Source organism: Chryseobacterium sp. UNC8MFCol, from assembly GCF_000482305.1.
GTDB lineage: Bacteria > Bacteroidota > Bacteroidia > Flavobacteriales > Weeksellaceae > Chryseobacterium > Chryseobacterium indologenes.
Map to the genome: position 1 here is coordinate 576,715 of NZ_AXUZ01000003.1, position 57,671 is coordinate 634,385.

At 36.9% G+C, this 57,671-nt stretch carries 56 protein-coding genes (2 of these 56 only partly in view); 45 read left to right on the top strand and 11 right to left on the bottom strand.

The features are described from left to right. Nucleotides 1–575: the 5' portion of a 16S rRNA (cytidine(1402)-2'-O)-methyltransferase gene (gene rsmI / locus M030_RS0102745; RefSeq protein ID WP_027372139.1), read on the bottom strand. 100 nt of this gene lie to the left of the window's left edge; only the first 575 of its 675 coding nucleotides appear in the window; the start codon lies at nucleotides 573–575; its stop codon lies off the left edge, out of view. Between the two features lie 2 nt (nucleotides 576–577). Continuing rightward, entirely contained in the window at nucleotides 578–2,056 is a 1,479-nt protein-coding gene (locus M030_RS0102750; protein ID WP_027372140.1) for a hypothetical protein, read from the bottom strand. Nucleotides 2,057–2,117: 61 nt separating this feature from the next. Between M030_RS0102750 and M030_RS0102755 the strand changes: the two genes are divergently transcribed. The 6 genes from M030_RS0102755 (at nucleotide 2,118) to M030_RS0102780 (ending at nucleotide 10,835) form a co-directional block, all read left to right on the top strand. Continuing rightward, nucleotides 2,118–2,708, top strand: coding sequence for a thymidine kinase (locus M030_RS0102755; protein WP_027372141.1), 591 nt, complete (start codon nucleotides 2,118–2,120; stop codon nucleotides 2,706–2,708). 150 nt (nucleotides 2,709–2,858) lie between these two features. Further along, nucleotides 2,859–5,306, top strand: coding sequence for a bifunctional UDP-N-acetylmuramoyl-tripeptide:D-alanyl-D-alanine ligase/alanine racemase (locus tag M030_RS0102760; RefSeq protein ID WP_027372142.1), 2,448 nt, complete (start codon nucleotides 2,859–2,861; stop codon nucleotides 5,304–5,306). Between the two features lie 2 nt (nucleotides 5,307–5,308). Then, nucleotides 5,309–7,465, top strand: a complete 2,157-nt coding sequence (locus tag M030_RS0102765; RefSeq protein ID WP_027372143.1) for a patatin-like phospholipase family protein — start codon at nucleotides 5,309–5,311, stop codon at nucleotides 7,463–7,465. Between the two features lie 3 nt (nucleotides 7,466–7,468). Beyond that, nucleotides 7,469–7,888: an rRNA maturation RNase YbeY gene (gene ybeY / locus M030_RS0102770; protein ID WP_027372144.1), complete on the top strand. Its 420-nt coding sequence runs from the start codon at nucleotides 7,469–7,471 to the stop codon at nucleotides 7,886–7,888. Between the two features lie 146 nt (nucleotides 7,889–8,034). Next, entirely contained in the window at nucleotides 8,035–9,897 is a 1,863-nt protein-coding gene (gene mnmG, locus M030_RS0102775) for a tRNA uridine-5-carboxymethylaminomethyl(34) synthesis enzyme MnmG (RefSeq protein WP_027372145.1), read from the top strand. 116 nt (nucleotides 9,898–10,013) lie between these two features. Continuing rightward, nucleotides 10,014–10,835, top strand: coding sequence for a class I SAM-dependent methyltransferase (locus M030_RS0102780; RefSeq protein WP_027372146.1), 822 nt, complete (start codon nucleotides 10,014–10,016; stop codon nucleotides 10,833–10,835). A gap of 1,228 nt (nucleotides 10,836–12,063) precedes the next feature. Here the strand turns inward: M030_RS0102780 and M030_RS0102790 are convergent. Then, nucleotides 12,064–13,254 (bottom strand): phosphoglycerate kinase, encoded by a 1,191-nt coding sequence (locus M030_RS0102790; protein ID WP_027372148.1) that lies wholly within the window; start codon nucleotides 13,252–13,254, stop codon nucleotides 12,064–12,066. A gap of 644 nt (nucleotides 13,255–13,898) precedes the next feature. Here M030_RS0102790 and rpiB point away from each other — a divergent pair. The 7 genes from rpiB to tsaB all read left to right on the top strand — a co-directional run bounded on the left by rpiB (nucleotide 13,899) and on the right by tsaB (nucleotide 20,668). Further along, a complete protein-coding gene (rpiB, locus tag M030_RS0102795; protein WP_027372149.1) occupies nucleotides 13,899–14,333 on the top strand; it encodes a ribose 5-phosphate isomerase B in 435 nt (144 codons plus the stop codon). A gap of 341 nt (nucleotides 14,334–14,674) precedes the next feature. Then, nucleotides 14,675–16,825, top strand: a complete 2,151-nt coding sequence (rnr, locus tag M030_RS0102800; RefSeq protein ID WP_027372150.1) for a ribonuclease R — start codon at nucleotides 14,675–14,677, stop codon at nucleotides 16,823–16,825. Nucleotides 16,826–17,041: 216 nt separating this feature from the next. Beyond that, nucleotides 17,042–17,728: a LysE family translocator gene (locus tag M030_RS0102805; protein WP_027372151.1), complete on the top strand. Its 687-nt coding sequence runs from the start codon at nucleotides 17,042–17,044 to the stop codon at nucleotides 17,726–17,728. Beyond that, the gene (locus M030_RS0102810; protein WP_027372152.1) at nucleotides 17,725–18,654 is read left to right on the top strand and encodes an LD-carboxypeptidase; all 930 of its coding nucleotides are present in this window, start codon (nucleotides 17,725–17,727) and stop codon (nucleotides 18,652–18,654) included. The genes M030_RS0102805 and M030_RS0102810 overlap by 4 nt, the downstream gene beginning before the upstream one ends. A gap of 35 nt (nucleotides 18,655–18,689) precedes the next feature. Further along, a complete protein-coding gene (locus M030_RS0102815) occupies nucleotides 18,690–19,061 on the top strand; it encodes a YraN family protein (protein WP_027372153.1) in 372 nt (123 codons plus the stop codon). 112 nt (nucleotides 19,062–19,173) lie between these two features. Next, the gene (locus tag M030_RS0102820) at nucleotides 19,174–19,923 is read left to right on the top strand and encodes an SDR family NAD(P)-dependent oxidoreductase (RefSeq protein ID WP_027372154.1); all 750 of its coding nucleotides are present in this window, start codon (nucleotides 19,174–19,176) and stop codon (nucleotides 19,921–19,923) included. A gap of 73 nt (nucleotides 19,924–19,996) precedes the next feature. Then, entirely contained in the window at nucleotides 19,997–20,668 is a 672-nt protein-coding gene (gene tsaB, locus M030_RS0102825) for a tRNA (adenosine(37)-N6)-threonylcarbamoyltransferase complex dimerization subunit type 1 TsaB (RefSeq protein WP_027372155.1), read from the top strand. A 54-nt stretch (nucleotides 20,669–20,722) separates the two neighbouring features. Here tsaB and M030_RS0102830 read toward each other — a convergent pair whose 3' ends face one another. From M030_RS0102830 to M030_RS0102845, 4 genes are all read right to left on the bottom strand, one after another. After that, complete coding sequence (locus M030_RS0102830) at nucleotides 20,723–23,314, bottom strand: tetratricopeptide repeat protein (protein ID WP_027372156.1); 2,592 nt, start codon at nucleotides 23,312–23,314, stop codon at nucleotides 20,723–20,725. A 149-nt stretch (nucleotides 23,315–23,463) separates the two neighbouring features. Beyond that, nucleotides 23,464–24,027, bottom strand: coding sequence for a Maf family protein (locus M030_RS0102835; RefSeq protein WP_027372157.1), 564 nt, complete (start codon nucleotides 24,025–24,027; stop codon nucleotides 23,464–23,466). A gap of 8 nt (nucleotides 24,028–24,035) precedes the next feature. Next, on the bottom strand, nucleotides 24,036–24,554 hold the full coding sequence (locus M030_RS0102840; protein WP_027372158.1) for a KdsC family phosphatase: 519 nt from the start codon (nucleotides 24,552–24,554) through the stop codon (nucleotides 24,036–24,038). Further along, a complete protein-coding gene (locus M030_RS0102845; protein WP_027372159.1) occupies nucleotides 24,544–25,293 on the bottom strand; it encodes a Rossmann-like and DUF2520 domain-containing protein in 750 nt (249 codons plus the stop codon). Before M030_RS0102845 ends, M030_RS0102840 begins: the two co-directional genes overlap by 11 nt. Before the next feature lie 178 nt (nucleotides 25,294–25,471). On the opposite strand from M030_RS0102845, the gene M030_RS0102850 reads away from it, so the two are divergent. The 8 genes from M030_RS0102850 (at nucleotide 25,472) to M030_RS24850 (ending at nucleotide 31,886) form a co-directional block, all read left to right on the top strand. Next, nucleotides 25,472–26,023 carry an RNA polymerase sigma factor gene (locus tag M030_RS0102850; protein ID WP_027372160.1) on the top strand — a complete coding sequence of 184 codons (552 nt, stop codon included), beginning with the start codon at nucleotides 25,472–25,474 and terminating at the stop codon, nucleotides 26,021–26,023. Nucleotides 26,024–26,040: 17 nt separating this feature from the next. Continuing rightward, nucleotides 26,041–26,583, top strand: coding sequence for a hypothetical protein (locus M030_RS0102855; RefSeq protein ID WP_027372161.1), 543 nt, complete (start codon nucleotides 26,041–26,043; stop codon nucleotides 26,581–26,583). Nucleotides 26,584–26,592: 9 nt separating this feature from the next. After that, entirely contained in the window at nucleotides 26,593–27,102 is a 510-nt protein-coding gene (locus M030_RS0102860; RefSeq protein WP_027372162.1) for a hypothetical protein, read from the top strand. 99 nt (nucleotides 27,103–27,201) lie between these two features. Continuing rightward, on the top strand, nucleotides 27,202–27,753 hold the full coding sequence (locus tag M030_RS0102865; protein ID WP_027372163.1) for a hypothetical protein: 552 nt from the start codon (nucleotides 27,202–27,204) through the stop codon (nucleotides 27,751–27,753). A gap of 212 nt (nucleotides 27,754–27,965) precedes the next feature. Then, entirely contained in the window at nucleotides 27,966–28,220 is a 255-nt protein-coding gene (locus M030_RS0102870) for a hypothetical protein (RefSeq protein ID WP_027372164.1), read from the top strand. 125 nt (nucleotides 28,221–28,345) lie between these two features. Further along, nucleotides 28,346–30,142: a translation elongation factor 4 gene (gene lepA, locus M030_RS0102875; protein ID WP_027372165.1), complete on the top strand. Its 1,797-nt coding sequence runs from the start codon at nucleotides 28,346–28,348 to the stop codon at nucleotides 30,140–30,142. A gap of 136 nt (nucleotides 30,143–30,278) precedes the next feature. Continuing rightward, nucleotides 30,279–30,734 carry a T9SS type A sorting domain-containing protein gene (locus M030_RS24845; protein ID WP_051584845.1) on the top strand — a complete coding sequence of 152 codons (456 nt, stop codon included), beginning with the start codon at nucleotides 30,279–30,281 and terminating at the stop codon, nucleotides 30,732–30,734. A gap of 9 nt (nucleotides 30,735–30,743) precedes the next feature. Next, nucleotides 30,744–31,886, top strand: coding sequence for a hypothetical protein (locus M030_RS24850; RefSeq protein ID WP_051584847.1), 1,143 nt, complete (start codon nucleotides 30,744–30,746; stop codon nucleotides 31,884–31,886). A gap of 33 nt (nucleotides 31,887–31,919) precedes the next feature. On the opposite strand, the gene M030_RS0102890 is transcribed toward M030_RS24850, so the two are convergent. Further along, nucleotides 31,920–32,552, bottom strand: a complete 633-nt coding sequence (locus tag M030_RS0102890) for a DUF1579 domain-containing protein (protein ID WP_027372166.1) — start codon at nucleotides 32,550–32,552, stop codon at nucleotides 31,920–31,922. A gap of 125 nt (nucleotides 32,553–32,677) precedes the next feature. On the opposite strand from M030_RS0102890, the gene M030_RS0102895 reads away from it, so the two are divergent. The 15 genes from M030_RS0102895 (at nucleotide 32,678) to M030_RS0102965 (ending at nucleotide 44,414) form a co-directional block, all read left to right on the top strand. Then, nucleotides 32,678–33,373, top strand: coding sequence for an NUDIX hydrolase (locus tag M030_RS0102895; protein WP_027372167.1), 696 nt, complete (start codon nucleotides 32,678–32,680; stop codon nucleotides 33,371–33,373). Nucleotides 33,374–33,665: 292 nt separating this feature from the next. After that, nucleotides 33,666–34,208 (top strand): NADAR family protein, encoded by a 543-nt coding sequence (locus M030_RS0102900; RefSeq protein ID WP_027372168.1) that lies wholly within the window; start codon nucleotides 33,666–33,668, stop codon nucleotides 34,206–34,208. A gap of 73 nt (nucleotides 34,209–34,281) precedes the next feature. Further along, complete coding sequence (locus tag M030_RS0102905) at nucleotides 34,282–34,617, top strand: hypothetical protein (RefSeq protein ID WP_027372169.1); 336 nt, start codon at nucleotides 34,282–34,284, stop codon at nucleotides 34,615–34,617. Between the two features lie 2 nt (nucleotides 34,618–34,619). Beyond that, nucleotides 34,620–35,474, top strand: a complete 855-nt coding sequence (locus M030_RS0102910; RefSeq protein WP_027372170.1) for a hypothetical protein — start codon at nucleotides 34,620–34,622, stop codon at nucleotides 35,472–35,474. Between the two features lie 57 nt (nucleotides 35,475–35,531). Further along, nucleotides 35,532–36,602, top strand: coding sequence for an adenylosuccinate synthetase (locus M030_RS0102915; RefSeq protein ID WP_027372171.1), 1,071 nt, complete (start codon nucleotides 35,532–35,534; stop codon nucleotides 36,600–36,602). A gap of 64 nt (nucleotides 36,603–36,666) precedes the next feature. Continuing rightward, nucleotides 36,667–37,143: a macro domain-containing protein gene (locus tag M030_RS0102920; RefSeq protein WP_027372172.1), complete on the top strand. Its 477-nt coding sequence runs from the start codon at nucleotides 36,667–36,669 to the stop codon at nucleotides 37,141–37,143. 11 nt (nucleotides 37,144–37,154) lie between these two features. Beyond that, the gene (locus M030_RS0102925) at nucleotides 37,155–37,748 is read left to right on the top strand and encodes a DUF4291 domain-containing protein (RefSeq protein ID WP_027372173.1); all 594 of its coding nucleotides are present in this window, start codon (nucleotides 37,155–37,157) and stop codon (nucleotides 37,746–37,748) included. Between the two features lie 21 nt (nucleotides 37,749–37,769). Further along, complete coding sequence (locus M030_RS0102930) at nucleotides 37,770–38,183, top strand: hypothetical protein (RefSeq protein ID WP_027372174.1); 414 nt, start codon at nucleotides 37,770–37,772, stop codon at nucleotides 38,181–38,183. A 2-nt stretch (nucleotides 38,184–38,185) separates the two neighbouring features. After that, the gene (locus M030_RS0102935; protein ID WP_027372175.1) at nucleotides 38,186–39,001 is read left to right on the top strand and encodes a TIGR02452 family protein; all 816 of its coding nucleotides are present in this window, start codon (nucleotides 38,186–38,188) and stop codon (nucleotides 38,999–39,001) included. Further along, entirely contained in the window at nucleotides 38,998–39,504 is a 507-nt protein-coding gene (locus tag M030_RS0102940) for an O-acetyl-ADP-ribose deacetylase (RefSeq protein ID WP_027372176.1), read from the top strand. The genes M030_RS0102935 and M030_RS0102940 overlap by 4 nt, the downstream gene beginning before the upstream one ends. A 4-nt stretch (nucleotides 39,505–39,508) precedes the next feature. Beyond that, nucleotides 39,509–40,195 (top strand): SIR2 family NAD-dependent protein deacylase, encoded by a 687-nt coding sequence (locus tag M030_RS0102945; protein WP_027372177.1) that lies wholly within the window; start codon nucleotides 39,509–39,511, stop codon nucleotides 40,193–40,195. After that, a complete protein-coding gene (locus M030_RS0102950; protein WP_027372178.1) occupies nucleotides 40,195–41,142 on the top strand; it encodes an ADP-ribosylglycohydrolase family protein in 948 nt (315 codons plus the stop codon). Before M030_RS0102945 ends, M030_RS0102950 begins: the two co-directional genes overlap by 1 nt. A gap of 119 nt (nucleotides 41,143–41,261) precedes the next feature. Then, complete coding sequence (locus M030_RS0102955; RefSeq protein WP_027372179.1) at nucleotides 41,262–41,804, top strand: RNA 2'-phosphotransferase; 543 nt, start codon at nucleotides 41,262–41,264, stop codon at nucleotides 41,802–41,804. A gap of 2 nt (nucleotides 41,805–41,806) precedes the next feature. After that, nucleotides 41,807–42,535, top strand: coding sequence for a metallophosphoesterase (locus M030_RS0102960; protein ID WP_027372180.1), 729 nt, complete (start codon nucleotides 41,807–41,809; stop codon nucleotides 42,533–42,535). Nucleotides 42,536–42,689: 154 nt separating this feature from the next. Next, nucleotides 42,690–44,414 (top strand): hypothetical protein, encoded by a 1,725-nt coding sequence (locus tag M030_RS0102965; protein WP_027372181.1) that lies wholly within the window; start codon nucleotides 42,690–42,692, stop codon nucleotides 44,412–44,414. Between the two features lie 68 nt (nucleotides 44,415–44,482). Here M030_RS0102965 and M030_RS0102970 read toward each other — a convergent pair whose 3' ends face one another. Continuing rightward, a complete protein-coding gene (locus tag M030_RS0102970; protein ID WP_027372182.1) occupies nucleotides 44,483–45,364 on the bottom strand; it encodes a cupin-like domain-containing protein in 882 nt (293 codons plus the stop codon). A 647-nt stretch (nucleotides 45,365–46,011) separates the two neighbouring features. Here M030_RS0102970 and M030_RS0102980 point away from each other — a divergent pair. Beyond that, the gene (locus M030_RS0102980) at nucleotides 46,012–48,723 is read left to right on the top strand and encodes a TonB-dependent receptor (protein ID WP_027372183.1); all 2,712 of its coding nucleotides are present in this window, start codon (nucleotides 46,012–46,014) and stop codon (nucleotides 48,721–48,723) included. Nucleotides 48,724–48,769: 46 nt separating this feature from the next. Here the strand turns inward: M030_RS0102980 and M030_RS0102985 are convergent, their stop codons facing one another. After that, nucleotides 48,770–49,267 (bottom strand): DinB family protein, encoded by a 498-nt coding sequence (locus tag M030_RS0102985; protein ID WP_027372184.1) that lies wholly within the window; start codon nucleotides 49,265–49,267, stop codon nucleotides 48,770–48,772. A gap of 170 nt (nucleotides 49,268–49,437) precedes the next feature. Here M030_RS0102985 and M030_RS0102990 point away from each other — a divergent pair, with 170 nt between their 5' ends. From M030_RS0102990 to feoB, 3 genes are all read left to right on the top strand, one after another. Further along, nucleotides 49,438–50,340 carry a GLPGLI family protein gene (locus tag M030_RS0102990; protein WP_027372185.1) on the top strand — a complete coding sequence of 301 codons (903 nt, stop codon included), beginning with the start codon at nucleotides 49,438–49,440 and terminating at the stop codon, nucleotides 50,338–50,340. Between the two features lie 134 nt (nucleotides 50,341–50,474). After that, entirely contained in the window at nucleotides 50,475–50,729 is a 255-nt protein-coding gene (locus tag M030_RS0102995) for a ferrous iron transport protein A (RefSeq protein ID WP_051584857.1), read from the top strand. Next, nucleotides 50,729–52,762, top strand: coding sequence for a ferrous iron transport protein B (gene feoB, locus M030_RS0103000; RefSeq protein WP_027372187.1), 2,034 nt, complete (start codon nucleotides 50,729–50,731; stop codon nucleotides 52,760–52,762). Before M030_RS0102995 ends, feoB begins: the two co-directional genes overlap by 1 nt. Nucleotides 52,763–52,827: 65 nt before the next feature. Here feoB and M030_RS25975 read toward each other — a convergent pair whose 3' ends face one another. Further along, a complete protein-coding gene (locus tag M030_RS25975) occupies nucleotides 52,828–52,956 on the bottom strand; it encodes a hypothetical protein (protein WP_262483294.1) in 129 nt (42 codons plus the stop codon). Between the two features lie 23 nt (nucleotides 52,957–52,979). Here M030_RS25975 and M030_RS0103010 point away from each other — a divergent pair, with 23 nt between their 5' ends. The 5 genes from M030_RS0103010 to M030_RS0103030 form a co-directional block, all read left to right on the top strand. Further along, the gene (locus tag M030_RS0103010; protein WP_027372188.1) at nucleotides 52,980–53,996 is read left to right on the top strand and encodes a DUF4421 family protein; all 1,017 of its coding nucleotides are present in this window, start codon (nucleotides 52,980–52,982) and stop codon (nucleotides 53,994–53,996) included. 71 nt (nucleotides 53,997–54,067) lie between these two features. Beyond that, complete coding sequence (glmM, locus tag M030_RS0103015; protein WP_027372189.1) at nucleotides 54,068–55,450, top strand: phosphoglucosamine mutase; 1,383 nt, start codon at nucleotides 54,068–54,070, stop codon at nucleotides 55,448–55,450. Between the two features lie 48 nt (nucleotides 55,451–55,498). After that, entirely contained in the window at nucleotides 55,499–56,080 is a 582-nt protein-coding gene (locus tag M030_RS0103020) for a Crp/Fnr family transcriptional regulator (protein WP_027372190.1), read from the top strand. Nucleotides 56,081–56,399: 319 nt separating this feature from the next. Further along, complete coding sequence (locus M030_RS0103025; RefSeq protein ID WP_027372191.1) at nucleotides 56,400–57,371, top strand: zinc-binding alcohol dehydrogenase family protein; 972 nt, start codon at nucleotides 56,400–56,402, stop codon at nucleotides 57,369–57,371. A gap of 206 nt (nucleotides 57,372–57,577) precedes the next feature. Beyond that, nucleotides 57,578–57,671, top strand: the 5' end (the start) of a protein-coding gene (locus M030_RS0103030) for a tetratricopeptide repeat protein (protein WP_027372192.1). 1,286 nt of this gene lie beyond the right edge of the window; only the first 94 of its 1,380 coding nucleotides appear in the window; its start codon is at nucleotides 57,578–57,580; its stop codon lies beyond the right edge, outside the window.

A 57,671-nucleotide genomic window follows, 5' to 3' on the forward strand; every position in this document is an offset into this window, starting at 1 on the left:
AATTTTTTGGAAATTTCACGGCTTAAACTCGCTTTGGTCTCTTCACCGAAAAATTCTTTAATCTGCTCTAAGGTCGTATTGATTTTATGAGGGCTTTCGTAAAGGACGATTGTTTTCTTTTCCTCGGCAAGCTGCTTCAGTTTGGTTTGTCTGCCTTTTTTCTGGGGCAAAAATCCTGCGAATAAAAATTCATTATTCGGTAATCCTGAAACAACTAGTGCAGGGATCAAAGCAGTTGCTCCCGGAAGGCATATCATTTCAATATGGTTATCCGCACCTGCTTTGGCCAACAGATAACCAGGATCTGAGATCCCAGGTGTACCTGCATCCGTAATAATGGCGATATTCTGCCCGTTTTTAAGGTCAGTAATCACTCTTTCAGTGGCCTGATGCTCATTGTGTAAATGATAGGATTTTAAAGGCTTGGAAATCTCGAAATGCTTTAACAGTATTCCCGAAGTTCTCGTGTCTTCACATAAAATATAATCAACTTCCTTAAGGACATTTACCGCCCTGAAGGTCATATCTTCAAGGTTCCCGACAGGTGTGGGAACAAAATATAGGATTCCGCTCAAAATTATAAGAATTTATTTTCCACCAATATCCAAAGTCTCTGAGCATATTCATCCACTTTACTCCATTTTCTTTCATAATAAAGATCGCTTAAGTATTCTTTAGCTTCTTCCAGGGTTTTAAAATGGTTCAACTGAGCCACTGTATCATTCAGATCAGTCTGGCTTCCCTCAAACAGCATTTTGGAGAAAGCAATTCTGTCATTCAGATCCAGTTTAAACTCCGGTTTCTGCTTGTCAGCTTCCATCAGATGGGTTGGAATATTAGATTTCAGGATGCTTCCGGTTTCTTCTTTCGCCACCGGTTCCTGAGTTTCTTTTGGTATTTCTCTTTCTAAAGGATCATCATCGAAAAGTGACTGAACAGCTTTCAATCCTTTGATATTGGATAATTTTATTTTCTTTTCCTGCTGATATGCTTCCAGATTTTCGAAGCTTTCATCAGAAGGATGTTTTTCTGTTTCTTCAGGAACAGGTTTGTCTATTTCAACAATTTTTCTTCTGTCGTAGACTTCTGCCAGGATGCTTTCTTCCTTCTGATCTTCTGTAGAATGATCATTTTTGATCTCATTCAAAACATTTTCTACATTGGATGTTTCAGTGCCCAATTCCCCCTGCTCCATGGATGAATTTGAGACCATAAACTGATCTTCGTCTTCTTCTATCAATATTTCATCTTCCAGCATTTCGGTATCAAAAATACTTGGAATCCTTTCTGTAACTCCATTTTCTTTACCATTGTGCACTATTGGATCATTTCCGTCCTGCTTTATTTCGTGATCAGAAATTTCATCATCATCTATTTCATTCAGCTGATTATTGAATATCACTTCTTCTTCGGTTACTTCATCATTAAACATATCTTCGTTGATGTCTTCATCCGAATCGGGTTGAGCCTCAGCAAGAATTTTCTCTTCTTCCACAAAACTAAAGACCACCTCATTGGTTTCCACAGGCTCGTTTTCAATTTCATTGAGCTGGCTATTAAAAACAGCTTCTTCTTCCGTTATTTCATTCGGAGATGACTGTTTCTGTACATTTTCTGTGGAGTTTTCTTCCACAAAACTTACAATATTTTCATGGAATTCATTTTCAACAATCTCATTCAGCTGGTTATTAAATACCGCCTCTTCTTCATCCGTTTCATTGACAAAATGATCATTTTCATGTTCATCAATTTCATTAAGCTCATTATTAAATATAGCTTCCTCCTCTGTCACTTCGTGATGATGGTCATGGTGATGCTCCGGATCCCCGGAAACAGATGAGACAGGATTATTTTCATGGGTATGCAGATGATCATCTGTTATGAAATACTCAATATTTTTTTCCAGGAGTTTCAAAAAAGAAATCCTGTTAGCAAGCTCATCCACAAGATCTTGCTTGGAAAGTAATTCGTCTACGTTATTTATTTTGTCCAGATTATCAATGATATTCATGGATTCAAAAAAAATCTTTTCCTTTAAATCTTGGATATTTTGCATAATAAGATTCTTATTAAAATTGCTTACTTTTGATGTTAAAAATATACGGCTAATTTAACAAATGTTTTTAGAAAATACAATTAATCATTCCAAACAGAGCGGTTGGATGGAAGTGATCTGTGGCTCTATGTTTTCGGGTAAAACCGAAGAGTTGATCAGAAGGTTGCGGAGGGCAGAAATGGCGGGACAGAATGTAGAGATTTTTAAACCGAAACTGGATATCCGGTATTCTGAAGAGGATGTGGTATCTCATAACCAGAACAAAATACGCAGTACGGCAGTGGAAAATCCTAACGAAATTCTTCTGTTGGCTTCCAATTGTGATGTAGTTGCTATTGATGAGGCACAGTTTTTTGACGAAAGCATCGTTGATGTTGCCAACCAACTTGCCAATAGCGGGATAAGAGTGGTAATAGCCGGATTGGATATGGATTTTCTAGGCCGTCCTTTCGGGCCAATGCCCAATTTAATGGCCACTGCAGAGTATGTTACAAAAGTGCATGCTATTTGTAAGAGAACAGGGAATCTTGCCAATTATTCTATGAGAACTTCGCAGGGAGATAACCTCGTAGAACTTGGGGAAACCGAAAGTTATGAGGCAGTAAGCCGCCGTGTTTTTATTGATGAAGTACTTTCAAAAAGAAGACAATAAACAATATTAATTACAATTATTAAATAATGAAAAACGAAAAAGCAAGATTATAAAATTTCAAAAAGGAAAATAGAACCATAAACTGTTACACCCTATTTGCAATTTTATCTTTTTGCAATTTCGTATAAAAACTAAAGCAGAAAGGCACCAATGAACTATACAGTACAACAAATTGCAGAGATTACCCATAGCAGAATTATCGGGGATAAAGATGGAGTAGTCAAAAATATTGCTTACGACAGCAGGATTATTTATTCAATAAAAAATACCGCTTTTATTGCCATCAATACGCATAAAAATTCCGGAGAAAAATTTATTGAGTCTGCAATTGACAGGGGAATAGAGGTCATCATTTCAGAACACCAGTATCCCCAGTTTGAAAATGTAACCTGGATCATTGTTGAAAATTCGATAGACTTCCTTCAGAAATTAGCAAAGTATCATTTCGAAAATTCTCATTTACCATCTATCGGTATTACGGGAAGCAACGGAAAGACTATTTTAAAAGAATGGTTGTATCAATGTTTATGGAACGAATTTCCCACGGTAAAAAGCCCAAAAAGCTTTAATTCCCAGATTGGCTTGCCTCTCTCCCTTCTTCAGATTAACACTTCCCACCAACTCGGAATTTTTGAAGTAGGAATTTCTCATCCGCATGAAATGGAAAAAATTGAAAATCTTTTCCATCCTGAAATCGGATTGTTGACCCATATAGGAAACGCCCATGCTGCCAACTTTTCTTCCGAAGAAGAATTGATTGATGAAAAAATAAAACTTTTCAAAGATTCAAAAGTCATCATCTATAACGGAGACCATCCGGTAGTAGATCAAAAAATAAAAAATATATACGCAGACAGAAAATTAATTTCTTACGGGTTACAAAAAGACAACAACGTCTTTATCAAAAACAATATTTCTAAAGATGAAAACATCATCGTTGAATATTTTGGTGAAGAAATCAGTTTTCCGGCTCACCAAAGAGACGAAGCGACATTAACCAATGCTATGGCGCTTATCACGGTCCTTAAGGTATTGAATATCGAAAATAAAAAGATCGTTGAAAAAATCAACCTTTTAAAGGCCGTTGAAATGAGGCTTGAATCCATCGAAGGAATTAAAGGCAATATTATCATCAACGATTCTTTTAATCTCGATCTTGACTCTTTGAAGACTGCCCTGCAGTTTTTAAATGAATACAAAAAACCTAAAAGATCATTGGTGCTGACAGATATCTTAGGAGTGAATGCCAATTCTAAGGAATTGTATGAAGAAGTTTCCGAACTGGTCAATGAGCAGCGTTTTGATTCTGTATTCCTGATCGGTGACGAAATATCAAAATTCAGTGAATTATTTAAAGCTGAAACCTATACTTTTATTGACACTAAAGAACTCATAGAAAGTAAACGTTTAACCGAACTGGAAAACCAGATTATCCTGCTAAAAGGAGCCCGTAAATTTGAAATTGAAAAGCTCAAAGATATTCTTGAGCTCAGAAAACACGATACGGTACTGGAAGTAAATCTCAATGCAATCCTTCATAATATAAATTATCACAAATCATTATTAAAACCGGGAACCAAAATGATGGCAATGGTGAAAGCCAATGCTTACGGTCTGGGAAGTTATGAAGTTTCAGAATTTCTTCAACACCATCATATCGATTACCTTGGTGTGGCGTATGCTGACGAAGGTGTAGAGCTTCGTAAAAAAGGGATCACAACTCCTATTATTGTCATGAATCCTGAGCAACATAGCTATCAAACGATTATTGAATACAATCTGGAACCGGAGATTTACAGTTTCAGAGTCCTGGAATTGTTCTACGAAGCAGTACAGAGATCAGGATATGATAAGAAATATCCGATCCACATTAAACTTGAAACGGGAATGCACCGCCTTGGTTTCAAAGATTTTGAACTGGATCAGCTCAGCGAAACTTTAAGTGATAAAAAACTGAAAGTACAGAGTCTGTTTAGCCATTTATCTTCTTCCGACATGCCTGAAGAAAGAGATTTTACGTTACAGCAGTTTGAAGTATTTGAAAAAAATTCAAGCCATCTTATTGAGAAACTTGGTTACGCTCCTATCCGGCATATTTTGAATTCTTCAGGAATTACAAGCTATACCGATCACCAGTATGACATGGTAAGAATAGGTATAGGAATGCTTGGAGAATCTCCGAATTCTGAAATTCAGAAACAATTACAGTCTGTGGTAAGTTTTAAAACCGTAATTTCACAGATATCAATGGTTGAGAGCGGAGAATCTGTAGGATACAGCAGAAAATATAAAGCAGATCATCGTACGAAAATCGCTACCGTCCCTGTAGGTTATGCAGATGGTATTCCAAGATTAATAGGAAACCAGGTGGGAAGCTTCGGAGTCAATAAAACATTGGCTCCCATTGTTGGCAATATCTGCATGGATATGATGATGCTTAATGTAGAGAATATTCCTAATGTAAAAGAAGGTGATACGGTGACGGTTTTCAATGCCCGGCCAAGTTTAAAAGAATTCGCAGACTACTGCAAAACGATAACCTATGAAGTGCTAACCTCCATTTCACCCCGGGTGAAACGGATTTATATAAAAGATTAACTATGAGAAAACTCCTGATTCTACTTTTCGTATTCCAGCTGCTTTTGATCCAATCCCAGGTAAAAAAGAATTTAGTGATTCCGAAAAACCCCAAAATAGGACTATCGCTTGCCGGTGGTGGTGCTAAAGGTTTTTCGCATGTAGGAGTACTCAAAGTCTTAGATTCATTAGGAGTAAAAGTGGATTACATCGCCGGAACAAGTATGGGAGCTATCGTCGGCGGGCTTTATGCCTCAGGATATTCGGGAAAAGAAATTGAAAAAATCGTCATGGATACCGATTTCTATTCATTGATTATGGATCCGAAATCCAGACAGGAAGCCAGCTTTTTCAATAAATCCGTAGACAAATATCTTCTATCCATTCCATTAAAGAATGGAAAAATATCACTTCCCTCTTCTATCAGTACCGGACAGAGAAACGTCTATCTCTTAAAAGAACTTTTCAAAAATGTAGCCAGTATTGACGATTTTTCAAAAATGCCTATCCCCTTTCTATGCGTTGCTACCAACCTTGAAAGTGGAAATATGCAGATCTTTGAAAAAGGTGATCTTGTACAGTCTATCATGGCGAGTTCTGCATTTCCATCGTTGATGGATCCCGTTAAAATTGGTGACAGCATTTATATCGACGGAGCAATGACGGTAAATTATCCTTCAAAGCCATTAAAGGATAAAGGAATTGATATCGTTATCGGTGTTGATCTTAATCAGGATCTTTCAAAAAGAGAAGATTTAAACAATATTATATCAATCCTTAATCAGGTCATTGATTTCGGAATAAAAAGAGACACCAGAAAGCAGTACAGATACACGGATATCAATATCAAACCGAATTTAAAAGGAATGTCTGCGACAAGCTATGATGATAAGAAAAAGATCCTCGACAGCGGGTATGCAGAAGGTTTAAAATATTCCAAAATACTGGATGAGCTGCCGAAACGTCCTTTCGACCGCCTGAGACAACGTGTAAACCCGATTTATTCCAATGTTTATAAAATAGACAGTATTTTCATAGAAGGAAGCAAAATATACGGTAAAAACTATGTTTTAGGGAAAATGGGGCTACGTCTTCCCTCTCTTCAGACCTACGGCAATGTCAATAAAATGGTAGATAAGCTGGTTGCTACCAACAACTATAAGTTCATTAACTATGATATCGTTCAGGAGAATGATGCCAATTACTTAAAGCTTTATGTCACCGAAGATGATGCACGCCATTTTTTAAAATTCGGATTACATTACGATGAAGTTTTCAAAACAGGCCTCCTTTTGAATTATTCAGCAAAAAGACTTTTATTCAAAAACTCTAATCTTTCCGCAGATATAATCGTAGGAGATAAACTCAGATATTATCTCAACTATTTTATTGATAACGGATATATTCCCGGATTTGGTATTTATTCATCCGGAATGAGCTTTGATCTAAAAAATGTAGACAATAATGTTACCGATAAGTGGACCTGGATAAGAAATGAGGCTTATATACAGTCGATTTGGAAGGATAAGTATGCCATAGGAGGTGGAATAAGCCATGATTACTTTAAAGCCGAAAATAACGGCGATAACAGGCGTTATGGGCGTTTTCTGAATCCTTACATATTCTTGAAGAGCGACACGCAGGATGATAAAGAATTCCCTACAAAAGGAGTCTATTTTTCCGCTGAAGGAAAAGTTATAGATCTTTTGAAATCGGAAGTAGATAAAAGGATCGTTCAGATAAAAGCAGACCTTAGAATAAACATTCCATTGTGGAAGCAATTTACTTACCGGCTTAATTTATTTGGCGGAATAACAATCGGAGAAAACCTTCCCCAATTTTACCAGTACAGGCTTGGAGGAATATTTGAACAGAATATTATTAATTTCAGAAGTTTTGGTGGTTTTTATTTTGCCCAGCTTCATACTAATAATGTGATAATTGCCTCAAATGATCTCCAATTCAGGTTTAATAAAAACTATTTTATCAGCGGAAACTTTAGCTTTGCCAATCTTTCCAACGACATAAAATTCGAAGATGCAGTTAAAGTAAATTTTAGCTCACTAGGAATTACAGCAGGTTACAAATCCCCTTTCGGGCAGATTAAAGTTAACTTTAGCCACTCACTTAAAAACAACCAAAAAGGTATATTCAGTGTTATATTAGGACACTGGTTTTAAAAAATGATACAGTTCTTTTACGAAAATTTACCGGAGTCGGTAAATACAGATTACAAAAAATGGCTGGAAGATCTTATTCTTTCAGAAGGAAAAAAACTAGGAGAAATCAATTATATTTTCTGTGATGATGAATATCTCCTTAAGATCAATCAGGATTATTTACAGCATGATTATTATACCGATATTATCACTTTTGATTATGTAAAAGGTAAAACAATAAGCGCTGAGATTTTCGTATCTTTGCAGCGCATTTCTGATAACGCTTCTACCCTTTCGCGAGATTATGAAGAAGAAGTAAGAAGGGTCTTAGCCCATGGTATTTTACACCTTGCAGGCTATAAAGATAAGACGGAAGAAGAAGAAAAAGAGATGCGAAGAATGGAGAATCTGTACTTAGCCAAATACCGGGATTCAGCGATTTAAAATTGAATAATCACTTAAGGTCCGGATTGTAAAGTACTCTGATATAGCACCAATACGAGTTTACTTAGAGTGCATTCTCCAAAAATGTTTCACGTGAAACATTGGTTAAAAAAGATAAAGTTTAAAGCTTAACAAGCGAGATAAAAATGATTTCAGAAATATACGACGTCATTGTAGTAGGTGCCGGACATGCCGGTTGTGAAGCAGCTGCAGCTGCGGCCAATCTTGGTTCCAAAACACTGCTCATTACAATGAATATGCAGACCATCGGACAGATGAGTTGCAACCCCGCAATGGGTGGAATCGCAAAAGGACAAATCGTAAGAGAGATTGATGCCATGGGAGGATATTCCGGAATTGTAGCAGACAAATCTGCGATACAATTCAAGATGCTTAATCTTTCAAAAGGTCCTGCAATGTGGTCCCCGAGAACCCAAAATGACAGAATGCTTTTTGCCGAAGAATGGCGATTGGCATTAGAGAATACTCCCAATCTTGATTTCTTTCAGGATATGGTAAAACAACTGATTGTTGAAAATAATAAAGTAACCGGAGTTGTTACTTCTTTAGGAATTGAGATCAAAGCAAAATCTGTAGTATTAACTAACGGAACTTTCCTTAACGGATTAATTCATGTTGGCGATAAACAACTCGGCGGAGGAAGAATGGGTGAACCAAGAGCTTTTGGAATTACAGAACAATTGGTCTCTTTAGGATTCGAAGCCGGAAGAATGAAAACCGGTACTCCACCAAGAGTTGACGGAAGAAGCTTAGATTATTCTAAAATGGAAGAACAGAAAGGTGATGAAAATCCTCAGAAGTTCAGCTATCTTGATACTCCTAAATTAACAAAACAATTAAGCTGTCATATCGTGTATACTAATGAAACCGTACATGATATTTTAAGAGAAGGTTTTGACCGAAGCCCAATGTTCAATGGAACCATTCAAAGTTTAGGTCCAAGATATTGCCCTAGCATCGAAGATAAGATTAACCGTTTTGCAGAAAGAAACAGACATCAGCTTTTCGTGGAACCGGAAGGATGGAAAACTGTAGAAATTTATGTGAACGGGTTCAGTTCTTCTCTTCCTGAAGATGTACAGATCAAAGCAATGAAACATATTCCAGGATTCAAAAATGTAAAAGTTTTCAGACCAGGTTATGCAATCGAGTACGACTACTTCCCTCCTACCCAGTTGAAACATACCCTGGAAACAAAATTAATTGATAATTTATATTTTGCAGGTCAGATCAACGGAACAACCGGATATGAAGAAGCAGCGGGCCAGGGATTAATCGCTGGAATCAATGCACATAATAAAGTACATGAAAAAGACGAATTTATCCTCAACAGAGATGAAGCGTATATCGGAGTACTTATTGATGATTTGATTACAAAAGGAACTGAAGAGCCTTACAGAATGTTTACTTCGCGTGCCGAATACAGACTTCTTTTAAGACAAGACAATGCCGATATCCGACTAACCGAAAAAGCATTCCAATTAGGACTTGCAAAAGAAGAACGATTAAGAAAAGTAGAATCAAAACTATCTGAAAGTCAGTCACTTGAAGAATTTCTTCGAGAAACCTCTTTAAAACCGGGAATCATCAATCCTATCCTTGAATCTATTGAAAGCAGTCCTGTAGACCAGGCTTACAGAGCAGCTCAGATTCTTACAAGACCGAATATGACGTTAGGAAAGCTGGATGAGATAGACTTTATAAAAGAAAATTCTTCTAAATATAGTGACGAAGTACGGGAACAGGCCGAAATCAATATCAAATACAGAGGTTATATTGAAAAGGAAAAAGAAAATGTAGCCAAATTAAACCGTTTAGAGAATATTAAAATTCCCGAGGACTTTGATTATACAAAGCTTTCAAGCCTTTCTGCAGAAGCAAAACAGAAGATGTCGAACGTACGTCCAAAGACTATAGCACAAGCAGGGAGAATAAGCGGAGTTTCGCCGGCTGATATTAACGTTTTACTGGTGTTTTTAGGACGTTAAAAAGAAAATGTTTCACGTGAAACATTACAAAAAATAAAACGAAAATTAAGGTATTTACGAGTTTAATACAAACCTGTAAATATCTTAATTTTTAAATATAATAGATTTCGACATCAATGAAAATAAAAGATCATTTTCTTTCACAGGAAATATTTGAAATTAAAGAAACAGAAACAAAAGGTGTCTACAAAACCACCCCTATCCCATCTGATATTTCCAAATATTACGAAAGCGAAGATTACATTTCTCACCATCAGGATTCAGGAAGCTTTAAAGAAACACTATATAAGTTTCTACAATCTTTCAATCTGCAATACAAGAAAAATATATTGGTCGACAGGATCAAAAACGGATCCAGAGTATTGGATTATGGATGTGGTGCCGGAGAGTTTGTAAAATATATAGAAAATGATTTTGAAACTTTCGGCTTTGAACCTGATGCCGATGCTAGAAAAGCAGCAGAAGGCAAAATCAGAAAAGCAAAAATTCTGAATGATATTCAAAAAATAGAAAATGAAAGTTTAGATGCAATCACTTTATGGCACGTATTTGAACATATAGAGAACCAGGATGAAATGTTAATGAAATTTCATGAGAAATTAAAAGAAAAAGGACTTCTCGTGATAGCAGTTCCCAACCCTACTTCTTATGATGCCAAACATTATAAAGAATATTGGGCTGCCTATGATGTTCCAAGACATGTCTATCATTTTTCAAAAAAGGGAATGGAAAATTTAATTTCAAAGAATCCGGATTGGAAAATGAGAAAAATTAAACCATTGGTACTTGATTCGTATTACATCTCTATGCTGAGCGAAAAATACAAAAAATCACCGCTGTTTTGGCTTAAAGCAACCATCTATGGAACGATTTCGAACATAAAAGCTGTTTTTTCGTCGGAATTTTCGAGTTTGATATATATTATCGAAAAAAGATAGAAAATCGATTTTTGAGGCATTTATGAAGGTCGGATTTCAGCATTTTTAAAGAAAAATTGTAAAAACTCAGGAAAATCTCCTGAGTTTTTTTATTTCATATGAATAGAATATTTAAAAATATTTTTAATCCTGGACAAAAAATTTTAAAATGATAGAATAATTTAAAAAGAACTCCCCTACCCTACTTTTTTTGAAAAATACTATTGACAAAATTGATACACTCGTTCAGAAAATAAATTTGTAAAAAAACAAATTGTTCAAAACTACATCCAGACAACCTTCAAGAGATCAAACAGATTTCAAACTAAAAATAACTTGTTTAAAAAACAACCATTTTTTCCAGTCGTTTTCCGGGGCAAGAAAATTGAACTCTAAAATTATCGTTCACTCGCTTTTTACCAACGCTAAAAAATATAAGACTAAGAAATTTTTACAACAGACAAACGAAGGCTACTCTATTAAACAAACTTTCGAAAAGTTCAAAAATAATTTATCCGTTAAGATCATAGTCTTAAAGTTCCGCTTGAAAAAATTGAATTATAAAAAAAGAGAAAGGAAAATTTTTTGCCACTCCTACCCTCACCGCAAAAATTATATTGTTCTAAAATAGAATTTTCAGATAAGTAACCCTTGCTAAATAATATATAAAAAACCGAAGATCGTGAGGCTCGCCTGCCAGGAGAAGTTTAAAAAATAATAAGAAAAAGCATACCGACTATAACCGGAATCCACGTGAAAAAGCCAGAATTTATCAGGTGTAATCTAAGTTTTTAAAAAAATTTTATAAAGCATTGACTAACAAACGTTATAACTTTTGATTATAACAAGATGAAAACGATGTAAATTTCATGGTAAGTAAAACCCAAATATTACAGAAAATGTATGAAGCTCGTATGATAATACGATGCAAAAATTCATCTATTGAAAACATGCATATTACGTTATTCGTGACAAATATAGTAAAATACTAAATAATCGGTTTTGTAAACAAACTATCGCCAATTTAGTAAATCATAAATTATAGCCCAAAATAGTAAAAAATCAGTAATTTTTCTAAACGTGAAATTTAAACAATTGTACCGAAAATCCATATAAGATTTCTGCGTATGAGAAGGATGATTAGATAAAAAAAAACAGAAATCAGCTGTTTCAAATCTTGGAAAAAAGGTTAGAAAATTAAAAAAACCTGCTAATTTTATTAGCAGGTTTTTTTATAGAAATAACTGTATTAATTATTAATGGCTGCTACTCCGGGAAGTTCAAGTCCTTCAAGACTTTCAAGCATTGCTCCACCACCGGTAGAAACATAACTTACCTGATCTGCATACCCGAATTGTTTAACAAAAGCAACACTGTCTCCTCCTCCTACTAAAGAGAAAGCGCCTAATCTGGTTGCTTCAGCAATACTTTCACCTAATGCCACAGTACCACCTGCAAAATTTGACATTTCAAAAACACCGATCGGACCATTCCAAAGTATTGTTCTTGAGTTTAATAGCACGTCATTGAACTGATCTCTTGATTTGTGGCCAGCATCCAATCCCATCCATCCTTCAGGGATAGCATAAATATCAGCTTCTTTTCTTTCACCATCATTACTAAAACTTTCAGCGATGATCGCATCTGAAGGAAGATATACCTTTACTTTATGTTCTTTTGCCTTTCCTAAAATTTCCAAAGCCAACGGAAGCTTATCCTCTTCTACTAAAGAGTTCCCGATTTTTCCACCTAACGCCTTAATAAAGGTAAAAGCCATGCCTCCTCCGATAATCAGATTGTCAACAGCAGGAAGTATATTTTCTATAATGGTAATTTTAGTTGATACTTTAGACCCACCCAGAATAGCTGTAACCGGCCTTTCTCCGCTTTTTAACACTTTATCGATTGCTTTCAACTCTTTTTCCATTAGTAAACCGAAAAATTTAGTTGAAGGAAAGAACTTAGCAATTACAGCAGTTGAAGCATGTGCCCTGTGAGCAGTTCCGAAAGCATCATTTACATAAGCATCTCCCAATTTTGACAATTGCTCAGCAAAGCCTTCATCACCTTTTTCTTCTTCATTGTGGAAACGTACATTTTCCAACAACAGGATTTCACCCGGTTTCAAATCAGAAGCAGCTTGTTCAGCCTTCTCACCTACACATTCATCAACAAATTTAACTTCCTGGCCAAGAACAGCAGAAACTTCACCTGCAATATGCTTAAGAGAAAACTCATCCTTCACCTCACCTTTCGGTCTTCCAAGATGCGTCATCAAGATAACGGAACCACCATCTTTAAGAATTTTCTCAACCGTAGGTTTCACGGCTACGATTCTTGTATTATCGGTTACTTTGAATTGATCATCCTGCGGAACATTAAAGTCCACTCTTACCAGAGCTTTCTTGTCTCTAAAATTAAAATCATTGATTGTTTTCATATGTAGATTTATTTTTTTCAAAATCATATGGCACCGCGGCCCCAAACATTTTATTCCTTTTCAGGATTTTTCAGCATCAGCGATTTCCATACATTTCTTTGAATTTTCGTTTCACAAATGTAAGGTTTTAAACTTTTTCAACAGATTGATTAAAATAAAAGTTTTCAAAAACTTTCCCCGAACCCAATCACTCAATAATCAACAAAATTGATCTCTTTAAAAAAAAGAATAATGCTGTTGTTGTTATGTATTGTTAGTTTCGGGGATAAGTTTTGCTCTTAAAGTTTATAATACTCAACTCCTACTCAATTCATAATTAACTCACATTATAAATCATTGTAAACCTGCTTATTCACGTACTTATTAACAATTGTTGATAAGTTTGCCGGATTAGCATTATTAGTTATTTTATTATGGAAAAGCCTGGGGATAGCTGAAGAAAAGATCTTGAAAGTTGTGGTTAAAAATTCCGGAAAGGTTTTCTATTACAAAATAATTTGAAGTTTAAAAATAGAAAGTTGAGAAAAGTTTTCCACACTTACTAACACTGCTTTTCACAATTAATCCCCGGTTTACTAACACCAATTGTTATTATTCTTACCTTTGTAAGGAAATAAAATCTAAAAAGGCTTAATACAAGTATTATGAAAAGAAAAATTGCTATCGCGGCAGACCATGCAGGCTATGAATATAAGGAGATTGTTAAAAACTACCTTTCAGAACGTTTTGAAGTTCAGGATTTTGGAACGTTTTCCACAAACTCTGTGGATTATCCGGACTTTGTACACCCTGCTGCAACATCTGTGGAAAACGGAGAAAATGAACTCGGCATTTTGATCTGTGGAAGCGGAAACGGCGTTCAGATCACAGCGAACAAACATCAGAAAATAAGATGTGCTCTTTGCTGGATGCCTGAGATTGCAACATTGGCAAGACAGCATAATGATGCCAATATGATATCAATGCCGGCCAGGTTTATATCAAAAGAACTGGCCATCGAAATTGTAGACAAATTTCTTTCAACCGATTTCGAGGGTGGCAGACATCAGAACAGGGTTGATAAAATTGCAGTTTGCTAAATATTGAATATACTAAGGCTTGTAAATCGTATTACAAGCCTTATTTATTTTTTATTCGTACATTTGCATTGTCCAAATAGAAAGTACAGTCTATTATTCTCTTAAGTCCTTCTTTAAATGTAAAGATATTTTAATAGAAGGTTTTTCTCTTTTCTTCTCCGGATTTGTAGTAAATTTATACAAAACTAAAGCTCCCGTTATAAGTAGATAGCAAGAATATTGCTGATGATTTACGATAACAATTTAAATAAAAAAATTAAATTACCTTTATATTATTATATAGGGAAAAAATGTAAAGTGGGGTTATTTTGATTACCCCGAAACAATGTAAAAAATTAAAAATGCCAAAAAAAAGAAAATATATAAGTCATAAAAATGATTTGAAACTAATGGAAATCGGAAGATTGATTCTCCGATTTATGAATGCAAATTCATCTAAAATTTATAACTATAAACAGATCGCTGACGGGATTGATTACAAGAACCCAAGACAAAGGGAACTTGTGATCCAGGCACTGCATAAACTTCAGGGTTCGGAAAAAATCAAAGAAGTAGAAAAAGGTAAATATATTGTGAATTTGAAAATTGCCGGAACATTAACCGGAATTATCGATTTCAATCAAAGTGGTAATGCTTATGTCAGCGTGGAAGGCGTGGAGGATGACATCTTCATTCATGCTAAAAATGTAAAAGATGCTCTTCAGGGTGACAAGGTTCTTATTATAACTTATCATTATAAAGGAAAGAAACTGGAGGGCTCTGTTTTGGAAGTATTGGAAAGAACAAGAACGGAGTTTGTAGGAACTTTCCAGAAGGTTGCTCATAAAGATTTCGGCTTTGTTGTTTGTGATAAAAAATCGATCAATACAGATATTTTTATTCCAAAAACAAAATTTAATAATGCTGAAGATGGCGATAAGGTTATTGTAAAAATGACCGAATGGAAACCCGGTGATAAAAATCCTGAAGGTGAAATCACCCAGGTACTGGGTGCTCCGGGAGAACACGAAACGGAAATCCACTCTATTCTTGCTGAATATGGACTTCCGTACGAGTTTCCTCAGGAAGTTGAATTGGATGCAGATAAAATCGACAGAAGTATCACGGATGAAGAAGTCGCAAAACGTTGGGATATGCGTGATATCTGTACATTTACCATCGACCCGAAAGATGCGAAAGACTTTGATGACGCCTTATCAATAAGAAAACTGGAAAACGGAAACTGGGAGATCGGAGTTCACATTGCCGATGTATCACATTATGTGGTTCCGGGAACAATTCTGGATGATGAAGCGTATCAGAGGGCTACTTCCGTGTATTTGGTGGACAGGGTTGTACCTATGTTGCCGGAGGTGCTGAGTAATGATGTTTGCTCTCTTCGTCCCAATGAAGATAAATATACTTTTTCAGCCGTTTTTGAACTGAATGATCAGGCGGAAATCCAGAAACAATGGTTTGGAAGAACGGTAATTCACTCTGACAGAAGGTTTACTTATGAAGAAGCACAGGAACGTATTGAAACAGGCCAGGGAGATTTGGTTGACGAGATCAATAAACTTGACAGGCTGGCCAAAATTATGCGTAATGAACGTATCAGAAAAGGCGCTATTACATTTGACAGAAGTGAAGTAAGATTCAATCTTGATGAAAATAGTGAACCGATTGGAGTGTACTTTAAAATAAGTAAAGATTCTAACCACCTGATTGAGGAGTTCATGCTTCTAGCTAATAAAAAAGTTTCTGAATTTGTCTCGCTCAGCAAAAAAGGTGAGATCACCAATAACACCTTTATCTACAGGGTTCACGATGATCCGGATCCGGCAAAACTTGAGGCATTAAGAGACTTTGTGTCTACTTTCGGATATAAAATGGACCTGGCGAATACCAAAAAGGTTGCAGAATCTTTGAATAAACTACTTCATGATGTAAAAGGTAAAGGCGAAGAGAATATGATTGAAACACTCGCGATGAGAAGTATGAGTAAGGCAGTGTACTCTACAGAACCAATCGGACACTATGGTCTTGGTTTTGAGTATTACAGTCACTTCACCTCTCCTATCCGTCGTTATCCGGATTTGATTGCACACCGTCTTCTTCAGCATTATCTGGATGGAGGAAAATCTCCGGCGAAACAGGAACTTGAAGAAAAAGCAAAACATTGCAGTGCTATGGAAAGGCTGGCTGCGGATGCAGAAAGGGATTCTATCAAGTTTATGCAGGTGAAATTCATGGAAAAACATTTGGGTGAGACTTTTACGGGAGTGATTTCCGGAGTCGCAGAATTCGGTTTCTGGGTAGAGATCCCTGAAAATGGCGCAGAAGGTCTTATTAAATTAAGAGATCTGGTAGACGATTCTTATATGTATGATGCCAAAACCCATGCGGTATATGGAGTAAGACATGGAAATAAATACCAGTTGGGCGATCAGGTTCAGATCAAGGTGGTAAAAGCCAATTTGATTCAAAAGCAGCTTGATTTCAAAATTGTTTAATAAGTCAGAGACTAAAATAAAATAGAAAGAGGTTATTTCGTAATGAAATAATCTCTTTGCTTTTATATCAGCCTGAATTCTTTTTTCCTTATATTATCTTACCCAAAACTCAAGTGAAATAAAGTTGATATATCACATCTTTATTGAATAATTAAATCATAAAGTATAACTTTGTATTAACCGAAATGAAGTTTTCTTCATTTTAAAATATAATAAATGCTTGAACTTGTACTTTCTGCCGTCATATTAGGATTCATGCTGAGTCTGGTTTTTATAGGACCTATTTTTTTCCTTCTGATTGAAACCAGCTTTTCCCGAGGCCCGAAACATGCCTTGTCACTGGATCTGGGAGTTATCACTGCAGACTTACTGTGCATTGTTGCAGCCTATTATGCAAGTGCAGATATTGTCACCTTAATAGATAAACACCCGGGCTTTTACAGGATCACCTCTATCCTTATTTTTGTGTACGGAATTGTAATGCTGGTCACCAAAACGAAAATGCATATGCCCGGTGAAGACAAGATCATAAGCCAGAATTATATTAAAACTTTTTTCAACGGGTTTTTCTTTAATCTTTTAAATGTTGGAGTCATCCTTTTCTGGCTGGTAACGGTAATTTCCGTAAGGAATCAATATCCGGACACCAGCAGTTTTATTTTATATATAGGAATTGTGATCGGAACCTACCTTTGTATTGACCTCGCGAAAATATTTCTTGCCAAACAATTCCATGATAAACTTACCCAGAAACTGGCCAACCAGATCAGAAGAGTTGTTGGTGTCATTCTTATTATTTTCAGTTTCTTTATTTTCTTACAGAGTTTCAAAAAATTCAATCAGTTTGACAGACGACTGGAAGAAGCCGAGAAAAAAGAAGTAAAATACCAAAAAACAAAATGAAAAAAATAATCTTTCCGAAACCCATTAAAAAGGGGGCTAAAATTGCCGTTATTTCGCCTGCAGGAGCTGTTGATCCTTCTCAGCTGGAAAAAGGCATTAATATGATAAAAAGTAGAGGATTTGAGCCTGTCTTAGGAGAGCACCTTTACAGTAAATTTTCAAATGGATATAATTATGCCGGAACAGAACAGGAAAGAATAAAAGATATCAATTGGGCTTTAAATGATAAAGAGATCAGTGCGGTCTGGGCTTCCAGAGGAGGTTATGGTTGTCAGCATCTTGTTCAGCACCTGAAATTGAAAAACTTTACTGAAAATCCGAAATGGTATATCGGATATTCTGATAATACCGTTATCCAAAGCTATCTGTTGAAAAAAGGTTTTGCTTCCATTCACGGGCAAACCATAAAAACCTCAAGCTTCGGGGTTACTGACGATAGCTACAATCTTATCTTTGATATTTTACAAGGTAAAACCCCCGAATACAGCTTACAATCTCACCAATTTAATAAAAAAGGTAGAATTGAGGGCGAAGTCGTTGGAGGGAATTTAGCGCTTATTTATGCGCTGCTGGGTACCTCCTACTCTTTTGAGTGTAAAGATAAAATCTTATTTATTGAAGATATCGGTGAAAACTTTTATGCGTTGGACCGTATGATTATGAGTCTTGAGCTGGCCGGTGTTTTCAAAAAGATAAAAGGACTTATCGTTGGAGGAATGACGAACATGGGCGATGAGAAAGACAACAAGGATTACGAGGCAAGCTTTGATGAATTTGCCTATAAACTGATCTCTGAGAGAATTTCAAAATATAAATTCCCGGCATTGTTTGGTTTTCCAAACGGACATATTAAAGACAACCGACCTCTCATTATTGGTGGAACAGCGAAAATTCAAGTTGGTCCTAAGGTAAAGATCGAGTTCTAGCACTCTCCTACTTTCACAATCTCACACTCAAAAGTATGGCTGATCATAATGACTTTGGAAAAATGGCAGAAGATATGGCTGCCGATTATCTTCAGAAAAACGGTTATACCATCGTGGCCAGAAACTTTCGTTTTCAGAAGGCAGAGATCGATATTATTGCTGAAAAAGATAATCTCATTATCATTACGGAAGTAAAGGCGAGATCCACAGATGCTTTTATTTTACCCCAGGAAGCCGTTACCAAAACGAAAATCAGATCTGTTGTTTTGGCTGCTAACCACTATATGGAAGAATTTAACAGGGATAACGAAGTAAGATTTGATATCATTTCCGTTCTTCCTGATGAAAACAGAAACTTAATCATCAATCATATATCTGATGCTTTTCAGGCATTGGATGCCAATTGACTCTAAAAACAAAATAATTGTTGTATCAGTTTAGCAGAGTATTAGTGTAACAAAAATATCAACATTGATAAATCCTTAAACTGATACATTGTTATAGTAAATAATTGATTTTATGAAAACAATATTAATCACCGGAGCGACTTCCGGAATAGGAAAATCCACCGCAGAATTATTAGCCAGACAAGGAAACAGGATCATCCTTTGTGGAAGAAGAATTGAGGTATTGGAATCCTTGAAAACAGAACTTTCTCATTATACCGAAATATTTAGTTTATCTTTTGATGTTAGAAACCTTGAAGAAGTTGAAGCAGCTGTAAATTCACTACCTGAAAACTGGAAAGATATTGACGTTCTGATAAATAATGCTGGGAATGCTCATGGATTAGATCCGTTGTCAGCTGGCAAGACCGATGATTGGGATTCTATGATCGACGGCAATGTAAAAGGACTTTTGTATGTTTCCAAAATGATTATCCCCGGTATGAAAACTAAAAACTTAGGTCATGTTATAAACATCAGTTCTGTAGCTGCAAGACAAACCTATGCGAATGGAGTAGTATACTGTGCTACCAAAAAGGCAGTTGACGTTATTTCTGAAGGAATGCGTCTGGAACTTACAGAATTTGGAATCAAAGTGACCAATATTCAGCCTGGTGCGGTAGAGACAGATTTCTCTATGGTAAGGTTCAAGGGCGACAGTGAGAAGGCAGCCAATGTGTACGCAGGATACGAACCCTTAAAAGCAGAAGATATTGCAGATGCAATTGCGTATTGTATCAACGCTCCGAAGCATGTCACCATTTCAGATATGACAATCTATCCGAGTGCTCAGGCCGAGCCGAGAACGATTTATAGAAAATAGTCCGAAATAATGGATTAAATTTGCAGGGTATTAATGTGATTTTGCTTTTTGCAATTTAGCTTAAAATAAAAAAATGAAAATTCTATATCTCGAAACCTCTTCAAAAAACTGTTCAGTAGCAGTATCAGATAATGAAACGTTATTGTGCCTTTGTGAAGAAGTTTCTGAAAACTATAAACAGTCAGAAAGTCTTCATACCTATGTGGAATGGGCTCTTGAAGGAGCAGGAATTTCACTTAAGGAAATTGAAGCCGTTTCATTAGGTAAAGGACCGGGTTCCTATACAGGGTTAAGAATTGGTGCAGCGTCTGCCAAAGGATTCTGCTACGGATTGAAAGTTCCATTGGTGGCGGTGAATTCTCTGGAGAGCATGATAGAGCCTTTTTTAGGCAATAACTATGATTTTATTGTTCCATTGATTGATGCCAGAAGAATGGAGGTTTATACGGCCGTTTATGACGGTCAGACAGGAAGTGAGCTTACAGCAACAGAAGCGAAAATTCTTGATGAAAGGTCTTTTGAAGAATTCAAAGATAAAAAAGTAATCTTTGTTGGAGATGGAGCGAAGAAAGCAAGAGAAATTCTGCAGCTTCCTGACGCTGATTTTAAAGAGGATGTTTTTCCTTCTGCACAATATTTAATCAAGAAGACCCTTGAAAAAATCCGGAGTGGGGAAGTGGAGGATATGGCCTATTTTGAACCTTTTTATTTAAAAGATTTTCATGGGGTGAAGAAAAAGCCATAGGATATTGTAACCGATACAAATAAAAAAGCGAAGAGTATATCTTCGCTTTTTGCTTTATTGAGGCTTGGCAGGAGCATTTGAGTTGTTAGGTTTTTTCGGCTTCTGCTTTTGCTGATTGTTATTTTGCGTCTGTTGAGGATCAAGCTCTGCTACCTGCATATTTGTTTGTGGCCCCGGTTGTTGTGGTACGTTGTTGTTCATTTGAGAACCATTATTATTACCCTGCTGATATTGGTTTGGCTGCGCAGGCATTCCAGGCTGCTGCGGGATGGCATTCCCCTTATTATCTGTTGCCTGGAAACTCAGATCACTTTTGAGGTAATTGAGCATTTGCTTGGCCCTTGCTCCTTCAGGAGTTTTAGAATAATTGAGGGCAATTTGTTCCAGTTGTAATATCATCACTTCCTTTCCGCTCGATTTACCAACATTAAATGCATTCAATAAATTTAGCTTAGGCACCAGAGCATCTTTTGGATATTTCTGGAGGGTTTCGTCTATTACCTGCTTACTTTCCCCGAATTTTTCCGACTCATAGAGAGCGTAGGCTCTTTTATATTCATTTTCGACTTCTACAGTAGATTTTACAAAAGATTTATTTTTAGGATTTCTTGCAAATTCAGCATAGGAAGTATACGGATAATCTGCCAGAAGGATTTGCTTCGCGCGATCCGAGGCTTGTGGATTTTTCTCATAATTCATCGCAAAAATTTCATATAAAGCCTGAAGCATTACCTTTTCTTCCGGTCGCACATCTACAAGATCATATAAAGTTTTAGTCGCAAGGGGAGTATTGGTAAAATAATTTTGATACATAATACCCAAGCCAAGAGAAGCGGTGTCTCTGTCCTTTTTTAGCTGGCTTAATTTTCCCTGATCGGTAGGAATCTGCTCAATATAGTAAGCGGGTTCGAAACGTCTCGGATTCGGTGCGGAAGTGACTCCCAAAGCTTCATTTTTCATATCCTCAATGGTAGCCATTTTTTTGGAATAACGCCAGTTATCGGAAAGAGCCCGTTCTCCCCATACCTGTTTAAAGGTAGAGGTTCCCTTACTTACAGTTCCCGTATTGCCGAAATAAAAGCCTTTGGTGGTGATCCCAAAATCTTCAAATGCATTACCGCTTTTTGCAAAAAGTGAATTGGCATTATAATCTCCGGTATCAAAACCTTTACTTCTTTCCGCACGCCTTCTTTCCAGCTCTTCTTTTTCTTCCTTCGCTTTAAGCTTTGTAATGTATTTTGCAAAGAAATCGGTTCTTTGACTGTCGTTCATTTTTGCCAGAGAAAGAATACTGTCATTCTTCTTGATCAGGTAATAATTTTTAGAAATCTTTTTGATGTATTCAGACTGATCTTTTAACAGGATTTTAGAAGGCTCATAGGTCATTACAGCAAGTGCAGAGTCATAGTAGGTGCCGGCACCGATGTAATCATTTTTATCAAGGTAGCTTTTCCCGATTTCATAATAAGCTAATCCGCGAATTTGTGGGTCAGATACTTTTTCAAATAAAGATTTTCTGAAAAAATCCTGCGCCTCGTCCTTTTTCCCGGCTTTATTAGCCATGAGTCCCAGCGCATAGTAAAATTCGTTTTTTCTGGAAGCATACGTTCCTTTTTTACTGATTCCTTCCAGATAGTTTTTTGCGCCGTTGTAGTCTCCTTTCCCGTTGAAGGTTTTGGCAATAGCGATTTGAGACTTTACTTCAAATTCAAAGTCATTGGCGTACTTGTAAGCGGCAGTATAACTTTCTCTCGCCTTATCATTCTGGCCAAGGTTTTCTGCTACCTGTCCTCTTAAATAAGCGATCCTGCTTTTCAGTTTTCTGTCGGAGTTCAATTCAAAGGCAGCATCAAGTTCTTTGGCAGCCTCTTCTTTTTTCCCCGCGTCCAATAGAGATTCGGAATAATAAATACTTAGCAGTTTTGCGTAGCTTTTATTTATATTTTCTCCTTTTAGTTTGGCAAAAGTTTCGTGAGCCCTATGGTAATCTTTAATTTTGTCGTAAGCAACTCCCTGATATATTCTTGCTAACGGAACCCTTTTGTCATCTTTCATGTGTGTAAAGACATAATTGAGGGCATCAAGGGCCTGCAAAGGTTTATTCTGGTAAATTCTTGACTGCGCAAGAATAATGTAGGCATCAAAGATCTGTTTGTTTTTCTCCTCTCCGTTTCTGGTCACCGAGTATTTGTTGATGGCTTTCATAGCTTTCGCTTCTGCAATCTCCAGTGTGGTTGCGCCTTTCGTTGCGCCCTGATCTCCGTCCTGTGTGCCCTGTCCATTATTGTTTAGACCTGGCACTCCCGGAATATTAGGTACTCCGGAATTTCCTCTCCCCGTAGGTTTATTGGCAACTTCAGCCATCTTCATCGAATTCTCCGCAAAAGCAGCAGATTGTCCGAGGTCACTTCCCAAAGGTTGCTCTTCAAAGGTAAGAATAGAGATATATGGAGCATAAAAATTATCTTTATGTTCTTTATCACGGTTCGTAAACTCGTTATTTAATGCATCTTTAGCATTAAAAAGCGTGTTGTAATATGTGGAAAATCCTTTCAGTAACTTGGATCGCTGCTCCGGCTTCTTTGTCTTAGTAGCACAAGAAGCAACAATGCATATGACCAGAAGGAACAAAATATTCTTTTTCATTATTCAATATAACTAGCTAATCTGCTTTTTATTATCAGCAGTTTGATAATTTTGTAAAAATAATAAAATTTTATAATGAATAATATTTATATTTCTTCCGGATACATTTATATTTTTTCTTAATTTTTCAGAAGAAAGCTCAGTGATGATTAAACCTCGGAGATTTCTTTGAGAGTTTTGTAGACCAGATGTGTCGGAAGCCCCATAATGGTATAAAAACTTCCGTTCATTTTTGTGATTTTTGCCATTCCCAACCACTCCTGAATACCATAGCTTCCTGCTTTATCGAAAGGCTTATAATTTTGAATATAAAAGGCGGCTTCATCATCGGTGATTTCATCAAAAGTCACCTCTGCAACATCGGTCTGCGTATATATTTTATCCACAGTCTTGATCGAAATTCCCGTATATACCTGATGGGTTCTTCCTGAAAGGTTTCGGAGCATTGCAAACGCATTATCAGCATCTGTAGGCTTTCCGAGGATCTGATTATCAATAGCCACTACCGTGTCTGCAGTAAGTAAAACTTCACCGTCTGTTAAGGATCTGAAAGTATCTGCTTTTAATTCGGATAAATAGGCTGCCGCCTCCTCTATTTTAATGTGTTGCGGAAGAATTTCTTCACAGTCGATTTTTACCACTTCGAAGTCGAAACCAAGGCTGGAAAGAAGTTCCTTTCTCCTGGGGGATTGTGATGCTAAAAGTAATTTCATGGTAATCATTAAATAGATTGGGTATTATCGTCATGCCAGTTTCCCTGAACCTTCATTACCTGCTCAATGACATCGCGTACCGCTCCGGTTCCGCCTTTTTTAGGAGAAATATAATGAGAAATACCTTTTACTTCCGGTACAGCATTTTCCGGGCATGCAGCAATAGCCGAATTTTCCATGATATGGATATCCGGAAGATCATCACCCATGGTCAGAATCTCTTCATTCGTAAGATTATATTTCTTTTTAAAATCTTCAAAATCAGCCATTTTATTATGAGACTTCGGATAATAATCCTGGATTCCAAGGTAATTGATTCTGTGCTTTACCATTTCGTCATTTCCACCGGTAATTACGCCTATTATATAATTGTTTTTTAAAGCCTTAACAACTGCATAGCCATCCAATACATTCATCACTCTGCACATGTTTCCACCGGGCATAAGGTACACGCTTCCGTCTGTGAAAACTCCGTCAACATCAAATACAAAGGCTTTGATATCTTTTAATTTCTCTTTATAGCTCATACATTTTCTGAATAGAATGATTCATTATCTTATAAATATCAAGACTTTCGCCTTGTAAAAGCTGCTCATGTAATTGTAAGACCCTTACATCATTTCTTACTGCCGGACCCGTTTGCGCCTGTTTTGGCTCAATTTCATGTATTTTCTGAACGGTTTCGTCGATCAGGGGTAAAAAATACGTAAAAGGAATATTCTGTGAATCCGAAATTTCTTTAGCTCTTGAAAACAGGTGATTCACAAAGTTACAGGCAAAAACCGCAGTGAGGTGAATATATTTTCTTTTCTCATGATTACTCTCCATCACATGTTCAGAAATTCTGGAGGCAAGCTCAAATAATAATTGTTTATCTTCCTCATTTTCAGCTTCAATAAAGAATGGAATCTTTTCATACTCCAGTTCTTTTGATTTTGAAAACGTCTGTAGCGGATAAAAACTTGACTTCCTGTACTCTCCTGCCAGTATTTCTTTAGGAAGAGAACCTGAAGTGTGGGCAACCAGACAGTTTTTTTTCTGAATAATTTTGGAAACGTCCTCAACAGAATTATCACTTACACAGATGATATACAGATCTGCATCTTTCAGTGATTCTATAGAATGAGGAATGTTTAATTCTTCAGAAATATTTTTTAATTCTTTTTCGTTCCTGCCAAAAATCTGGGCTAGAGGAATACCTTTACGTGTGAAAGCCTTAGCCATGTGATAGGCTACATTTCCGGAACCGATTATTACAGTTTGCATCTAACAAAGATAAGATTTTAAGTCGACTTTTAAAAAGACACTCAGCAAAGGTCAGGAACTTTTGCGTAGGCACGTTTATTGCGTAAGAGTCTCATATTATTTTGATATTTAAGCTAAAAAGTGATTAAATAATTTAACTTTCAATTACTTTTGTAATCTAAAACAGTGATAGGCACCTATGAAGATTAAGGACACGGAAATAATTTCGTTGATGCAGAATCCACGGACCCAGGATAAAGGTGTCCGTGCCTTGATGGATGCCTATCAAAGCAGATTGTACTGGCATATAAGAAGAATTATCGTAGACGGAGATCTTGCCCAGGATACCTTGCAGGAGACTTTTATAAAAGCTTATCAGAATTTTCATCAGTTTAAAAATGATAGCCAGCTGTATACCTGGCTGTACAGAATCGCAACCAACGAAGCGCTGCAGCAGGTCAACAAAATGAATAAAATGAAAAAAACCGATGAGGATGCAGAGTATCATATGCAGAATCTTGTAGCCGATAATACCGAAGGAGATGCCGAAGAAATACAGGTTTTACTGCAAAGTGCCATCCAGAGCCTGCCGGAAAAGCAGAAGCTTGTATTTATGATGCGGTATTATGATGATTTACCCTATGAAGAGATATCCAAAATTGTAGATATGTCAGTAGGGACTTTAAAGACCAATTATCATTATGCCAAGCAAAAAATTGAAGATTATATTAAGGAAAATTACGAAAGATAATTTTTGACAAAACAAAGATGAAAGAGTTCAACATAGAAAAACTAGAGCGTAAAAACATTTACACAGTCCCTGATAATCTGTTTGAGAATATTCAGGAGAACGTTATGAACGATATAAAGACAAGCAAAAAAGCACCTGTCTTTAAACTGAACTGGATGTATGCTGCCGCTGCGTCACTAGCCTTGATCTTTGGTGCAACTTATGTTTTCAATTCGGATAACAGCAATCCGGTGGAAGAAAGTCTGAATTCTAAGACTGCATACGCCGTTAACAAAGGAGAGCCAAAAACCGAAAGTGAAGTCGCCTATGAAACTTTAAAAGCTGATTTAACTTCTGTTGAAAATAATAATCAAACATTTGAAAATCAGAAAAATAATTCTACATACGTGGTTAAAAGCGAAAATGCAAATGAAAAAATGACAGGATCATCATCGGTGAAAACTGTTACCGGAAAAGAAGAAACCCGAATGAATGATTATCTGGATTCGTTTTCTAATACTGAAATTGCAGAATTAGCAAGCAACTCAACACAAGATGTTTATTTGGATTTATATAATTAATAAAGAAAGATGAAAAAGATAGTATTGACGTTTTTTATTATTTATGGTTTTGGCCTGAATGCCCAAAGATCGGATTACGACTGGAAAAAGATGGATCCTAAGCAAAGGAAAGAGGTCATCAACAATCTTTCGCCGGAAGAAAGAAAAGAACTCCTTAAGAAGTTCCGAAACAACATGATCATGGATAATCTGAATATCGATCCCGGAGACAAAGCAGAATTTACCCAGCTTTATAACGAGTACCTCGAAAGTCAGAAACAAATAAAAAGTCAATTTGATCCGGGCTTTAATCCTGAGACTTTATCAGATGATGAGGCAAAGGCTAAGTTGCAGCAAAGCTTTGAAATAGGGCAGAAGTTATTGGATAACAGGAAAAGATATGCAGATAAAATGCAGGAAGTGATACCGTGTCAGAAAGTTCTTAAATTGTTCCAGTCGGAAGGGATGATGAGGGATAAAATGAATGAAAAAAAGAATCACGTAAATCATAATAGTCAGGGATCTAGACAAAACCCATAATAGTTTATTTTTTTAATGTTGGACGGCTCTCACAGATCTTTTTGTGAGAGCCGTTTAATTTATAAAACAAAAAAATTACTTTTGTGAAAAAGTATATGTATGCAAAAATCACTTTTCTTTTTACTGTTTTCAATCTTATTATTGGGTCAGAAAATAGAAACTATTGATCTTTCAAAATCTATTAAAGATGACAAAAAATCTATCAAAAACTTTACGGTGATAGATCAAAGGACAAATCCTGAAATAGGAAGCGTAATGTATCATAAAGACGAAGTGAAAGTTGTTTTTGAAAATGGAGCAGATAAAGATCTTAAAGATTGGTTTTACAAATACAATCCGGTGAGAGGTCAGAATGATATGGTTCTTTTGCTGGAAAATCTGAACATTTCGGAAGACAAGAAGGAAAAATATTCCATCGGAAAACTGGAACTGAGAGCAAGTACTTTTATGAAAAAAGAAGATGGGTATCATTTTGTGTACAGAAAAGATACGGTTGCTACCGTTTCATCCCGTACGACTCCTTATCTCGGGCAAAATTTAGCAAGAAAAGTAACATTAATTTTTACAGACCTGTTAAAAAATCCTACAATGCCACGCCGTGGGAATATGCTCTTTCAGAAAGCGAACTTCCCGACTATACTTCGGTATTAAAAGAAAAGCTTAGTATTTTAAAAACAGACGAATTAAAAGAAGGAGTTTACCGGGATTATTATAGTTTTTTTACCCATAATCCTGAACCCGGATTTACTTTTCAAACCAATAATAAAGGAATTATTACAAAAGCAGTAAAAGGAGAAGAAAAAACGGCAATAAGACATTTTTACGCTTTTGTATATGATGGCAGAGCCTATAAAAATATTCCGGTGGGTTATACCGAGATTTTCAAAAATGATCAAGGAGTTTTTATTGAGGTGACGAAAGCTGAACTATTTCCTGAAACAGCTGTAACCGGTGTTACAATTGGCGCAGCCGCAGGTGGTCTGGTCGGTGGTATTATTGGTGCCGTTATCGATGCCAGTGTATCAAACAAAAAGAATATTTCTTCAGGAGTTCCGGTTTATATTGATCCTTTTACAGGAAATTATATTGTACCGGAAGACTTTGGTAAAACTAAATAGATATTGAAAAAAGAGGAAAAATTCACTTTCATCAGTATTGTTATCTGTGTTTCAGTTAAAAGTAAAAATTAAGCATGAAAAATTCTCTTGCATTTTCTTATCTTTGCAAATTACAAGATTCTTAAATGAAAAACATACGAAATTTTTGCATAATCGCTCATATCGACCATGGTAAAAGTACTTTGGCAGACCGTCTTTTGGAGTATACAAACACTGTTACCCAAAGAGAATTACAGTCTCAGACGCTGGATGATATGGATTTGGAGAAAGAACGTGGGATTACCATTAAGTCACACGCGATCCAGATGGATTATGAGTATAAAGGTGAAAAATTTATTTTAAACCTTATCGATACCCCGGGACACGTAGACTTTTCTTATGAAGTTTCCCGTTCTATTGCTGCTTGTGAAGGTGCCCTTCTTATTGTGGATGCTGCGCAAAGTATCCAGGCACAGACCATCAGTAATCTTTATTTAGCATTAGAAAATGACCTTACGATCATTCCAATTTTGAATAAAATTGACCTTCCTTCTGCAAACCCTGAAGAAGTAACCGACGAAATTATGAATTTAATCGGTTGCGAATATGAAGATGTATTAAGAGTTTCAGGAAAAACAGGAGAAGGAGTTCACCATCTTTTAGAACAAATTGTTGAAAGGATTCCGGCTCCTGTTGGAAATCCTGACGGACCACTTCAGGCTTTGATCTTTGACTCGGTTTATAACCCGTTTAGAGGAATTGAAGCATATTTCAAAGTAGTAAACGGAAGTATTACAAAAAATGAAAAAATCAAATTTTTTGCCACAGGTAAGGAATATGGTGCTGATGAGGTGGGTACATTGAAGCTGAAACAGGTTCCTAAGAAAACCATTCAGTGTGGAGATGTAGGATATCTGGTTTCCGGAATTAAAGATGCCCGTGAAGTAAAAGTAGGAGATACCATTACCTCTTTTGAAAAACCTGCAGATGGACCAATTGATGGTTTTGAAGAAGTTAAGCCGATGGTATTTGCCGGTATCTACCCAATCGATTCTGAGGATTTTGAAGAATTAAGATTCTCTCTGGAGAAATTAAGATTGAATGATGCTTCCCTGGTTTTTGAACCGGAAAGTTCCGCTGCCCTTGGTTTCGGATTCCGTTGCGGATTTCTGGGAATGCTTCACATGGAAATTGTTCAGGAACGTTTGGATAGAGAATTCAATATGAACGTTATTACAACGGTACCCAACGTTTCTTACTTCGGATATACCAAAAAAGAACCTGAAGTTCCGATTCTGATCAATAACCCGTCAGAAATGATGGACCCTTCAACAATGGACAGGGTAGAAGAACCTTTCATTAAAGCTTCTATCATTACAAAGTCCGATTTCGTGGGAGCAGTAATGACCTTATGTATTGAAAAAAGAGGGGAGATCGTTAACCAAAGTTATTTAACTTCTGAAAGAGTAGAATTGATTTTCAACATGCCGTTGGCAGAAGTTGTATTTGATTTCTATGACAGGTTAAAATCAATCTCTAAAGGATATGCGTCATTCGATTACCATCCGATTGGATTCAGAGCTTCCAAGCTTGTAAAAATGGATATTCTGATTAATGGTGACATGGTAGATGCCCTTTCATCGCTGATCCATGACAGTAATGCTTACTATATCGGTAAGAGAATGTGTGAGAAACTTCGTGAACTAATCCCGAGACAGCAGTTTGATATCGCTGTTCAGGCAGCATTGGGAACGAAAGTTATCGCAAGAGAAACGATCAAGGCTCTAAGAAAAGATGTTACCGCAAAATGTTACGGTGGAGATATTTCCAGAAAACGTAAATTATTGGAGAAACAGAAAGAAGGGAAGAAAAAAATGAAGCAGATCGGAAGAGTAGAAGTACCACAATCTGCATTTATGGCTGTTTTAAAGCTTAATGATTAAAAATCAAGTATTTTATATATGAAAAGACCGGTTCCATACCGGTCTTTTTCTTTAAGATTAAAAGGATGTTGTGGAAGTAAAAACAACTTTTAAAAGATAACTGTCTTTATTATATATTTGCTCAAAATTAATTTCCATGAAAAAACTTTACGTTCTGACAGGTTTTCTCCTATCTGTCACTTTTTACTCTCAGAGTCTGATAGGAAATATCAATTCGGGGGGAATATCTAATAATAACCTGATGCATACGGTAGGGGAAATCTATGTGGTTCCTGATGATCCGGATCAGCAGAATTCGGGAACACTCGGAATGCTTTATCAAACTGTTCTTGATGTTTTAGGAGTTACTGAAGTGGTTGTAAAACAAGATAAAGTAATTGTTTATCCCAATCCTACAGCAGATTATGTTACCCTTCAGATTTCTTTAAAAGAAAAACCATGGGAAGTCTCCGTGTATGATCTGTCCGGAAAGCTGATTATGCAAAAAGAGATTAATAATAACCGTATAGATCTTTCTTCTCTGCTGAAAGGAGTGTATCTGCTTACCTTTAAAAACTCGGATTTAAAACCTGTCAAAATCATTAAAAAATAAACAATCATCATGAAAAAATTATACACTTTTCTACTGGCATTCACAACAGCTGTAGTCTTTGCACAGATTCCCCAGGGATTTACCTATCAGGCAATTGCTTTTAATGCAGCGGGAAGTCCTGTAATTAACGGGAATGTTTCTGTACGAATCAGTATTTTGAATAATGCCGCTTCAGGAACAAATCTTTACACGGAAACACACTCCAAGACAACAAATTCAAAAGGATTGATCAATTTGAATATAGGGCAGGGAACACCGGTTTCAGGAACATTCTCCGGAATTAACTGGGCTGTAAATTCTAAATTTATTAAAGTGGAAATAGACCCGGCAGGGGGAACCAATTATACCAGCGTGGGAACCAATCAGCTCATGAGTGTTCCTTATGCAATGACGGCATCTAAAATTGATGTTTCCTCAGCCAGCTCCTCCATCGGAGATGATATTATTGAAAGTAAAAGCAGTAATTATTTCTATAATGATAAATATGAAGGCAAAATCTACGTGTTAAATTCTAAAACAGGATTGTGGACTTCACAGACTTATAATGCAGGATACACCAATAATAATACTACTCCTGAAGTGACTGCAAAGAATGGAAATATAATGTTTATAGACTCATATGACAGTAAGGTTTATATGTATAGCTCGAGAACGGGGAGCTGGACTTCCCAGACATATAGTGCTACATATACTAATAATAATAGTATTCCTTACTTATTTTATTTATCTAATGGGAGCACATTGTTTGTCGACAGATATGATCACAGAATGTACGTTTTTAATTATATCAGCGGAACCTGGTCGTCACAGGATTTTAATGTAGGCTATACCAATAACAATACAGAACCTACTGCTCTTGCCTCAGGAAGTAACTTTGCATTTGTTGACAAATATGATCGTAAGGTTGTAGTGTATAATACTAAAACAATGGAATGGAAGTCACAGTCGTATCATATCACTTATTATAATAATAATTTAAGTACTCCTGAGATTACCAGATCTAACGGGAACTTTATTTTTACAGACAGATATGATCATAAGATATACGTTTTCAGTTCAAAAACAGGAAACTGGACCTCTCAGGAATACAACATAGGGTATTTTAATAATAACTACAGTGCTCCAACTCTTTTGGGAACGGAAACAAACTAAATAAAAAAACGCTTCATTCGAAGCGTTTTTCTTTTATTTACGGGTAAATTTTACTTCCATTGTTCTGATTACCTTTCCTGTTTTAGGATCCGGACCGTATATTTCTACAATGTGGTTGTTATCATCAAGAAATGTATAGGTTTCTCTTGCTTCCCATTCCTTTCCGGGTTGGGTAGGATCCGGTATTTTACCTTTAAAATTGATTGATTTTGTATTCTCATCCCATTCACCTTCTGTCTGCATAAACCCTGTACCCATATTGTCGATCAGACTGCTGACAAACTTCTTTTTTGCCTTGTCATAGCCCATTGTTTTCACTGCATCAAACGGCATTCCCATAACGCTTCCCTTATAATCTGTAACCAGGTAGCGTCCCCCTAAAATCATGGTGTTGGTACATTCTGCTTTGCTGATAACAGGTTGCCCGTTGTCCACTACCCAGGTGCTGACATTGGCTGTCCAGTTGCCCTTAAATTTTTCCAATACCTTATGCATTTCTCCCGGGCTTCTGAACTCCATCCAGGTCTTGGCTGCTGTAGCTGAATCTACAGCATTCCATACAGGTTCCAGTGCTGCCTTTTCATGGCTGTCTGCTGTCTTATTTGTAGCCTTTTCACATGCTGTGAAAACACAAAGCAAAGAAAAAACAGCGAGTAAATTTTTCATAATTGTGTAGTTTTAATACTGGTTTATTATACGAGCCCGAAAATATAAATTTTTTATTATTTATAAATTATTTTTTATTGTTGCGAGAAATTGTAATTTTGTGTATTCATAACGCAAAATAGTATATGGAGTCTTCCAAAAAATTACAAGACATAAAAGTGGCAGTAGATGCCGTTATCTTCGGATATTTTGATAAAAAAGATCTTCAGATTCTTTTAATCAAGAGGAATATAGAACCTTTTAAAGGAGGTTGGGCACTTCCCGGAGGTCTTGTTTTGGATGATGAAAACCTGGATGATGCAGTTAAAAGAGAATTATATGAAGAGGCCGGTATAAAGCCCGATTTTTTAGAACAACTCTATACATTTGGTAACGTAGGTCGCGACCCTCGAAACAGAGTGGTTTCCGTGGCTTATCTGGGGCTTGTCAACCCTTCTTATCATGAGCTCTTTGCAGACTCTGATGCAGATGATGCCCAATGGTTTGGAATCAACAACCTGCCTTCACTGGCTTTTGATCATAAAAACATCATTGATCTTGCACTTAAAAGGCTACGAACAAAAATTCAGTATCAACCGATCGGCTTTAACCTTCTTAATGAAGAATTTCCATTTTCAGACCTCGAAAATCTATATAAAACTATTGTGGGACAAGAAATCGACCGCAGGAATTTCCGGAAAAAAATTATGAGCTACGGACTTCTTAATGATACGAAAAATGTCAAAAAAGAAGGAAGTGGACGACCGGGGAAATTATTTACTTTCAACCAGGAAAAATATAAAGAACTAGAAGAAGAAGGATTCTATTTTGAAATCAAATAGTTCTTCTGTATAAGCTGTAGGGAATCTTTATCAAAGAACCACACATAATCATTGTGAAAATTAAATATCAATAGAAACAGACTTTAGCCCGTTTTTTTTATACCATTACCTTCCATTGGCTTTAGCCAAAACATAAAGACAATCATTTATAGGTAATCATATGGTAATAAAATATTAATGTATTTTTATAAGTTGAATATCAGTTACTTATGTTTATAGTGTAAAATTAACGCAAATATAATTTGGTTAATAAAGTGATATTCCTTTAATTTTGTGTCAAAATAACGCAATTATGAAATACACCATACAAAATACTACAGAACGTTTTCAGAAGAAAGAAAAACTTAAATTTCTTTTTTTCTGGGGGCATACTGGAAAAAATGAGATCACTAAATCATGTTTCAGCCAATGGTTTCCGATGAGGTTTCAGGAAGAAGGAGTTGTATATCACACAGCTGAACATTATATGATGGTTGGGAAAGCCAGGTTATTTAACGATCAGGAAAGCCTGGAAAAAATACGACAATCAGTCTCACCCAGTCAGGCGAAAAGCCTGGGAAGGAAAGTTAAAAACTTTGATCCGAAAATCTGGGATGAGCATAAGTATGATCTGGTAAAAAAGGGAAATTTTTTAAAGTTTTCTCAGAATACAAAATGTAAAGATTTCCTTTTATCAACAGGAGATAAAATCCTTGTAGAAGCAAGCCCGTACGACAGGATCTGGGGAATCGGAATGCTGGAAACCGATACAAGAGCAGAAAACCCTTTGCTTTGGAACGGAGAAAATCTTTTAGGCTTTGCTTTAATGGAAGTCAGGGATGAATTGAGAAAATAAAACACAAAAAGAACAGGATAAATCATGCTATTTTAAATTAGCGTAATATTAACACAAATAAATTCACAAGAGTATGGAAACTGAACCAAGACCAAGATTCATCGAATCATTGAAAAGAAATAATGACCAGATAAGAGAAGACCGTGCCCGCACGATCGGAGAAGATTCAGAGCTCATCTACAGACGAAGGGTAGAAGATATCGAACTTATGATTAAAAGGCTTGAACGGGAACAGGAAGCGCTGATCGACATAAGCCCTTTGGACAGAAATAGTTTGACTTTCGAAGATTTCAACTCCGAAACATTTGTTCAGAAAGATATCGAACTGTCATTAACGCTTAGAAATCTGAATATACAATTAGAAGTGACCAGAAAAAGATTTGAATATTTATTTGGAAAAAAAATATAGTTATGGGAAGTACAAGATATGATATAGACGCTCGCTATGACCGGGCAAGAAAAGCAGGTTACGGAACAAAATCCGCAGGAGAAATTTTTACCCAGAATGCCAAAAGGCAAGCCCATCCGTCGATGATTCCTCATGGTGTTGCTTTCAGAGAATCCAGAGATTCAGAAGTACATCCACATTCCGTCCCTATTATTCTGGGGTTGGACGTAACGGGAAGTATGGGACATATTCCTTACGAACTGATCAGAGAAGGATTACCAAAACTAATGGGAGGTATCATTCAGGGAGGCGTTCCGGATCCGGCTTTGCTTTTCCTTGGAATCGGGGATCACGAATGTGACAATTATCCACTACAGGTTGGACAATTTGAGTCCGGTGATGAAGAACTGGATATGTGGCTTACCAGAACCTATATTGAATCCGGAGGAGGAGGAAATGGAGGAGAAAGCTATCTTTTAGCCTGGTATTTTGCAGCTTTTCATACCAGAACAGATGCCTTTGAGAAAAGAAACCAAAAAGGAATTCTGTTTACCGTTGGAGACGAACCCTGCTTACAGGTATTACCGGCTTCTGCGATCAGGGAAATTATGGGATCCGGACAGCAAACCTACACCCATTTCGAATTGCTGCAAGAAGTTAAAAAGAAATATGAAGTTTATCACATCAGTGTTTTACATTCGGACCAGGCAGTAAGAGCAGACAGAGGATGGAAGGAGTTGTTGGGAGAAAACTGTATATCAATAGAAGATCACAGAGAAATCCCAAATGTTATCAAAGGAATTATCTGCGATAAATATAAAAATCAAAATTCCGGAATGACCGGTCCTGATGGATTTGACGCAATTCAAATGCTTTAAGTAATCGGGTAAAAGCATCTGAAGTTTATATTGGATTTAAAATTAAATAACTGTACAATGAAAAACGCACAAATAGTAATAGGATTAGGATTCGGTGACGAAGGAAAAGGAATCACAACTGACTTTCTTGCTCAACAAAATCCTGAAGCAGTAGTAGTCAGATTTTCAGGAGGCCAGCAGGCCGCCCATACGGTGATGATCGATGACAGGAAGCATGTACACTCAAGCTACGCCAGCGGCGCACTGCGCGGTTTGCCTTCCTATTTCACAGAACATTGTACTGTTTATCCTGTGTTTTTGTTCAATGAAACTCAGGAGCTGATCGAAAAAGGAGGGAATACAGAACTGCATATTCACCCGTTGGCAAAGCTCACTACTCCCTTTGATGTCTGGCAAAACAGAACAAACATTAAAAATCTGGAGCACGGAACCTGTGGAAAGGGGATAGGAGCAACCATGAAAAGACAGGAAACTCCCTATAAATTATTTGCCATAGATCTAATAGCGCCAAGACCAATGCTCATAGAGAAGCTGAAAGGAATCGCCTACTATTACGGATTTATGGATGAAAGTGAAATTGAAGACATGCTGCATCCATTTTTAGAAGCGGTTGACGCTTTAGAGTGGAAAATACAAGATTACTCCTATCTGCAATTATTCGATCACTTGATTTTTGAAGGAAGCCAGGGAATTTTACTGGATATGGATCATGGGGTTTTTCCTAACGTGACCTATGCCAATACCACTTCAAAAAATGCTTTTCAAGTTTGTCAATATCTGGAAATTGAGGATATCGAAATGTATTATGTAACCAGAAGTTATGCCACGCGTCATGGAAACGGCTGGATGAGCAATGAAAAAGAGATAATTTTAAAAAACAATCAGGAAGAAACCTGTACCTTTAATGAATATCAGAAAGGTTTGAGGTTCGGTGATATAGATTATAAACTATTGAATTATGCGTTGACGTTAGACGGAGCTTATGTAAAAGGGACAAAGAAGAACCTGGTGGTAACCTGTCTTGATCAGATGGATGAAGAATTCAAATGGGAGAAACTAAAAATAAAATTCGATACCATTTTTGGATCCTGGTCACCTTATTCAAAAGATTTTAAAAGGCTGGTGTAATACTGAAATTTTATAAGGAACAGAATAGTGATGAGGAACATAATGAATTAGAAAATAGATAACGATGAAAACGATACAATATGTAAAAGGAGATGCTACTGTTCCACAGGCAAAAGGAATGAAAATAATTGCCCATATCTGTAATGATCTGGGAGGCTGGGGAAAAGGTTTTGTACTGGCTGTTTCCAAAAGATGGGACAGTCCGGAAAAAGAATACAGAAACTGGCACCGGTTCAGAAGTGAAAATAATTTTGCCTTAGGGGAAATCCAGATGGTACAGGTTGAAAAATACATGTATGTAGCCAATATAATCGGGCAAAAAGGAATAAAAACCGGAAGTAACGCAGTCCCTGTTCGATATGATGCTATTGAAAAAGCTTTGGAAAAACTTTCTCATGAAGCTTTGCAGATCAATGCAAGTATTCATATGCCGAGAATCGGATGTGGATTGGCAGGAGGAAAATGGGAAGAGATAGAACCTATTATTGAAAGAACACTGCTTGCAAAGAATGTGGAATTGTATGTATATGACTTTGAATAAATTAACAAGAAATGAAAGAATTTGAAATAAGAGCAGATTATAAAAATGAGACTCTCATCGCTTACCAGGCTTACAATAAAGCCATTGCACAATCAGCCGTTGAGAATCAGAAATTTTCAGCTCCGTTTTCATTCAACAGGATGACCTGGATAAAGCCTTCTTTTCTTTGGATGATGGAACGCAGTAACTATGGACAGAAATCCAATCAGGAATGTATTCTGGCAATACATATTAAAAGAGAAGCCTGGGAGAAGGCTTTAAGCAAAGCGATTCTTACTTCACCGGAAAAAAGAGTCTATCCCGACCCCCGAAATTGGGAAAAAGATTTTGAAAATGCAGAGATTTATGTGCAGTGGGATCCAGAAAGGAATATTAAAGGAACAAAACTGAATTACCGTTCCATTCAGGTTGGGATTAGCCGATCGCTGATTGAGGAATTTAATGAAGAATGGATTGTAAAAATAGAGGATTATACTCCTTTGGTTAAGAAAATCCTGAATCTTACTAAATCGGGAGAATTTGACAGGGCAAAGAAACTGCTCCCTGTAGAAAAAAACTATCCTCTGTCAAAAGAACTGGCTCTCAGAATTGGAGCCTCAGTGTAATACAAAAAAAGAAAAAACATCATGAAAACAACAACACTATACAGACCGGTAGGAGAAAAAGAAATGATATTGATTATGGAAAGTGGATTTAAAAAATTTCCTCCAAGACTGGAATGGCAGCCCATTTTTTATCCTGTTCTTAACGAAGAATATGCTTCAGAGATTGCTGAAAAATGGAATACAAGAGACGAAGCCGGAAATTATCTTGGTTTTGTTACCCGGTTTGAGGTGTTGGAAGATGTAGCGAATCAATATCCTGTACAGAATGTCGGGGCCAGAAATCACAATGAATTATGGGTTCCTTCCGAAGAGCTGAACAGTTTTAATGAGGCGATTGTAGGCGATATCAAGGTAATCAAAGTATTTATAGGAAATGATTGTAAGAAAGCCGGGAATACTGGATTGGAAAACCTTATATTAAACATAAAAAACTAATAATGACAAATAAAGGAATGGCAAAAGATACTTTAGATATCCTTGCCAAGAAATATTATATCAACGAATATAACGAGAAAATAAATATAGAAAACGAGCTGGAAATCAGTAAAAAAGAAACCACTCTTTTCACTCCGGAACAGCTTTCGGAAATAGCAGAATCCTCATTGCCGGAAACTGCTTTTGAAACACGTTTTGAAACAAGGAACTGCAGTTCTTTAAAAGCAATTTTAGAATTGGCTGAAGAAGAAAACCAGGAAAAACTCATGTGTCTGAACTTCGCTTCGGCAAAAAATCCCGGAGGTGGCTTTATCAATGGTGCGGAAGCACAGGAAGAAAGTCTGGCAAGAACATCCGGATTGTATGAAAGTCTGCTGCAGGCATGGGATTATTACACGATTCATCGCGCAATGGAATCCTGTTTTTATACAGACACGATGATTTACAGCCCGAAAGTTCCGGTGTTCCGTAAAGATAAAGGAGACTTGCTGCCTACACCGGTTCTGTGTAATTTCATTACTTCTCCGGCAGTTAATGCTGGAGTGGTAAAACGCCAGGAACCTGGAAGAGAACATGAAATTCTACCTGCCATGGATGTCAGAATGGATAAAATGCTTTCGCTGGCTTTACATGAAGGAAATGAGGTGCTGATTTTAGGAGCATGGGGCTGTGGAGTGTTTAGAAATGATCCAAAAGAAATTGCAGGATTGTTTAAAAAACATCTTCAGGGGAAATACAAAAATAAATTTAAAAAAGTGGTTTTTGCAGTGCTTACAAAGAACGAAGAAATGTTGAAGCCATTTGAAGAAATTTTATGAAAATTGAATTAATAAAAGGAGACATCACAAAAATCCAAACTGATGTGATTGTCAATGCTGCCAACTCATCCTTACTTGGCGGTGGCGGAGTAGACGGAGCAATTCACAGAGCAGGAGGTCCAGAAATAGTGGAAGAATGCAGAGAGGTTAGAAACAGACAGGGCAAGTGCAATACCGGAGAAGCTGTAGTAACTGGTGCGGGAAACCTTCCTGCAAAATATGTTATTCATACCGTAGGTCCGGTTTGGAATGGTCATGCAGAAAAAGTATCAAAACTGCTGGCAGAATGTTATTATAATTCATTGAAATTAGCAGAAAGCCTTGGTGTGAAAACCATTGCTTTTCCCAATATCAGTACAGGCATATATAGATTTCCAAAAGATCTGGCAGGGAAAATTGCTGTAGATGAGGTCAGAAATTTTAGGTCAGGTATCATTGAGAAAGTTATTTTTGTTTGCTTTGATGATGAAAATGAAATGATTTATAAAAAACTATTAGATTAAACCAATGAAAAAACTAACCATATTAAGCGGTGCCGGAATCAGTGCCGAAAGCGGAATACAAACTTTCCGAGACGGAGACGGTCTGTGGGAAAATCATAATGTAACGGATGTGGCAAGTCCGGAAGGCTGGAGAAAAGACAGAGCTCTGGTCCTTGAATTTTACAACCAGAGAAGACGCCAGCTTCACGAAGTACAGCCCAACGAAGCTCATCACTTACTGGCAGAGCTGGAAAAACATTTCGATGTTCAGATCATTACTCAAAATATTGATGACCTGCACGAAAGAGCAGGATCTACCCATATTCTTCATATTCACGGAGAACTGTTCAAATCATGCTCATGCAACAATAAAAACCTGATCTATGAACAAAAAGAGGATATCAATATAGGTGATAAGGCAGAAGACGGAGCCCAGTTAAGACCTTTTATCGTGTGGTTCGGGGAAGATGTTCCTTTATATCAGACAGCAAGAGAAATCGTGAAAGAAGCCGATATTTTATTGGTAATCGGGACATCATTGCAGGTATATCCCGCTGCCGGATTAATTCATGATATTAAAGATGATTGTCTTTTAATCGTGATCAATCCAAATGAAACGGGTTTTGGATACGGACAAAGGGCTGTAGTGATGAAGGAGACCGCAACTCAGGGTATGAAGCTTCTGTTTGATAAATTAATTGATCTTGCCTGATGAAAAATAAAGTAAAAGGTGGAATCATGGGTGTTTGCATTGGCGATGCTCTCGGAGTTCCGGTAGAATTTAAAAGCAGGGAGTATTTGAAAAAATTTCCTGTTACCACCATGCAGGAATTCGGATCACACCATCAGCCTAAGGGAACCTGGAGTGATGACAGTTCAATGACCCTTTGTCTTGCAGAAGAATTGACTAAAGGCTATGATTTGGAGAAGATCGGCCAAAGCTTTGTACAATGGGTAAAATTCGGACACTGGACAGCCCATGGAAGGCTTTTCGATATTGGCAATACTACAAGGGAAGCAATTGGAAGATTAATCAGAGGAGAAAGTGCAGAATTTTCAGGAAACGTTTTTGAAGAGGATAATGGAAATGGCTCTTTGATGAGAATTCTTCCTTTGGCTTTTTACCTCAAAGATGAAGAAGATCTTGAAAAACTCCATAAAACGGTAAAAGAAGTTTCAACAATTACCCATGGGCATTTCCGCTCTGTTTTTGCGTGTTTTGTATATGTACTATTTGCCATTCAGCTGATGAAAGGAAAAAGCAAAGCAGAAGCCTATAAGTATATGCAGGATATAGCTTTGGAATATGCAGAAAAACAGCATTTTAGCATAAATGAGGTTGAACGTTTTCAGCGGGTTTTAAAATATGATATTTCAACATATTCTGAAGCTGAAATCAAAAGCGGAGGTTATGTCCTGCACAGCTTAGAAGCTTCTTTATGGTGTTTCTTAAATTCAGAGAGCTATTCAGAAGCAGTATTAAAGGCTGTAAATCTGGGCGAAGATACTGATACCACAGGAGCCGTTACAGGAGGGTTAGCAGGTATTTTTTACGGATTTGAAAATATCCCTCAGGAATGGATTAGTGAATTGGCCAGAAAAGATGATATTGAGAAGCTGTCCGGAAAACTTAACCATAAATACGGTGTAATCAAATGAAATCTCTGCTAAAAATGCTTACCGAGATCTTTTCCGGGAAGCATTGTAAAAACAGTACTCAAAATGAATTTTTAAGGAAATTCCCCTGAAATGTATAACACTTAATAAAAAAACAAATCATGAACGAAATAGAAAAGAAAAAGATAAGTAAATTTTTAAGCCTTATTTTAAGGCACCAGCCTGAAAGTATCGGATTAACACTCGATGAAAACGGCTGGGCCCATGTAGACGAACTGAGGGCAAAATCAGCCTTGAAAAGGATGTTTTTTTCCTTTGACGAATTAGAGGAAGTGGTTGAAACCAACAATAAAAAGAGATTCGCTTTTAATGATGACAAAACAAAAATCAGGGCCAGCCAGGGCCATTCAATTGATATAGACCTTGCTTTAAAGGCACAGCAACCTCCCGATTATCTGTATCACGGAACGGCGGAAACTAATATTGTATCTATTTTAGGGAAAGGAATAGAAAAAAGAAACCGTCAGCATGTACACTTAAGTGCTGATAAAGAGACGGCTACAAAGGTCGGGATGAGGCATGGCAAGCCTGTGATCCTTACGGTCCGGACGGGAAAAATGTATGAAGACGGATTGCCTTTCTATCTTTCAGCAAACGGAGTTTGGCTGACTGATTTTGTAGATCCACAATATATTTCAAAATAAAAATGAAAAGAACGTTAGTAGTAGGTGATATCCACGGAGGATTTAAAGCTTTGCAGCAAATTTTTGAACGGGCGGGAGTCACCTCCCAAGACCAATTGATCTTTTTGGGAGATTATGTAGACGGTTGGAGTCAATCTTCAGACATTATCCGGTTTTTAATAGAAGTATCCGAAAATCAGGACTGTATTTTCATTAAAGGAAACCATGATGCGTGGTGTGAAGAATGGCTTTCCATGGAGCAGGCTCCTGATATCTGGCTTTCCAATGGTGGAAGAAGTACTGTGGAAAGTTATACCGGTTATTCACAGGAGGAAAAAAACCTTCATCTTGAATTTTTTCAAAAAATGAAAAATTATCATGTAGATGATCAGAACAGGTTGTTTATTCATGCTGGCTTTGCATCCATGCACGGACCCGGGAAAGAAGTATATTCAAGCAACTATCGGTGGGACAGGACATTGTGGGAAACAGCCGTTGCCATGGATAGGAAACTGGCGAAAAATTCAGCATTATATCCTAAAAGACTGCTTTTATATAACGAAATATTCATCGGGCATACTCCTACACTCGATATAGGAATACCAACCCCGGTTCATAAAGCCAATATATGGAATATGGATACGGGAGCAGCCTATACCGGAGCTTTGTCTGTCATGGATATCAATACCAATGAGTTTTGGCAAAGTGATCCGCTTCCGTTTCTGTACCCCAATGAAAAGGGAAGGAACTGAGAAAATGAAAGAGCAAATCACGATCCGAATATCAGCCTGACAGTTTTCAGAAACATGTTAGGACTTTTCATACAAAGAGATGTTGTATTTTCATTATTTCGCTTTTTTGCATGAATGATATTAACTATTTTTAAATCCGGAAAATAAAATATCAATGAAACTGAAATATCTTCTGCTGTTTGTAAGCTCTTCCCTGGTTTTTGGACAAAAATCTTTTCAGACTCCTTTCGAAAAAGGCAATGGAAATCAAACCGTTACGTACGATCAGATGAATGCCTACTATGAGGAACTGGCGAAAAACTTCAATACCATTCAATATCTTAAAAAAGGAGAGGATGATAACGGAAAATCCATTTATGTAGTGGTTTATAACCCATTTCCCGAAAAAGACCTTCAAAAGCTGAGAAAAAATAAAGCAGTTCTTTTCGTCAATAACGGAATACACCCGGGGGAACCTGACGGAATTGATGCAACAATGATGCTGATGAGAGATCTGGCCACTAAAAAAATTCAGACCCCGCAAAATTTTGTCATCGCCGCCATTTCGGCTTATAATATCAGCGGAATGCTCAACAGGGGTTCTCACTCAAGAGCCAATCAGAATGGTCCTGAACAATATGGCTTCAGGGGGAACGCAAGAAATTATGACCTGAACAGAGACTTTATCAAGGCGGATTCTAAAAATGCCAGAAGCTTCCAGGAAATTTATCAATGGCTGAAACCTGATGTTTTTATTGATAACCATGTAAGCAATGGAGCAGATTATCAATATACATTTACTTATATTTCAACATTTAAAGAGCGCCTTGGGAATACATTAGGAAGCTATTTCTATGACGAATACCAGGCAAAAAATCTTGAAGAAATGAAGAAGCTCGGTTATGAAAGTACTCCTTACGTAAATATTCACGGAGATATTCCTGAAATTGGTTTTGCTGCCTTTGAAGATTCTCCCAGGTACTCTACCGGATATACTTCTCTTTTCAACTCTCTGGGAACCGTTCCTGAAACGCACATGCTGAAACCTTATGACAAAAGAGTAGATGCCACTTACAAATACATGCTCGTCAACCTTAAAAACCTGGATCAGGACTATCATAAAATCAAACAATTGCGCCTTGATAACCTGAAACAGTACCAGGCAGGAAAACAATATGGAATTCGCTGGAAAATTGATTCTACAAGATTCACTACCATGGATTTTAAGGGATATGAAGGGAAATATAAGCCAAGTGAAATTTCAGGAAAACCCCGGCTGTATTACGATAGAAATAAACCGTTTACAAAAAATATAAAACTCTTTACCACTGCAGTTCCGACCGGATATATCAGCATTCCGAAATATTATGTGATCCCACAGTCCCAGTATAGGGTTATTGAAGAATTCAGAAGAAATCAGATTGAGATGAAGCCGCTTAAACAAGACAGTATGATGGCGGTACAATCCTATAAAATAAAGGATTTTAAAACAGCAAAAAATCCTTACGAAGGGCATTATGTTCACTACGAAACAACTGTAGAGTCCACAGGCAGAAGACTGAGTTTCTCTGCAGGTGATTATTTGGTTTCCACGAATCAGCCCGGTGTAAAATATATTATAGAAACACTTGAGCCTGAAGCATTAGACTCATTTTTTAACTGGAATTTTTTCGATGGAATTCTGGCACAGAAAGAATATTATTCAGCCTATATTTTTGAAGATACCGCTGCTGAATTACTTAAAAAGGACAAAGGATTAAAAGAGGCCTTTGAAGCAGCCAAGGCAGCAGATAAAAAATTGTCTGAAAGCGGAGAGGCTCAATTGGATTGGGTCTACAGGCATTCTCCTTATTTTGAAGAAAAAACATTCCGGCAGTATCCGGTGTACAGAGTGCTGTAAAATGTTGAAATATTGACCTTTAAACTGTCAATAAAAAAGACGTTTCAAACCGAAACGTCTTTTATTATTTATCTTGGCAAGCCTCTTTGTAAGGCAATTTCTGCCCTTTTGATAGCCATTTTCTCTTTCCACTCCATGTATTTGCCTTTGAAATTTGATTTCATCACGTCATCAAATTTACGCTGTACAGTAAGATTCCACAAAGAATGTGCTTTTACAGCCCATGATTTGTCCCAGGCTCTTAATGAAATAGAGAAGCTTCCGTCAAGGTATTTCATCCAGTGCCACCACCCTGTCGGCATAAACAGAGTATCCCCGTGTTCAAGGAAACACTCGATACCTTCTACACCATCCAAAGCGGGAAATTTTGTAAAATCAGGATTTTCAATATCGTAATCTTCCAGAGCATAGGTCGCATAAGGAATCTGATACAGCCTTTCTCTCCATTTGTAATCAAAAAGAAGAATATGCTTTCTTCCGTTGAAGTGTGTATGGAAAATATGCGCCATATCGATGTCGAAATGAAGGAATGTTACTGATCCTTTTCCTCCGAAAAACATGTTGGGATATTTATCTAAAAAGCCTCCCATTAATTCTTTTGGAGCAATATAATCTTCCAGAAGTTTCGGAGCATATTTTATAGGGTCAAAAAGGAAAATTCTCAGGTCGGTAGGTTCCCTTTGGATAAGGTCTATATAATCTCCGAATTTCATTTTTGCAGCCGATGCATTGATAGGGGCCGCAGGATCAGCTTTGGAACTATCATATAACGGGACCTCCACATCTCCTACTACCTCTTTCATGTATTCCATCGTCCATTTTTGGTATGCAGGCCAGTTTTTTGCCATGTTCCTGATGACAACGGGCCTTCTTGGCTTTAGATATTTTTCGAAGAATTCCTCTTTAGAAATATCATCTACAACATCTATAGGCTTTAAATTTATTCCCATTTTTGTAAATTTTATGTTACAAAATTATTAAATATATATTTATAAACCAGCGTTTAATTTTCTTTTAATCTATGATTCAAATCAGATTTAACTATTCAAAATGGTTACAAATACTAAAATTTTGTGCATATCTCTAAGCATTATTGTACAAATAAAACACCCTGTAATAAAATTACAGGGCAAAAACACAATTGAGATGAATAAAAATCCATTCTGATACAAAAGTATTGCTTTTAATTAAATCCTATAGTCCTGTAATTGTTGATAAAATCAACACAAACAGAGAGATAAATGATAAAAATTAAATGTATTGGGAGGTAATTTTAATTATAGTTTGGAAAAATGGAAATCGACAAAATTTTATTAATTTTTGGAAATAATGTATTTTTTTTGCATTTATATTAACTTCTTGTAAATGTGGTTTTTATAAATTTATTATTTCATTAATTTGTGATTTTGATGGCTGGGAACGAAGGGCTTTTTAATCAAATTTTAAAAGGAAAGCCCGATTTCCTATTTCCCACTGCTTTACAAAAAATATAACTATTTTTATAGGGATATTGATTTAACTTTTAACGATAAAACAGATCTTTAAAAAAAGTGTAACGAAAAACAATAATGATTAACTAATTGGGCAAATAATAACTATGAAAAAAATTATTTCTTTATTTCTGGTATTTTTCTTCAGTATACTGACTTTGGCACAAAAAACTGTTTCAGGAAAGATCACCGATGATGATGGGGTAGCAATACCAAGTGCAAGTGTTACCATCGAAGAGCCGGGTAAAGATGCAATTTTAGCGTACGGCATTACCAATTCTAAAGGTGAATACAAAGTAACCTTCACATCAGGAGAAGCTAATGTAGACCTGAAAGTGAAAGCTTTCAACCAAAAATCTGTCATCAGACAGATCAGCAACAGTGATCAGACCCTGAACTTTAAAATGCAGTCTGAAGCTACAGAAATAAAGGAAGTCCAGTTAAAAACCAAAATGATTACCGCCAGAGGAGATACTATTTCTTATGACCTTAAAGCCTTCAACAGTAAAAACGACAGAACACTGGCAGATGTTATGCGAAAAATTCCTGGGATTGAAGTGAATAAAGACGGAACGATCCTCTATCAGGGAAATGCAATCAATAAATTTTATGTCAACGGAAAAGACCTTATGGAAGGTGGATACGGTACCATCAACAACTCACTTCCCAAAGATGCCGTACAGAAAGTGGAAGTATTGGAAAACCACCAGCCTGTAAAAATTCTTCAGGACAAAGTTCCTTCGGACCAGGCAGCCATCAATATTAAGCTTAAAAACTCCGTAACGATGACGGGAAGAGGAGAAGTGGGAACCGGTTTTGGAGATCCCTGGCTCTGGAATGTAAAATTAACACCTATGTTTTTTGGGCAGAAAAGCCAATGGGTTGTCAATTACAAAACCAATAATATGGGTGAACAGGTAGAAAGTGAGGGAAATATTCTTGCATTTGGAAGCAGCTGGGAAGGAAAAAGAACCAATATTTCCCAGAATAACTGGTTAAGCGTAGAAAATGCCAGCACACCGGACCTTCCGGTAAAAAGATACCTGATGAACAGTGTTCATTACCTATCTGCCAACTATCTTACCAACATCGATAAAAAGAAAGAATGGGAACTGAAAGCAAATGCCAACTATACCAATAATGCAGTAGAAAGAGAATCGAACAGTATCAACACTGATATCCAGCAGGGAACTCAGTATAACACCAGATTTTTGAATAATTTTTATACAGATAAATTAAAAGGAGAATTGATATTTACTAAAAATGCAAAAAAAGGGTTCTTTAAAAATACAACCACATTTTCTCAGTTTTGGAATGCAGACAGAGCCTTTGCAGAAAGAAATGATAAAACGGGCTACAGGTATGGAAATGAAGCCCTGGAATCACCAACTTCTTCTTTTCAAAACTCTTTAAGCACGATCATTCCGTGGAAGGAGAAAATGGTAAATTTAAAATCATATATCAGTTACCAAAACGATAAACAAGTATTAGAAATATCACCGGCCAATTATCTGCAGTTTCCCTATAAAGAAAAAGATAGTACTAAACTTACAACGATTAAATTTGCACCCGGTAGTAGTGCTTTGCAGACGTTCAGAATCAAAAGCCTGGATACGTCGCATTCTGCAAATATCAGTTTTTCAACGAAAGGCTGGACGTTTACTCCACAAGTCGGAATTGATTTCTCCACAGATAAGCTGACAACCAATTTTGACGGTACAACGATCAATAACAGCCCGGATTTTACCAGCCCAGCATATGAGAATGATCTTAAATTTACAAGAGTCAATCCATCTGCCTCACTGGGAATCAATTATAAATCTGAAGCCTGGATGTTATTTTCTAATTTTCCGGTCAACTTTAATAATATTAAAGCAGAAGATCCACTCAGAAATGTTTCAAAATCTTTGAATAAGGTGACATTTACACCTAATATTTTTGCCCAGTATTCCTTTGCTTCTTTCTTTAAAGCCAGTATGAACGGAAGTATCAGCAACAACTTCGGGGATATTCAAACCGCTTACGCCGGATATATATTAACCAGCCCCGGAGGATTTAATGTAATGGATCCTAAAAACCCTATACCACAAACGAATACCAAAAGCGGAGGGCTGAGGCTCGAGTATAGAAATCCGTTAAATAATCTATTCTTCAATGCGGGTTACAGGTTAAGTGATGTCAAAAATAATTTATTGGCCTCCAGTGCAGTCAATGAACTGGGATTTAGCGTTATCGAATATATTGAACGTGAAAATAAAAGGACAAGTAATGCTTATTATGCAGAAATCGGAAAGTATTTTCCTAAATTTAAAACAAATGCTTCCGTAACCTTTAATACTACAGACTCAAAGTCCCAATCCAGAAGAAATAATGAAGACATCAATACAAAGAACAATGCCAATACGTTAGGGTTTAAGTTCAATAATACCTATTTCTCATGGATGAGTGTAGACTTTAATATGACAAAATCCTGGAATAAGCAATCTAACGGAATTATTCAGAATGATCTTGGAAAAACGGAAGGGTACACCCATAATTTAAATGTATTCTTTTATCCGCTGGAGAACCATACCATCGGCTTTTATTGGGACCAGATCAATTCAAAATTAGGAAATACAAAATTAAACAACGGCTTCTTTGATGTATCCTATCAATTCAGCTGGGCCAAGAAAAAAGTTGATTTTGAGCTTAAATGGATGAATATTGCAGACAGAAAAGTATTTGAAAGAATCACTGTTGGCGATGCAACCGTTACCCAAACAACAATGCAGCTTCGTCCAAGTCAGGTGATGTTTACTGTAAAATTCAATTTTAAATAAAAAAAAACCAATCCGCACGGATTGGTTTTTTTGAGATATATTGATACTAAAAGCTTTGCTGGTCTGCAGACGGGCCATAACTTCCGGGCAAAGGAATGTTATTCAGCCTGTAATACACTCCCAGCTGAGCCCTGTGATGGGTAATCTGATTCAACGCATGGCGAATTGCTCCATATTTACTCCAGCTCGCCAGCTCGTGGCCGTCATTTTTGATCGTCCAGCTTGGATTCAGGTTGTCTTCTGTTGCTTTTTCCAAGGCTGCTTTTCCGGCCTGGTAACTGTCATCCAGTTTTTTGATAAGGTCTTCTTTTGTAGAAAGTTGGGTCGGTTGGTATTCCCCTTTGCCAAAATCAAGTTCTGAAGTATTTAAAATTGTATTAGGCCATTCAAAAACTTCTACCAGATGTGTTGCCAATGGCATGAGCTTCATGCTTTTTTCATGAGGAGCATAGTCGTTTTTCCCTTCAGGAAAAAGGTCAATGAATTTTTTAGTCGTTTGAAATTCTCCTTCCAGTTCGGATTTTAATTGAGATAAGGTATCCATAATATTTTGTTTTTTAGGTACATAAAGTTAGAATTTTTAAATCTGAAAATGTCGTAACGGAATCATAAATTTTTTAATATCAACCTCCCGGAACCATCTCTGAAATAATTTTTTTAATAAACTGTAACAAAATAATACATAGGAGTACTAATTAAGAAAATCTTGATGCAATGAGAAAGCTGTTCTCAATATTTCTTATCACTCTTTTTGCCTTTGCCAATGCACAGGACAACAAAGAAACGGCCAACCGATTCTTTTATGAGCTGACTTTTAAACCCAAGAAAGATTCAGCGAAGCTGGATAAGGTCATTACCATTCTGGATATAACGGATAAAAACAGGTCTGTTTATCAGGATTACACGGTGATAGCACAGGACTCTATAATGAAAATAGAAATGGAGGCCATTAAGAAGTCGGGAATGATGAGAGACTTTTCTAAATCTCTTAAAACGCCTAAGATTTCAGCAAAAATTTATAAAACATATCCCGGCATGAAGGTGCAGTATGTCGATAAAATTGCAAATGGTTTTACTCCAACAACAATCGGATATAGCGAAGATTTAAAATTCAATTGGAATATTCTTGGCGATAAACAAAAAATAGGGGAATACAATACTCAAAAAGCAACGACTGAATTTGGGGGAAGAAAATGGACAGCCTGGTTTACAACAGATATTCCTTTCCAGGACGGACCCTATAAATTTTACGGACTTCCGGGGCTCATTGTAAAAATTGAAGATGAAAACAAAGATTATTCCTGGGTACTACAGGGTAACAAGAAAATAAAAGACTACACAGAGTTTTCCTACATTGAAAATATGATGAAAATCTCCAGAAAAGTGAACGAATTATCAAAAGAGAAATTTGAAAAAACTTTCAGTGATTTCAAAAATGACCCTTTTGCTTCTGTAAGACCAATGATGACACAGGAAATGCTTTCCAAAACAATACCGGGAATGGACGGAACAGTGGGTGACATGATGAAGAAGCAGGAAAAGCAATACAAAGATTTCTACAATGCAAATGATAATCCGATAGAAAAAGATCAGGCCTCTGATAAAAAGAAAAAATAAGCATTCATATCAACTAAATTATATTTCAAGTCACCCCAGATACAGCAATGTATTTGGGGTGATTTCTTTCATAGTCAAAACGTTATTTAGATTAAATTTAAATAACGTATATTTGCAGGACAAAAATTTTGGCTTTGATAGAGAAAGGATTACATAAATTGAGTGGATTTCCTAAAAATAAAATAGGAAAGATATTGGGATATGATAATGACCATCTGAAAATGCCCAATAAAATTATCGAAATGGGGCTTCTTCCGGAGACGATTTTCAGGATTTTATATCAGGCCCCGTTCAATGGGCCCATGTATGTGGAGTTTGGTGCAGAAAAAAGCCGTATTGCCCTTCGTGAAGAAGAGGGAGATTATATCATCGTTGAAGAATTGAATTAATGCAGGCAAATAAGAAAAAACAGATCCTTCTGGTGGGGAATCCCAATGTAGGAAAGTCGACGGTTTTCAATACACTTTGTAACAAAAAGCAAAAAACCGGAAACTATGCCGGGGTTACCGTGGCTAGCCATTCGGGAAACTATGAATATAAAAATGAAGAAGTTGAGGTTATTGACCTTCCGGGTTCCTACAGTGTATATCCAAGCTCTGAGGACGAAGCCATTTTCTCAAAATACCTGATCGACGAACAGGAAAACTATGCAGGAGTTGTTTATATTCTTGAAGCATTAAGCCTGAAAAGAGGCCTTCTTTTGTTCCAGCAGATCCAGGATCTTGGAATTCCAATGATTCTGATCGTCAATCAGATTGACCAGGCAGAAAGAAGAGGAATTACCATAGATATTCAGAAGTTCTCTGAAGCCCTGGGAATCAAAATCATCCAAACCAACGCAAAAGAACATATTGGAATTGATGAAGTAAAAGAAAGTATCTTCAACAATGAATTTGTAAAAACAGATACAATTTCTTTTGAAACTCCAAACGAGCATAGAGATTTTATCCAAAAATTAGCTTCTCATAAGGGTTTTACCAACGAGTATAAAGCCTGGATGAGCCTTTCATTAGGAACAGACCTTGGAAGAATAGAATCCGTAATGGAGCAACTTCAGGGTTCTGAAGCCAAAAGCCTGGTCCCAAAAAGATTACAGGTTCAGGAAACGGTCAGAAGATATCAGAATGTTGATAAAATACTGGAGGATGTCATTTCCAAAGAACCTCAGTTTAAAGAACTTCTCACAGAAAAGCTGGACAAAGTTCTGGTTCACAAATTCTGGGGATATGTTGTCTTTTTAGCCATTCTGCTGGTTATTTTCCAGAGTGTATTTTTCCTTGCCGAATATCCCATGAGCTGGATTGAAGATTTCTTCTCCTGGCTGGCAGCTTTTACAACAGAACATCTTCCGGAAGGCCCCATCAATTCACTGATTTCAAACGGAATTGTTCCCGGAATTGGAGGAATTGTAGTATTTGCCCCTCAGATCGGAATTCTTTTGTATTTCCTCTATTTGTTGGAAGATTCCGGATATATGGCCAGAGTAGTATTCCTGATGGACAGAATGCTTCGTCCTTTTGGTCTCAACGGAAAAAGTATTGTACCTCTTGTTTCCGGAACAGCCTGTGCTATTCCAGCCGTTATTTCCACCAGAAACATTGAAAACGTTAAAGAAAGACTATTGACGATATTGGTAACACCGTTCATGACGTGCTCTGCCAGACTTCCGGTTTACAGTATTATTATAGGATTGATCATTTCTGAAGGATCATTTTTGGGAATAAAATATAAAGCACTGGTGCTGATGGCCATGTACTTACTGGGTTTCCTGGTTGCATTATTTTCAGCAGCAGTCCTTAAGAGATTTATTAAAAATAAAGGTAAAACCTATCTGGTAATGGACCTTCCTGCTTATAAAAAACCACTTTTCGGATATGATTTTAAAATGGTTTTGGGAAAAGTATGGGACTTTATTACCGGAGCCGGAAAAATTATATTTATTGTCAGTATCATTATCTGGTTCCTGAGTTATTTCGGACCAAAACAGAAACCTACTGAGTTCGTGGCAAGTAATGTTGAGCTCGATCATTCCTATTTAGCAAAAATGGGTAAGGGTATAGAACCGGTGATTGCACCATTAGGGTACGACTGGAAAATGGGAGTAGGTATCCTTACAAGTTTCGTAGCCAGAGAGGTGTTCGTAGGAACAATGTCTACGTTGTACAGCCTTGAAAATGATGCTCCGGAGGTGAAAGTAATCGATAAAATGAGAAGAGATGTGAAACCGAATGGCGAAAAGGTATTCAGCTTTGCCACAGGTATTTCCGTGCTTCTGTTTTATGCATTTGCAATGCAGTGTGCTTCCACACTGGCAGTAGTCTACAGAGAAACGAAAAGCTGGAAATGGACCGGCTTCCAGTTGGCTATGATGACAGGTTTGGCATATTTTGTGTCGATGATAGTATATCAAATTTTAAAGTAATGGATTCTTCACTTGTTTTTCAATATGTTCTGGTATTCTTAATTGTGGCATTTGCTTGTTACTCTTTATTTAAAGTACTTAAAAAGAACTTCGCCCCAAAGAAATTCAGCTCCAAAAGAAGCAGCTGCGATAAAGATTGTGGCTGTTCTTAACATCTGATTCATCGGAAAATTGAAAAAATGTTGTAATTTCATTTTTTTAATTTAAAATATTCATATTGAATCTTTCACAGGCAGGACTCATTGTCTTCTTTCTTCTATGGATCGCTAAGGTACAAGCTCAGATAGATACCGCTTTGGTGAAGTCATACGCCGATCAGGTGATGATCCGTGCCAATCTGGATACCAATATTGAAAGCTATATTTTTTCTGAAGGAGAAAACAGAGATGAAAACAAGCAGATATTTTCCATCAACAATAAAACAAAAATATCCTTGTCCATTGATTACAAAATCATCAGTGCAACCGTTTCATTCGCGCCACGCTTTTTTCCCGATAACAGAGATAATGAACTGAAAGGGAACAGTTCCTATACAGACTTCAGTTTTAGATTTTTTCCGAATCGGTTTATCCAGAACCTTTATTACAAAAATGTCAAGGGATTCTACCTTGAAAATATGCAGGACTTTATTCCCGGATGGACAGAAGGAAGAGATCCTCACATCCAGTTTCCCGATCTGAGAGTGCAAAGTTTCGGAGGATCCACATCGTATATTCTTAATAAAAATTTTTCCGCGAGAAGTATTTATACACAGGGAGAGTGGCAGAAGAAAAGCGCTGGAAGCTGGGTTCCGTTTTTAGACTATGACCTCACTGTTTTTTCCAATATTATAGACGAGCAGAAAAATAAAGAGTTTCAGTATAAAATTGGTGCCAATATAGGCTATTTCTATAATTGGGTTATTGGAAAAAAAGTAAATATTGCCCCTTATCTGGCTCTTGGCTTTGGAGGAAAGTTCTCCAGTTCTCAAAATAACGCGGAAGGAGGTATCAGAGAAAACGCACAGTATTTTACCATGAGAATGGAAGGAGGCCTTCACGTGGGATATAATACAGACCGTTTTTTATTTGGTGGAAAAATGAACTTTGGAGCTTCAGCTTATGAACAAAGGAAAAATCAGGCGGTAGAAAATAATAATGTGTATGGTTTATTATATGTAGGTTACCGGTTTGCCCCGCCAAAAGTGGTGAAAAAAACCTATGATAAAATGCAAAAAGCCATTCCTCTTTTATAACTTAAGACTCTTTTAAGTATCTTTGTTTCGGACAAAGTATTATACTAACAACAAAGAAATATAAAAACATAATGTCGTTAATAAAATCTATTTCAGGAATCCGTGGAACGATTGGCGGAAAAGTCAATGATAACTTAACTCCGCTTGATGTGGTGAAATTTGCTTCCGCTTTCGGAACCTGGCTTCAGAATAATAAAAATAAAAAAGACCTTACACTTGTTATCGGCAGAGATGCAAGAATTTCAGGACAAATGGTATCTTCACTGGTAACAGCAACTTTACAGGGGCTGGGAATTAATGTAGTAGATCTTGGACTTTCCACTACACCTACCGTTGAAGTAATGGTTCCAGAATTGAACGCAGATGGAGGAATTATCCTTACCGCATCTCACAACCCAAAACAATGGAATGCCCTTAAATTATTAAATGAAAAAGGAGAATTCATCAGTGGTGAAAACGGGGCTGATGTTTTAGCTTTAGCAGAAAATGAAGATTTCAACTATGCGGAAGTGGATGATCTTGGAACCTACGAAACAAGAGATGATGCTTTTGACATTCATATTCAACAGATTCTGGACCTTCCGATGGTAGATGTTGAAGCCATCAGGGAAAAAAAATTCAAGGTAGTACTGGATGCTGTAAACTCTACAGGAGGAATTGCTATTCCAATGCTGCTGGATAAGCTCGGTTGTGAAACCATAAAACTATATTGCGAGCCTACAGGACATTTTCCACATAACCCGGAGCCTCTGAAAGAACATTTAGGAGATATTTGTGAGTTGGTTAAAAAAGAAAATGCAGATTTAGGAATCGTGGTAGATCCGGATGTTGACAGATTAGCTTTAATCGATGAAAAAGGGGAAATGTTCGGAGAAGAATACACGTTGGTAGCTGTAGCAGATTATTTATTAAAACATCAAAAAGGAGCTGCCATTTCAAACCTTTCTTCAAGCCGCGCTTTGAGAGATGTGGCACACGCCCACGATTCAGAATATTTTGCAAGTGCCGTAGGAGAAGTGAATGTAGTAACTTTGATGAAAGAAAAGAACGCTGTAATCGGAGGTGAAGGAAATGGCGGAATCATTTATCCTGATTTACACTATGGAAGAGACTCTTTGGTAGGAGTAGCACTATTCCTTACTCATCTGGCAAAGGAAAATAAAACCGTTTCAGAATTGAGAGCGGGATATCCAAGCTATTTCATGGGAAAAAAGAAAATAGAGCTGACCCCTGAAATCGATGTTGATGCTATTTTAAGCAAAATGGAGCAGGAATATCAGAACGAAGATGTTTCTACAGTAGACGGTGTGAAAATCGATTTTGAAAACAACTGGGTGCACCTGAGAAAATCGAACACTGAACCGATTATCAGGATCTATACTGAGGCAAAATCTCAGGAAGAAGCAGATCAGCTGGGTGATGATATCATCGCTAAGATTAAAAGTTTAATTTAAAAATAAAACAGAAGAACGGACTTGCTCCGTTCTTTTTTGTATCATCTGATGTTTGAGCATATTAAAAGCAGGTTTCCTTTTCCCAAAGAAAAATGGCGGAAATTTCTCGCTTCTTTTGAACGCATGGAAGTTCCGGCTAAAACCCTGCTGCTGAAAGAAGGAGAAGTCTCGTGCAATGCCTATTATCTCGAAAAGGGAATAGTAAGAGCCTGGTATAATAATGACGGAAAGGACGTTACCTTCCAGTTTTTTCTTGAAAATACCATGTTTTCTTCTCTGGAAAGCTTTAGAAAAGGATTGCCCAGTATGGTCTCTTTTGAAACCATAGGCCCCTGTGTTGTATATAAAATCAAAAAACCGGATGTAGAAGCTTTCCTTGAAGAGGTTTATGAAAATCCTGAACTTAGAAAGATGTTTATGGATGCCCTTTTTGAAAGGGTTTTCGATTATATGAAACATTTCTTTTCATTTATTAAAGATACGCCACAGCAACGCTATCTGAACCTTACCAAAGAAAAGCCGGAGATCATCAGACGGGTTCCTCAGCATTATATCGCTTCCTATCTGGGAATTACCACCGTTCATTTGAGCAGAATAAAAAGTAAGATATTGAAAGAAAGACTTCCTTAGGCTGGAAGCCAGGTGCTGGAAGCTGAAAGTTTATGGCTGACAATGTAGAACTGAAGGGTATTGATAAAAATTTTATCACAACCTACACAAAGAATCCAGAAAAGAGGTTACAAAATCATTCAATGGCCTTACAATAAGCTCATATAGAAGTGTCAACGCGACAAAGAATAATAGAGCATTACTAATCACCTGACGCCCTATCACTATACTTGTGTAATCTGTTGCTTCCCTCTCCGTGCTTCCTTTCTTTTAATTGATAACAAATGTTATTGCTCTGCAGCATACCCTACAGCTAATTTTGTAGTAAAATAAAAAGACAATGAAAGCAGCAGTAGTATTTGAAAAAGGAAGCATTCCTCAATATGCAGATTTTACGGAGCCAGAAGCGATCCAAGAAGATGAAATGATGGTGTCAGTAAAGGCAGCTTCTATTAAAAACCTGGACAAAGCAAGGGCAAGCGGTAAACATTATTCCACGGAAAACAAAGAACATCAGCCAACGATTATCGGTTCAGACGGAGTAGGATACCTGGAGAACGGAACAAAAGTTTATTTTTTCAGTAAAAAAGGAACCGTCGCAGAAAAAGCTGTAGCAGATCGGGATTTTGTAGTTCCCGTTCCTGAAAATCTGGATTTTTCCGTTGCTGCAGCCCTTCCCAATGCAGTAATGGGCTCCGCAATGGGGTTAAAATTCAAAGCAGGCATCCAACCCGGAGATGTAGTTTTGATCAACGGTGCTACAGGGGTCACAGGTAGAATAGCCATTCAGATTGCCAGATTATACGGGGCAGAAAAAATTATTGTTACAGGCCGGAATGAAGAATCTCTGAAATCCCTGCACAAACTGGGAGCAGATGAGGCTGTTTCTTTACAACTCAGTGATGAAGCTTTTAAACAGAAAATAAAGGATATTCATGCTTCAACTCCTATTGATATTGTACTGGATTATATCTGGGGTCATTCGGTTGAGATGATCTTATCAGCTTTTAAAGGAGACGGAACTTTCTCTCATAAGACAAAACTGGTCTCTGTGGGAGGAATGAGTGGCGATACAATTCCATTATCTTCTCAGATCCTGAGAGGAACAGATATTCAGATTTCAGGATCAGGACTTGGAAGCTGGACAAAGCAGGAATCTGCACTCTTGTTTTCAGAAATCATTCCGGAAATGTTTTTGGCAGCAGCAGATGGAAAAATTACAATAGAAACACAAGAGGTTGACCTGAAAGATATAGAAGCAATCTGGAATGCTGAGGTACCCGCTGGAAAGAGGCTCGTAATCAAAATTTAACCACAATTTCAGTTTTTTATCCACAATTCTTTTATCTGTTTTCTTTTTTTACTATTTTTATAATAGAAATTTATGAAATGGATAATTCAAAAAAAAGTTGCAACTTTGCATAAATATTTGAATATCAGTTTCAGATGTATTATTAATTAAAAGTTTGCCGAGGTTTGTAAGCAATTTCAAACATCAGGCTGACAAAGAGGACACTATTGGAAGAGTATTTTGGAAATGAACTTGTAAAAAAGTTCGAGGAAATGATGGAGAACAATGATGAATTCTACTTCGATACCGAAGAGTTAGAAG

Coding starts and splice junctions, on each gene's coding strand:
- M030_RS0102750 (WP_027372140.1), bottom strand. CDS start 2,056: ATGCAAAATATCCAAGATTTAAAGGAAAAGATTTTTTTTGAATCCATG.
- M030_RS0102755 (WP_027372141.1), top strand. CDS start 2,118: ATGTTTTTAGAAAATACAATTAATCATTCCAAACAGAGCGGTTGGATG.
- M030_RS0102760 (WP_027372142.1), top strand. CDS start 2,859: ATGAACTATACAGTACAACAAATTGCAGAGATTACCCATAGCAGAATT.
- M030_RS0102765 (WP_027372143.1), top strand. CDS start 5,309: ATGAGAAAACTCCTGATTCTACTTTTCGTATTCCAGCTGCTTTTGATC.
- ybeY (WP_027372144.1), top strand. CDS start 7,469: ATGATACAGTTCTTTTACGAAAATTTACCGGAGTCGGTAAATACAGAT.
- mnmG (WP_027372145.1), top strand. CDS start 8,035: ATGATTTCAGAAATATACGACGTCATTGTAGTAGGTGCCGGACATGCC.
- M030_RS0102780 (WP_027372146.1), top strand. CDS start 10,014: ATGAAAATAAAAGATCATTTTCTTTCACAGGAAATATTTGAAATTAAA.
- M030_RS0102790 (WP_027372148.1), bottom strand. CDS start 13,254: ATGAAAACAATCAATGATTTTAATTTTAGAGACAAGAAAGCTCTGGTA.
- rpiB (WP_027372149.1), top strand. CDS start 13,899: ATGAAAAGAAAAATTGCTATCGCGGCAGACCATGCAGGCTATGAATAT.
- rnr (WP_027372150.1), top strand. CDS start 14,675: ATGCCAAAAAAAAGAAAATATATAAGTCATAAAAATGATTTGAAACTA.
- M030_RS0102805 (WP_027372151.1), top strand. CDS start 17,042: ATGCTTGAACTTGTACTTTCTGCCGTCATATTAGGATTCATGCTGAGT.
- M030_RS0102810 (WP_027372152.1), top strand. CDS start 17,725: ATGAAAAAAATAATCTTTCCGAAACCCATTAAAAAGGGGGCTAAAATT.
- M030_RS0102815 (WP_027372153.1), top strand. CDS start 18,690: ATGGCTGATCATAATGACTTTGGAAAAATGGCAGAAGATATGGCTGCC.
- M030_RS0102820 (WP_027372154.1), top strand. CDS start 19,174: ATGAAAACAATATTAATCACCGGAGCGACTTCCGGAATAGGAAAATCC.
- tsaB (WP_027372155.1), top strand. CDS start 19,997: ATGAAAATTCTATATCTCGAAACCTCTTCAAAAAACTGTTCAGTAGCA.
- M030_RS0102830 (WP_027372156.1), bottom strand. CDS start 23,314: ATGAAAAAGAATATTTTGTTCCTTCTGGTCATATGCATTGTTGCTTCT.
- M030_RS0102835 (WP_027372157.1), bottom strand. CDS start 24,027: ATGAAATTACTTTTAGCATCACAATCCCCCAGGAGAAAGGAACTTCTT.
- M030_RS0102840 (WP_027372158.1), bottom strand. CDS start 24,554: ATGAGCTATAAAGAGAAATTAAAAGATATCAAAGCCTTTGTATTTGAT.
- M030_RS0102845 (WP_027372159.1), bottom strand. CDS start 25,293: ATGCAAACTGTAATAATCGGTTCCGGAAATGTAGCCTATCACATGGCT.
- M030_RS0102850 (WP_027372160.1), top strand. CDS start 25,472: ATGAAGATTAAGGACACGGAAATAATTTCGTTGATGCAGAATCCACGG.
- M030_RS0102855 (WP_027372161.1), top strand. CDS start 26,041: ATGAAAGAGTTCAACATAGAAAAACTAGAGCGTAAAAACATTTACACA.
- M030_RS0102860 (WP_027372162.1), top strand. CDS start 26,593: ATGAAAAAGATAGTATTGACGTTTTTTATTATTTATGGTTTTGGCCTG.
- M030_RS0102865 (WP_027372163.1), top strand. CDS start 27,202: ATGCAAAAATCACTTTTCTTTTTACTGTTTTCAATCTTATTATTGGGT.
- lepA (WP_027372165.1), top strand. CDS start 28,346: ATGAAAAACATACGAAATTTTTGCATAATCGCTCATATCGACCATGGT.
- M030_RS24845 (WP_051584845.1), top strand. CDS start 30,279: ATGAAAAAACTTTACGTTCTGACAGGTTTTCTCCTATCTGTCACTTTT.
- M030_RS24850 (WP_051584847.1), top strand. CDS start 30,744: ATGAAAAAATTATACACTTTTCTACTGGCATTCACAACAGCTGTAGTC.
- M030_RS0102890 (WP_027372166.1), bottom strand. CDS start 32,552: ATGAAAAATTTACTCGCTGTTTTTTCTTTGCTTTGTGTTTTCACAGCA.
- M030_RS0102895 (WP_027372167.1), top strand. CDS start 32,678: ATGGAGTCTTCCAAAAAATTACAAGACATAAAAGTGGCAGTAGATGCC.
- M030_RS0102900 (WP_027372168.1), top strand. CDS start 33,666: ATGAAATACACCATACAAAATACTACAGAACGTTTTCAGAAGAAAGAA.
- M030_RS0102905 (WP_027372169.1), top strand. CDS start 34,282: ATGGAAACTGAACCAAGACCAAGATTCATCGAATCATTGAAAAGAAAT.
- M030_RS0102910 (WP_027372170.1), top strand. CDS start 34,620: ATGGGAAGTACAAGATATGATATAGACGCTCGCTATGACCGGGCAAGA.
- M030_RS0102915 (WP_027372171.1), top strand. CDS start 35,532: ATGAAAAACGCACAAATAGTAATAGGATTAGGATTCGGTGACGAAGGA.
- M030_RS0102920 (WP_027372172.1), top strand. CDS start 36,667: ATGAAAACGATACAATATGTAAAAGGAGATGCTACTGTTCCACAGGCA.
- M030_RS0102925 (WP_027372173.1), top strand. CDS start 37,155: ATGAAAGAATTTGAAATAAGAGCAGATTATAAAAATGAGACTCTCATC.
- M030_RS0102930 (WP_027372174.1), top strand. CDS start 37,770: ATGAAAACAACAACACTATACAGACCGGTAGGAGAAAAAGAAATGATA.
- M030_RS0102935 (WP_027372175.1), top strand. CDS start 38,186: ATGACAAATAAAGGAATGGCAAAAGATACTTTAGATATCCTTGCCAAG.
- M030_RS0102940 (WP_027372176.1), top strand. CDS start 38,998: ATGAAAATTGAATTAATAAAAGGAGACATCACAAAAATCCAAACTGAT.
- M030_RS0102945 (WP_027372177.1), top strand. CDS start 39,509: ATGAAAAAACTAACCATATTAAGCGGTGCCGGAATCAGTGCCGAAAGC.
- M030_RS0102950 (WP_027372178.1), top strand. CDS start 40,195: ATGAAAAATAAAGTAAAAGGTGGAATCATGGGTGTTTGCATTGGCGAT.
- M030_RS0102955 (WP_027372179.1), top strand. CDS start 41,262: ATGAACGAAATAGAAAAGAAAAAGATAAGTAAATTTTTAAGCCTTATT.
- M030_RS0102960 (WP_027372180.1), top strand. CDS start 41,807: ATGAAAAGAACGTTAGTAGTAGGTGATATCCACGGAGGATTTAAAGCT.
- M030_RS0102965 (WP_027372181.1), top strand. CDS start 42,690: ATGAAACTGAAATATCTTCTGCTGTTTGTAAGCTCTTCCCTGGTTTTT.
- M030_RS0102970 (WP_027372182.1), bottom strand. CDS start 45,364: ATGGGAATAAATTTAAAGCCTATAGATGTTGTAGATGATATTTCTAAA.
- M030_RS0102980 (WP_027372183.1), top strand. CDS start 46,012: ATGAAAAAAATTATTTCTTTATTTCTGGTATTTTTCTTCAGTATACTG.
- M030_RS0102985 (WP_027372184.1), bottom strand. CDS start 49,267: ATGGATACCTTATCTCAATTAAAATCCGAACTGGAAGGAGAATTTCAA.
- M030_RS0102990 (WP_027372185.1), top strand. CDS start 49,438: ATGAGAAAGCTGTTCTCAATATTTCTTATCACTCTTTTTGCCTTTGCC.
- feoB (WP_027372187.1), top strand. CDS start 50,729: ATGCAGGCAAATAAGAAAAAACAGATCCTTCTGGTGGGGAATCCCAAT.
- M030_RS25975 (WP_262483294.1), bottom strand. CDS start 52,956: ATGAAATTACAACATTTTTTCAATTTTCCGATGAATCAGATGTTAAGA.
- glmM (WP_027372189.1), top strand. CDS start 54,068: ATGTCGTTAATAAAATCTATTTCAGGAATCCGTGGAACGATTGGCGGA.
- M030_RS0103020 (WP_027372190.1), top strand. CDS start 55,499: ATGTTTGAGCATATTAAAAGCAGGTTTCCTTTTCCCAAAGAAAAATGG.
- M030_RS0103025 (WP_027372191.1), top strand. CDS start 56,400: ATGAAAGCAGCAGTAGTATTTGAAAAAGGAAGCATTCCTCAATATGCA.